The 46,006-nt window shown below is 61.8% G+C and carries 48 protein-coding genes, 1 tRNA gene and 1 pseudogene; 16 read left to right on the top strand and 34 right to left on the bottom strand.

The window, feature by feature from the left end; translation table 11 throughout:
- The 4 genes from ABJF10_RS02205 to ABJF10_RS02190 all read right to left on the bottom strand — a co-directional run.
- On the bottom strand, positions 1-466 hold a 466-nt coding region (locus tag ABJF10_RS02205), incomplete at its 3' end, for a sigma-70 family RNA polymerase sigma factor (RefSeq protein WP_348542875.1).
- Positions 467-986: 520 nt separating this feature from the next.
- Positions 987-1,796, bottom strand: coding sequence for a twin-arginine translocase subunit TatC (tatC, locus tag ABJF10_RS02200; RefSeq protein WP_348542874.1), 810 nt, complete (start codon positions 1,794-1,796; stop codon positions 987-989).
- An 84-nt stretch (positions 1,797-1,880) separates the two neighbouring features.
- Positions 1,881-2,471 (bottom strand): NUDIX hydrolase, encoded by a 591-nt coding sequence (locus ABJF10_RS02195; protein ID WP_348542873.1) that lies wholly within the window; start codon positions 2,469-2,471, stop codon positions 1,881-1,883.
- 89 nt (positions 2,472-2,560) lie between these two features.
- Positions 2,561-3,865, bottom strand: a complete 1,305-nt coding sequence (locus tag ABJF10_RS02190; protein WP_348542876.1) for a macro domain-containing protein — start codon at positions 3,863-3,865, stop codon at positions 2,561-2,563.
- Between ABJF10_RS02190 and ABJF10_RS02185 the strand changes: the two genes are divergently transcribed.
- Complete coding sequence (locus ABJF10_RS02185) at positions 3,752-4,312, top strand: hypothetical protein (protein ID WP_348542877.1); 561 nt, start codon at positions 3,752-3,754, stop codon at positions 4,310-4,312. The genes ABJF10_RS02190 and ABJF10_RS02185 overlap by 114 nt on opposite strands.
- A gap of 108 nt (positions 4,313-4,420) precedes the next feature.
- Here the strand turns inward: ABJF10_RS02185 and ABJF10_RS02180 are convergent, their stop codons facing one another.
- Positions 4,421-4,855, bottom strand: a complete 435-nt coding sequence (locus ABJF10_RS02180) for a lysozyme inhibitor LprI family protein (protein WP_348542872.1) — start codon at positions 4,853-4,855, stop codon at positions 4,421-4,423.
- 121 nt (positions 4,856-4,976) lie between these two features.
- Between ABJF10_RS02180 and ABJF10_RS02175 the strand changes: the two genes are divergently transcribed.
- Positions 4,977-5,624 carry a hypothetical protein gene (locus ABJF10_RS02175; protein WP_348542871.1) on the top strand — a complete coding sequence of 216 codons (648 nt, stop codon included), beginning with the start codon at positions 4,977-4,979 and terminating at the stop codon, positions 5,622-5,624.
- 110 nt (positions 5,625-5,734) lie between these two features.
- On the opposite strand, the gene ABJF10_RS02170 is transcribed toward ABJF10_RS02175, so the two are convergent.
- Positions 5,735-7,132 (bottom strand): hypothetical protein, encoded by a 1,398-nt coding sequence (locus ABJF10_RS02170; protein ID WP_348542870.1) that lies wholly within the window; start codon positions 7,130-7,132, stop codon positions 5,735-5,737.
- Between the two features lie 163 nt (positions 7,133-7,295).
- Between ABJF10_RS02170 and ABJF10_RS02165 the strand changes: the two genes are divergently transcribed.
- From ABJF10_RS02165 to ABJF10_RS02155, 3 genes are read left to right on the top strand one after another with little or no spacing between them, the layout of a single operon-like run.
- Positions 7,296-7,925 carry a LemA family protein gene (locus ABJF10_RS02165; protein WP_348542869.1) on the top strand — a complete coding sequence of 210 codons (630 nt, stop codon included), beginning with the start codon at positions 7,296-7,298 and terminating at the stop codon, positions 7,923-7,925.
- 4 nt (positions 7,926-7,929) lie between these two features.
- The gene (locus ABJF10_RS02160; RefSeq protein WP_348542868.1) at positions 7,930-8,673 is read left to right on the top strand and encodes a TPM domain-containing protein; all 744 of its coding nucleotides are present in this window, start codon (positions 7,930-7,932) and stop codon (positions 8,671-8,673) included.
- A gap of 1 nt (position 8,674) precedes the next feature.
- A complete protein-coding gene (locus ABJF10_RS02155) occupies positions 8,675-9,109 on the top strand; it encodes a TPM domain-containing protein (protein WP_348542867.1) in 435 nt (144 codons plus the stop codon).
- Positions 9,110-9,122: 13 nt separating this feature from the next.
- Here ABJF10_RS02155 and ABJF10_RS02150 read toward each other — a convergent pair whose 3' ends face one another.
- On the bottom strand, positions 9,123-10,436 hold the full coding sequence (locus ABJF10_RS02150) for a D-alanyl-lipoteichoic acid biosynthesis protein DltD (RefSeq protein ID WP_348542866.1): 1,314 nt from the start codon (positions 10,434-10,436) through the stop codon (positions 9,123-9,125).
- A 63-nt stretch (positions 10,437-10,499) separates the two neighbouring features.
- On the opposite strand from ABJF10_RS02150, the gene ABJF10_RS02145 reads away from it, so the two are divergent.
- The 4 genes from ABJF10_RS02145 to ABJF10_RS02130 all read left to right on the top strand — a co-directional run bounded on the left by ABJF10_RS02145 (position 10,500) and on the right by ABJF10_RS02130 (position 12,631).
- The gene (locus tag ABJF10_RS02145; protein ID WP_348542865.1) at positions 10,500-11,132 is read left to right on the top strand and encodes an ACP phosphodiesterase; all 633 of its coding nucleotides are present in this window, start codon (positions 10,500-10,502) and stop codon (positions 11,130-11,132) included.
- Between the two features lie 55 nt (positions 11,133-11,187).
- A complete protein-coding gene (locus tag ABJF10_RS02140) occupies positions 11,188-11,649 on the top strand; it encodes a hypothetical protein (protein WP_348542864.1) in 462 nt (153 codons plus the stop codon).
- 3 nt (positions 11,650-11,652) lie between these two features.
- A complete protein-coding gene (locus ABJF10_RS02135; RefSeq protein WP_348542863.1) occupies positions 11,653-12,144 on the top strand; it encodes a hypothetical protein in 492 nt (163 codons plus the stop codon).
- Positions 12,145-12,205: 61 nt separating this feature from the next.
- Positions 12,206-12,631: a hypothetical protein gene (locus tag ABJF10_RS02130; RefSeq protein WP_348542862.1), complete on the top strand. Its 426-nt coding sequence runs from the start codon at positions 12,206-12,208 to the stop codon at positions 12,629-12,631.
- 166 nt (positions 12,632-12,797) lie between these two features.
- Here the strand turns inward: ABJF10_RS02130 and ABJF10_RS02125 are convergent, their stop codons facing one another.
- The 15 genes from ABJF10_RS02125 to ABJF10_RS02055 form a co-directional block, all read right to left on the bottom strand.
- Entirely contained in the window at positions 12,798-13,022 is a 225-nt protein-coding gene (locus ABJF10_RS02125) for a hypothetical protein (RefSeq protein WP_348542861.1), read from the bottom strand.
- A 228-nt stretch (positions 13,023-13,250) separates the two neighbouring features.
- A complete protein-coding gene (locus tag ABJF10_RS02120; protein WP_348542860.1) occupies positions 13,251-13,490 on the bottom strand; it encodes a hypothetical protein in 240 nt (79 codons plus the stop codon).
- Positions 13,491-13,505: 15 nt separating this feature from the next.
- Complete coding sequence (locus ABJF10_RS02115; protein ID WP_348542859.1) at positions 13,506-13,721, bottom strand: hypothetical protein; 216 nt, start codon at positions 13,719-13,721, stop codon at positions 13,506-13,508.
- Between the two features lie 259 nt (positions 13,722-13,980).
- Positions 13,981-15,606 (bottom strand): AAA family ATPase, encoded by a 1,626-nt coding sequence (locus tag ABJF10_RS02110; protein ID WP_348542858.1) that lies wholly within the window; start codon positions 15,604-15,606, stop codon positions 13,981-13,983.
- Between the two features lie 2 nt (positions 15,607-15,608).
- Positions 15,609-17,969, bottom strand: a complete 2,361-nt coding sequence (locus tag ABJF10_RS02105) for a hypothetical protein (RefSeq protein WP_348542857.1) — start codon at positions 17,967-17,969, stop codon at positions 15,609-15,611.
- 42 nt (positions 17,970-18,011) lie between these two features.
- Positions 18,012-18,248: a hypothetical protein gene (locus tag ABJF10_RS02100; protein WP_348542856.1), complete on the bottom strand. Its 237-nt coding sequence runs from the start codon at positions 18,246-18,248 to the stop codon at positions 18,012-18,014.
- Positions 18,245-18,475, bottom strand: a complete 231-nt coding sequence (locus ABJF10_RS02095; protein ID WP_348542855.1) for a hypothetical protein — start codon at positions 18,473-18,475, stop codon at positions 18,245-18,247. The genes ABJF10_RS02100 and ABJF10_RS02095 overlap by 4 nt, the downstream gene beginning before the upstream one ends.
- A gap of 4 nt (positions 18,476-18,479) precedes the next feature.
- On the bottom strand, positions 18,480-21,185 hold the full coding sequence (locus tag ABJF10_RS02090) for a hypothetical protein (protein WP_348542854.1): 2,706 nt from the start codon (positions 21,183-21,185) through the stop codon (positions 18,480-18,482).
- Positions 21,178-21,528: a hypothetical protein gene (locus ABJF10_RS02085; protein WP_348542853.1), complete on the bottom strand. Its 351-nt coding sequence runs from the start codon at positions 21,526-21,528 to the stop codon at positions 21,178-21,180. Before ABJF10_RS02085 ends, ABJF10_RS02090 begins: the two co-directional genes overlap by 8 nt.
- A gap of 166 nt (positions 21,529-21,694) precedes the next feature.
- A complete protein-coding gene (locus ABJF10_RS02080) occupies positions 21,695-22,135 on the bottom strand; it encodes a hypothetical protein (RefSeq protein ID WP_348542852.1) in 441 nt (146 codons plus the stop codon).
- Positions 22,132-22,515 (bottom strand): hypothetical protein, encoded by a 384-nt coding sequence (locus tag ABJF10_RS02075; RefSeq protein ID WP_348542851.1) that lies wholly within the window; start codon positions 22,513-22,515, stop codon positions 22,132-22,134. Before ABJF10_RS02075 ends, ABJF10_RS02080 begins: the two co-directional genes overlap by 4 nt.
- Before the next feature lie 200 nt (positions 22,516-22,715).
- Positions 22,716-23,123 carry a hypothetical protein gene (locus ABJF10_RS02070; RefSeq protein WP_348542850.1) on the bottom strand — a complete coding sequence of 136 codons (408 nt, stop codon included), beginning with the start codon at positions 23,121-23,123 and terminating at the stop codon, positions 22,716-22,718.
- 3 nt (positions 23,124-23,126) lie between these two features.
- Positions 23,127-24,023, bottom strand: coding sequence for a hypothetical protein (locus ABJF10_RS02065; protein ID WP_348542849.1), 897 nt, complete (start codon positions 24,021-24,023; stop codon positions 23,127-23,129).
- Between the two features lie 34 nt (positions 24,024-24,057).
- Positions 24,058-24,687, bottom strand: a complete 630-nt coding sequence (locus tag ABJF10_RS02060) for a hypothetical protein (RefSeq protein ID WP_348542848.1) — start codon at positions 24,685-24,687, stop codon at positions 24,058-24,060.
- The gene (locus tag ABJF10_RS02055; protein ID WP_348542847.1) at positions 24,684-24,968 is read right to left on the bottom strand and encodes a helix-turn-helix transcriptional regulator; all 285 of its coding nucleotides are present in this window, start codon (positions 24,966-24,968) and stop codon (positions 24,684-24,686) included. Before ABJF10_RS02055 ends, ABJF10_RS02060 begins: the two co-directional genes overlap by 4 nt.
- A gap of 64 nt (positions 24,969-25,032) precedes the next feature.
- Here ABJF10_RS02055 and ABJF10_RS02050 point away from each other — a divergent pair, with 64 nt between their 5' ends.
- The 4 genes from ABJF10_RS02050 (at position 25,033) to ABJF10_RS02035 (ending at position 28,414) form a co-directional block, all read left to right on the top strand.
- Positions 25,033-25,632: a helix-turn-helix domain-containing protein gene (locus tag ABJF10_RS02050; protein WP_348542846.1), complete on the top strand. Its 600-nt coding sequence runs from the start codon at positions 25,033-25,035 to the stop codon at positions 25,630-25,632.
- A 324-nt stretch (positions 25,633-25,956) separates the two neighbouring features.
- Positions 25,957-26,724 carry a hypothetical protein gene (locus ABJF10_RS02045; RefSeq protein WP_348542845.1) on the top strand — a complete coding sequence of 256 codons (768 nt, stop codon included), beginning with the start codon at positions 25,957-25,959 and terminating at the stop codon, positions 26,722-26,724.
- Positions 26,725-27,155: 431 nt separating this feature from the next.
- Entirely contained in the window at positions 27,156-27,575 is a 420-nt protein-coding gene (locus ABJF10_RS02040; protein WP_348542844.1) for a DUF4339 domain-containing protein, read from the top strand.
- 2 nt (positions 27,576-27,577) lie between these two features.
- Complete coding sequence (locus ABJF10_RS02035; RefSeq protein ID WP_348542843.1) at positions 27,578-28,414, top strand: hypothetical protein; 837 nt, start codon at positions 27,578-27,580, stop codon at positions 28,412-28,414.
- A gap of 418 nt (positions 28,415-28,832) precedes the next feature.
- On the opposite strand, the gene ABJF10_RS02030 is transcribed toward ABJF10_RS02035, so the two are convergent.
- Both ABJF10_RS02030 and ABJF10_RS02025 read right to left on the bottom strand, forming a co-directional pair.
- Positions 28,833-28,906, bottom strand: a tRNA-Arg gene (locus tag ABJF10_RS02030).
- A gap of 101 nt (positions 28,907-29,007) precedes the next feature.
- Entirely contained in the window at positions 29,008-31,329 is a 2,322-nt protein-coding gene (locus tag ABJF10_RS02025) for a protein kinase (RefSeq protein WP_348542842.1), read from the bottom strand.
- A 157-nt stretch (positions 31,330-31,486) separates the two neighbouring features.
- Here ABJF10_RS02025 and ABJF10_RS02020 point away from each other — a divergent pair, with 157 nt between their 5' ends.
- Positions 31,487-31,672, top strand: coding sequence for a CsbD family protein (locus tag ABJF10_RS02020; protein ID WP_348542841.1), 186 nt, complete (start codon positions 31,487-31,489; stop codon positions 31,670-31,672).
- 153 nt (positions 31,673-31,825) lie between these two features.
- Here the strand turns inward: ABJF10_RS02020 and ABJF10_RS02015 are convergent, their stop codons facing one another.
- From ABJF10_RS02015 to ABJF10_RS01980, 8 genes are all read right to left on the bottom strand, one after another.
- Positions 31,826-33,304, bottom strand: a complete 1,479-nt coding sequence (locus ABJF10_RS02015; protein ID WP_348542840.1) for a DUF1501 domain-containing protein — start codon at positions 33,302-33,304, stop codon at positions 31,826-31,828.
- Positions 33,301-36,072 carry a PSD1 and planctomycete cytochrome C domain-containing protein gene (locus ABJF10_RS02010; protein ID WP_348542839.1) on the bottom strand — a complete coding sequence of 924 codons (2,772 nt, stop codon included), beginning with the start codon at positions 36,070-36,072 and terminating at the stop codon, positions 33,301-33,303. Before ABJF10_RS02010 ends, ABJF10_RS02015 begins: the two co-directional genes overlap by 4 nt.
- Positions 36,073-36,075: 3 nt before the next feature.
- On the bottom strand, positions 36,076-37,683 hold the full coding sequence (locus tag ABJF10_RS02005; RefSeq protein ID WP_348542838.1) for a LamG-like jellyroll fold domain-containing protein: 1,608 nt from the start codon (positions 37,681-37,683) through the stop codon (positions 36,076-36,078).
- Positions 37,680-38,261: a sigma-70 family RNA polymerase sigma factor gene (locus ABJF10_RS02000; protein ID WP_348542837.1), complete on the bottom strand. Its 582-nt coding sequence runs from the start codon at positions 38,259-38,261 to the stop codon at positions 37,680-37,682. The genes ABJF10_RS02005 and ABJF10_RS02000 overlap by 4 nt, the downstream gene beginning before the upstream one ends.
- Positions 38,262-38,348: 87 nt before the next feature.
- On the bottom strand, positions 38,349-39,194 hold the full coding sequence (locus ABJF10_RS01995; RefSeq protein ID WP_348542836.1) for a sterol desaturase family protein: 846 nt from the start codon (positions 39,192-39,194) through the stop codon (positions 38,349-38,351).
- 61 nt (positions 39,195-39,255) lie between these two features.
- Positions 39,256-40,671 carry a DUF1501 domain-containing protein gene (locus ABJF10_RS01990; RefSeq protein WP_348542835.1) on the bottom strand — a complete coding sequence of 472 codons (1,416 nt, stop codon included), beginning with the start codon at positions 40,669-40,671 and terminating at the stop codon, positions 39,256-39,258.
- 58 nt (positions 40,672-40,729) lie between these two features.
- Positions 40,730-41,695, bottom strand: coding sequence for an EamA family transporter (locus tag ABJF10_RS01985; protein ID WP_348542834.1), 966 nt, complete (start codon positions 41,693-41,695; stop codon positions 40,730-40,732).
- Positions 41,692-41,880: a hypothetical protein gene (locus ABJF10_RS01980; RefSeq protein WP_348542833.1), complete on the bottom strand. Its 189-nt coding sequence runs from the start codon at positions 41,878-41,880 to the stop codon at positions 41,692-41,694. Before ABJF10_RS01980 ends, ABJF10_RS01985 begins: the two co-directional genes overlap by 4 nt.
- 296 nt (positions 41,881-42,176) lie before the next feature.
- On the opposite strand from ABJF10_RS01980, the gene ABJF10_RS01975 reads away from it, so the two are divergent.
- Positions 42,177-42,488, top strand: coding sequence for a hypothetical protein (locus tag ABJF10_RS01975; RefSeq protein ID WP_348542832.1), 312 nt, complete (start codon positions 42,177-42,179; stop codon positions 42,486-42,488).
- Positions 42,489-42,505: 17 nt separating this feature from the next.
- Here ABJF10_RS01975 and ABJF10_RS01970 read toward each other — a convergent pair whose 3' ends face one another.
- Together ABJF10_RS01970 and ABJF10_RS01965 are read right to left on the bottom strand one after the other, a co-directional pair.
- Positions 42,506-44,275, bottom strand: a complete 1,770-nt coding sequence (locus ABJF10_RS01970; protein WP_348542831.1) for a VCBS repeat-containing protein — start codon at positions 44,273-44,275, stop codon at positions 42,506-42,508.
- A gap of 21 nt (positions 44,276-44,296) precedes the next feature.
- Positions 44,297-45,592 carry a DUF4159 domain-containing protein gene (locus ABJF10_RS01965; protein WP_348542830.1) on the bottom strand — a complete coding sequence of 432 codons (1,296 nt, stop codon included), beginning with the start codon at positions 45,590-45,592 and terminating at the stop codon, positions 44,297-44,299.
- A 168-nt stretch (positions 45,593-45,760) separates the two neighbouring features.
- On the opposite strand from ABJF10_RS01965, the pseudogene ABJF10_RS01960 reads away from it, so the two are divergent.
- Positions 45,761-46,006, top strand: a pseudogene (locus ABJF10_RS01960) (hypothetical protein); the annotation flags it as partial.

Genomic DNA, 46,006 nt, shown 5'->3' with positions numbered 1-46,006 from the left:
GAAAGCCGACGTTGGTCACGCTGAGCTGCGTGACGTCGGCGATCTCGCGGTAGGAAAGGTCGTTCTGGAATTTCAAGCGGATGACCTCGCGCTGGTTGAGACTGAGCGCGTCGAGCAGGCGGAAGAGCGCGGTGGCGGACTCCTGCCGCTCGAGGACAGCGGCCGGGCCGGGCGCCGAGCAGGGGCGGTCTTCGGGGAGCGTCATGGGAATGATGCGGCTGAATTTGCGTTGATGGTCGAGCGCGCGGTTGCGCGTGACGGTAAAGAGCCAGGCCTCGGTGTGGCGGGTGGTATCCGCGCCCTCGGCGCTGGAGTTCATGCCGCCACGGGCCAGTTTGATGAACGTCTCCTGCACCACGTCCCGCGCCGATTCGAGGTCGCCGGTGATGCTTTGCGCATAGCGCACCAGCGGGCGCTCAAAGCGGTCCAGTAAGGCGGTCAATTCCAGCGTGTCCGGGGCAGGCATAGGGTGTTCCATGAGTTACACGGATGGGGGGCGGGGTTTATTATACCGGCGGCTGAAAATAATTTGCGACCTTGATTGCCGGCGGCCCCCGCCGCCGCCCTTCGGGCACGCTTCGCGTGGCTTCTCGCTCCGCTCGAATCACCGGAAGGCAGCTTGGAGACCGGCAGCCGATGCTTTCGCAGCCGCAGAAAACATTCAGGCACGATTAGACACGATTGGGCACGATTACTCTGGACTGCACGGCCTCGGAACCGCGCTGGGAGGCAGCCTCGGCGCCGCGCCACGCAGGTCTCGGTCGGATATGATCCCTCATGAGCTTGGTTCAGTTTCACTTGTCTGCCCTCCCGGATTTCGCCACTGCACTCCCCTTCTCCACCCACACAGCCGTCTGTGTACGCGACCCATCTTCTACACATTGAGGGTAGCACATCCCTCTCAATAAGTCAAGAACAATCGCTCACCGGACCCGGCATTCCCTGGCTCGCTGGCCCTTTACCGGGCGGGGACATGGAGCTCCGGATCAGTCCTGCATTTCCTTGTCCGCGCGATCCCGGGCGCGTTCGCGGCGGCGGTCGATGAGCCAGACGACCCAGATACACGCCTCGAACAGAGCCACGATGGGCACGCTGAGCGCGACGAAGGTGAGCGGATCGGGCGTCGGCGCAATGACGGCCGCGAGGATGAGGATGATGGTGTAGCCGAAGGGACGGGTGCGGGAAAGGAACTTGAAGTTCACGATGCCGAGCACGCCGAGGAGAATGACGATGACCGGTAATTCGCAGAGCAACCCGAAACCGAAGCAGAGCCACGCGGAGAACGAGAAATAGTCGTTCCACGTCCACATGACCTGCAGATCCGCGCTGCGCGCATCATGGTAAAAGAAGCCGATGGTCTGGGGCAAAATCCAGAGATACGCGACGGTCACCCCGGCAAGGAACAAGGCGAAGGTGCCGAAGATGCCGGGCAGCAGCAATTTGCGCTCCTTGCGAGTGAGTGCCGGGAGGACAAAGTGCGACACGAAATACACATGGAACGGAAAGGCCATGGCGATGCCCGCAAAGAAAGCCAGCTCCAAGGAAATGAGGAACGACCCCGCGATATTGGTGATGATGAGCTTGCCGGGCAGCGTGGGGTCGACCTTGAAGAGAGGCGCCCGGAGCATATCCATGAGGTCGTGCCGGAAATAAAAGGACACGATCATCATCAAGATCTGCACGACGACCATCTTGATGATCGTCCACCGGAGATCCTCCATGTGGTCGAGGAACGGCTTGACGATATCGCCGTCGGATTTTTCGCGAAATTGAAAGAATTTGGTCAGCCAGGACATTGAGGGGGCGCTACTGAGAGCTAAAACCGCGCAGGGCGCAATTTCTTCTTAGGAATTGTGAGAATCTCGGGGAAGGTCACACCACTACATCAGCCCGAGGGCGACCAACCTAGCAAACGCCGCCAAGGTATTGGCGTCGCGAATTTCGCCGCTGGCGATCATCGTTCGAAACTCGGCTGCCGAAAACGCGCGACACTCCGTGATCGCTTCATGCTCATCATGCTCGTGCCCCTGTGGACTTGGCACCACGGGGCCGGCCAGCAACAAATGACTGTGCTCGTCGGTAAAACTCGCGCTCGGAAAGAAGAATCCGAGAGAGACCAGTTTTCCACCGGGCGCGAGCTCGTAGCCACTTTCTTCGCGGAGTTCCCGCAAGCCAGTCATCTCGATCACATCTGGCCCGTCCTCATCATCAATCTGCCCCGCCGGAAACTCCCAGATGGACGTTCTGATCGGCACGCGCTCCTGGCGCACCAGGATAAAGGCACCGTCCGCGGTGCGAGGTGCCACCACGACGGCACCTTTGCGGTGGCACACCGTCCAGGTGAAAGGCGCGGGTCGGGTCGGCGAAGTGAGCGTGGGGCACCGCACCTCCAAATAGGGATTGCGGTACATCAGCTCGCTGCTGACGGTCGTCCATCCTGGGGACTCGTGAATAAAGTGATGAAAGGGCATCGCGCCACGCTTCCAAAGCACGCGGTGGAAGACAAACCCAATCCGCCCCGGTAGTTGCCCCCCCGCCCGGGGCGACCGTGGAGACGCCCCTAATCGCTGATTACGAAATCGTTGCCGAGTACGGCTTCAAAGAGTTGCCGGACTTCGTTGCGAGGCAATTCCTTTTCACGAAACACAACGATGTCCACACGCAACGGCGAGTTGGTATTGTGCATTCGGAGCGCCTGGAGGATCCCGTCCAAGGATTGATGGGGCGTCAGGGGAGCCAGACCGGCACCGAGTAACGGCACAAAGAGCAATCCGATTTTCAAGACGTCGGCCTTCTCCACCGCAGCCTTCACGGTGTTGCGGACGTCATCCTGGGTAACCAGATAGGTCGCGTCCTTGGCGATTTTGAGCGCGGCGGCGTGGAGAATGTAATGCACCGGTAGATTCCCTCCGGACGTCACGACAACCGAGGCCTGTTCGACTGGCGTGAATTTTGCCAGTTCATTCAAAATCAAGCTTGGGCCGGCTTTGGCCAGCAGGCCGTAAGCCACACCCCCGCCGGCGCTCACGAAGGTGTCTTCAGGGCTGACCACGCCACGGCGGAGTTGCGGAAAATCACCGTCCCCCAGCAGTCCACGACTGGTGATATCGCCATAAACAACCCGGACGTGGAGGGGGCCGCTCTTTTTTTGAGCGTTCACGACGGTTTCGGGTTCCAGGCGCCGCAGAGGCGGCGCGGAATCGATCCTTTTCCGTTGCTCCCGGAGGGAACGCAAATGCTTCTCCACCGCGTCGTTGGGATAACCCGCCTCGGAGAAGACCCGCTGCAGACGCAGTTCATGGTCGAGGTATCGGGCGGCCGTGGCGAAGAGGTCTCGATCACTTCGAAAATATTCAATCAAGTCCCGCATGAACGCTCCCGCCCCCCAGACCGGAAAGAAGCAAAACAGCTCATTGCTCGAATACTCAATGATTTCCGCGATGTCGGGATGAACTTCGGTCTCGACGCGCTTCTGGACCAAGGTCTGGAGTTCCTCCGGCGACAGCCGCTCGGGCTTATCATTTCCCATATACACCCCCCAGAGCAGCCCGAAGGAGAGAACCTTGCGTTGTTGGGCTTCCTTCGAAACGGCCTGTCGAAACAAGTCACGGACGCTTTGCTCATTGCCCGAAGCGCCTAGGACGACCAATCCGGAGTCGGCGGTGACGTTGTTGAAAAAATCCGCATTGGCCTTGGAGATCACCATGATTTCCGCCGCGGTATTGAGGATGTTATTGGTATCGATATCGCCGTGGAGCTTGGCGACGAAATGGCGGCCCTCCCGGTCCTCCCAATAGTCCTTTTCACTATCGGAACGCAGACTCTGGCAATCCGCGACGCCTTGCTGGGCAAAAGCATTTTCCAGCAGATGGTCGAAATTGGTCGTCAGACACGTCCGCTTCAAAAGCCCCCGGGTCATGAGCAAAGCCAGTGCGTGGTGCAAAAAAGACGGTTGCTTTTCACGAAGGATTTTTCGGAAAAAATCCACCCGTTTGGCGGGATTCGGTTCACGCGCCTGGATGCACGAAAGATAGCGACGGCTGAGATCGTTCCAGCGCAGTTTCTTCACGATCCAGCTTTCGATCTCCGCGGGAGGCATTTTCGCCTTTTGTTGTGCCTCGGTCAAAACCTGCCGAACTTCATCGCAAATACTGGCCGCCGTTTGCACACCGGCCTCGGCCGATGCTCCCGCCCCAATCCAGGACAAATAACGATCCGGGCTACTCCCAATCTGCAATATCGCGTCGTTATCCGATATAATCCTCATTGGGGGCGTTTATACGTAGAGCAACGAGATGTCGATTCTGAATAGGTTGTCGGGCAGCCTCACTTCTCTGCCAGGAATGGCCAGCGATCCCATTGCTTATCTCGGGTCTGGTGGATCGTTAGCACGCGCTCTTTCGAGCCCTCCGTCCCAACTTCAGCGCTTCGGCATGCGCTTTTTCAATTCGGCGATGCGTTTCTCCGACCACTCCTGGTGTTCGGTCGCGGATTGCAGGTGGCCGATTTGGCCACCCTCGCCGTCGTCGGCCTTGGCGGCGGCTTTTTCGCGCTTATTGAGCCAGGCTTCCTGTTCCTTGCGCAGCGCGGCGCGGTCGGGCTCGGGGAGTTTTTCCAGCAACGTGACGTAGACGATGAAGAGTTGCGCGTCCTTGACGGTCGCCATGTCCCACGCCGTCTCCAGCATGGCGATACCGGTGTCCAATTGCTTTTGCAGCGGCGCTTCCAAGGCGTCCAGTGCATCGGCCTTGATCCAGCCCTTGGGAATGAGCGGCGATTGCGCGTGGGACGGGGCGACGGTCGCGGCGAGCAGCATGATGACGAGGAAGGTCGGAGCAACGAACGGCAGTTTCATAGGGAGGAAGCGGTTGACCTGCACCAAGAACTCTCGCACCGGGCAAGTCGACGCAATTTGTGACGAGGCTGGCGTCCGGCGCGGGCCTGCGGTAGCAACGGTCCCCTCGTCCACCACTCCCATGGTTCGCAAACTCCTCCGCATCCTTCTCGTCCTCGTCCTGCTGGCGCTGATCGGCGCCGGCTACGCGTGGTGGCCGCGCCAAGGGGATCTGCGCGGGTTCGATGCCGAGGCGATCGGAAAGCTCGAGACCGGCATGTGGCGCGACTACTACGCGCACGATTACAAGTCGCTGGCCACCCGGCTCTACTCGCTCTACCGCGACCAGTATCACTTCTCTCCCGCCGATAGCGCGCAGCTCGCCTACGATTCGGGGAAAGCGGCGCAGCTCTTTCAGCCCACGACCAGCCGGGCGGAGGCGCAGGTCGCCCTGCCCTTGCTGGTGCACTATTACGCGCTGCTTCGTGATCGTGGCGGGGAGAATTTCGATACGGAGAACGCGGCGAAACTCGAGCTCGACTGGTGGCAGTTGCGCCGGGAAAACGCCACGCCGGTGCAATATGGAAACGTCATTGCCCAAGTCGCGGTGGAGCTATTCAAGACGGACAACGAGCACATCCGGAAATCGGCGCAGCTCCGGGCGGCGATGATGCGTTACCGCGACGACCGTCGCGATGGCCACATGGAGGCGGAGGATTGGGCGCACATCGAGGGGAATCTCATTGAGTCCTACCGGGAGCTGAAAGCGGGCGTCGGGCGCACGCCGTAGGAAGGGGAGTTTACCGCGGAGGCGCAGAGGCGCGGAGATGGCCACAAGAAGGCACAGAAGACACAAAAAAGCGGGTTTGGGATCTTTGTGCTTTTTGTGCCCCTTGGTGGCTACTTCGGCTCGCTCTCGTTCTCCGGCGGTGGAAAATAGATGGGCACGCGCACGTCGACGGCCTGCTTTTCCTCGGCGCTGAGCTCCTGGTAAGGCTTGCCGGCGAAGACCCTCGCCAGGATTTCCGTGGGCGCGAGGCCGGTGGCGGCGAGACGGGGATGATATTCCTGGCCGAAATTCGCGAGGGGCAGCGTCCAGAGGATATCGCCGGCATCGGTCTTCGACACCGCTTTCACGGTCGTGTCGTATTGTACCATCTTGGTAAAGTCGACCTGCTCGATTTGAAAGGTCAGCACTCCGACGCGGAAACTGCCGCCGACAATTTTCATCGCGCCCTGTCCCTCGTCGAAACCGGGGCCGGCCGTGGCGGTGAGGACGAGTTCGCTGGGAAGATCGGCCGCCTGGTTACCAAAGAGCCGAGGCGCATCGAGGAAGCTCGGGAGATCGAGATCGCGGGTGTGGATCGCTCCACCGCCATCGGCCGTGCCGGTCACTTCCAGCCGGCCATCGGCCGCCAGGAGATGGAACGGATTCGACTGCCCGTGCGGCAACATGGAAAAATCCACGGTGAAGGCGATGGGCTGCTTGATGGCCGGATGGAGCGCGGGCTGCGCGGTGCCGGTGAGCAGCTTTTGAAACGCCATTTCTTTTCCATCCACCTGCAAGGTGCGACCGGGCGTGGTGTGCAGCGTGAGGCGGTCGCTCTCGACCGTCAGCACGCCGGGCTCGACGCTGGTGGGCGTGGCCTTGAAGCCCGTCCACTCGATCTTCGGAATCGACAGGCGGAAGTCCGCGGCATTGCGATTGGTGATGAGCACGTCCTCGATGCTCACGCGCTCGACTTCGATGCTCTCGATTCCCTGGGGAAAGGCGGCGCCGCTGGAACCGGCGAAAGGATTGACCGTCGGGACCGCGGAGCCGCCCGAGGTCGTCGTGGAGACGGTGGTAGTGGACGAGCCGTTGGTCACCGTGGTGGTGTGGGTGGAGGTCACGTTGTTGCCCGATGGGAAGTCGGCGAGGTCGATATGCGCGCGGCGCACGCCGGCATCGCTGATCACGATGCGGTGGGTGTTGCCGGCGTCACTGACGCCGTTGTAGCGGAGGCGCAGGTCGAGGATTTCAGAAGGCTTGTCGGGGACGTCGCCCCAGGTGATCGACGACACTCCGATGCCGGTCTTGAGGTCGCCGGTGATGCCCTCGATGTGGACGTTCGGGTTCGCCTTCTGGATCATCGAGGCGACGAAGCGATAGGGCATCGCGGTGCTCACGAGCAGGTGGTAGGCGACCAGCACCGCGATGACGAACAGCGCGACGATCGTAATGAGAAAGACAAGGCAGCCATGCCGGCGCAAAAAGGACGGCTGACTGGGCAACTCCGGCATCGACGTTGAGCTCATGGGAGACAAGGGATAACTGTTCTCCGCACCCGTGTCACTCGGACAAAAGCGTTCGGCCCGACGTAACTCGCGAGCCATGTGGGTGATTCTTGGGCCAAAAGCGTTCCCGCCTGACCGCACCGCTTGTATTTCGTGGAATCTACGGTTTGCTTGTCGTTGCCCTATGAAATCCGCTCTCCTTGTCCTCGGTATCCTGGCCATCATCGCCTTCGTCGTGCTGGCCGGCGGTTGCAGCAGCTACAATCATCTCAATTCGCTCAAGCAGCAGACAGACAAGAGCTGGGCGGATGTGCAGAACGTGTATCAGCGGCGCGCCGATCTGATTCCGAACCTCGTCAAGACCGTGGAAGGCGCGGCAAACTTCGAGAAATCGACGCTCACCGAGGTGATCCAGGCGCGCCAGCAGGTCACGAAGATCCAGGTCGATCCGGGTGCCGCGCCAAATGATCCCGAGGTGCTCAAGCGTTTCCAGCAGACGCAGGACGGGCTGTCGTCGGCGCTGTCGCGCCTGCTCGTGGTGTCGGAGAAATACCCGGATCTCAAGGCAACCGCGGCGTTCCGCGATTTGCAGGTGCAGCTCGAAGGCACGGAGAATCGGATCACCGTCGAGCGCGGGAATTTCAACAATGCCGTGGTCGGTTACAATACGGCGGTGAACTCCATGCCCGCGCGGCTTTATGCCGGTGCGTTTGGCTTCCAGCCGAAGCCGTACTTTGCGGCCCGCGAAGGCTCCGATGTGCCGCCGACGGTGAACTTCAACTTCGGTTCCGCGACTCCTGCTCCAGCTAAATAAAGGCGTGCGGCAGGCGCTTTTCATCTCGTGGTTGTGGCTGGTGCTGCTGCTCGTTGGGCGCGCGGAGACGCTGCCGCCCAAGCCCGCGGACTATTTCAACGACTACGCGGGCGTCGTCTCACCCGGCACGACGCAACAACTCAACGACCAGTTGCGGCAGTTCGAGCGCGACAGTTCGAACCAGATCGTCGTCGCCATCTACCGGAAGATGGACACGTCCTCCTCGATCGAGGACTACACGGTGCGCATCGCGAATGCGTGGAAGGTCGGCCAGGCCGATCGCCGCAACGGCGCGGTGCTCTTCGTTTTCAGCGATGCGCACAAGATGTTCATCCAGGTGGGCTATGGACTGGAAGGCGCACTGCCGGATATCCTCTGCAAGCAGATCATCGAAAACGAAATCACGCCGCGGTTCAAAACTGGCGACTACGACGGAGGCCTCGCCGCCGGTGTCGATGCGATGATCAAGGCGACCAAGGGCGAATATCACGGCACCGGCAAGACGCGCAGCGATCAGGAGGGCAAAACGGTCGATACGATTTTCTTAAGCATCATCGTCCTTCTCTTCCTGGTTTCGTTGGTGCGCGGCTGGGGGCGTGGGACGGTCTACTCGGGCGGCGGGCGAGGGTACTCCTCTGGCGGATTCTGGAGCGGCGGTGGTGGCTCGAGCAGTAGCGGAAGGGGTGGCGGAGGCTTCAGCAGCGGAGGTGGCAGTTTTGGCGGAGGAGGCGCCGGAGGAAGCTGGTAATATGAAAACGCACGAATTCATCGACCGCCTCGACGAGGCCAAAATCGTCGCGGAGATCGCCACCGCCGAAGGGAGTACCTCCGGCGAAATTCGCGTCTTCATCTCGCGCCGCGCGCCGGACGACGCCGTGGCCCGGGCCCGCCAGCGTTTCGAGAAACTCGGCATGACCCGCACCCGCCACCGCAATGCCGTGCTCATTTACTTTGCTCCGCGCGTGCAGAAGTTCGCGGTGATCGGGGACAGCGGTGTCCACGAGAAATGCGGGCTGGCTTTCTGGGAGGAAACCGTCGCGGAAATCGGCGACCATCTGCGCGGCGAGCGCTTCACCGAAGCCGTCCAGCACGCCGTGCGCAAGGTCGGCGCGGTGCTCGCCCGGCATTTTCCGCCCGAGCCGGGCACCGCGAACGAATTGCCAAACGATCTCCTGCGGGATTAGCCGCGGAATACCGCTACGGGTAGATCTCGCCCGCGCCAATTCCATCCGGCGCAATGAAGCGCTGATGTGCGGACGCGTGGTAGTAGAAATCCAGCGCGCGATCCATGTAGAGCCAGCCCCGGGCGCTGAGATGATCGTTGTGGTCGGCGAAGAAAGCGGTGTCGTTTTCGTGCGCGGCGAAATCGACCAGGGTCACATCGTAGCGGCTCGCCAGCGCATGCAGATGCGCGAGGTATTGGTCGAGACTCGCCCGCGTGATCCCGATGCTCTCGTAGTAGGGATAGTCGACGGGGATACTCAGCAGCAACGGATCGAGGTCGAGTTCATGCATGACGCGCAGGAGCAATTCCAAATCATCCCATTCCCGCGATTCTCCCAGCACTTGCACGAACCGGCGATTGCCGACGAAGCGCGGGGCGTAGTCTTTCATCCGGTCTTTGGGCTGCGCAACCACCTCCCCTCGCCCGCTGGTGAGGATGGTTTCCCAATCCAGCGGCGACGGTGGCCGCGGCGAAACATCCGGCCGGTCATGATCGTGCAGGATATGCCAGGCAAAGGCGAAATGATCACCGAGGCGGCCGAGGGCATCCTGCACCCGCGCCAGCGGCGTCACGGCATGATACAGCGCGGTGTCCGCCCATTGCCGCCCGACCAGTCGATGCAGCGCGAAGGCCAACACGGGCGCGTGCTCCACCGAGTCCGGGTAATCGAGCATACGGCGGGCAAAATCGCGCTTGAGTTCCAGGCTGAGCCGCGGGCTGAAGATCAAGACACTCGCCTGGGCGGCGGAAAAGTTGCCCACGTACCAGCGATGATGCGCCTCCATGTGGAAAAACCAGCTCGGTGAAAGGCTGACGGCGAGCTTGCGCCCGTGCGGCGCATCCCCGGCCGCCGCGGCGATCTTCTCGGCGAGAACGAGCGAGGTGCATCCTCCCCGCCCCACCGGCGATACCGCAAAGCCGGTCGGGTAGCCGGCGAAGAAACGCTGCGGTTCATTCCCGAAATGTTTCGCCAGCTCCGAGCTGCCATAAAGGGGCAGGATGTCCGGTTCCGCCATGGCCGCCCTTTGCCAGACGATGCTCAGGTCCTTGTGGGGCGAGCCTTCCAGGGCGACGGTGTGAATCTCGCGCTTTTCCAACCGCAACGTGAAAACCCCGGCCGCCACTCCCGACAGCAACACGAGCCCCACGGCCAGCAGCGCCGCGCGGAGGTGGCGCCGTTCACGGGAAAATGCTACGGCGGCAGGTTCAGGGGAATGCGGAAGGGAGGCGACGGGCAACAAGGGGATGAGCAAACTGGTGAAAGCGTGTAGGTTGAGACAGTCCATCAAAAATCCGTTTTCGCCAACTTTGTGCGGGCGAATCGAATTTGGCCCTGCGCTGCGCGATCCATGAATTGGCTGGCCCACCTCTATCTTTCCGAACCCTCGCCCGCCTTTCGCCTCGGCAATCTGTTGCCGGATCTCGTCTCGGCGACCGCGCTCACCGGGTTGCCGCCGGAATTTCAAGCGGGGATCCAACGCCACCGCCGCATCGATGCCTTCACCGATCGGCACCCGGTTTTCCGGCGCAGTGTCCACCGGCTGGGCGCGCCGTTTCGCCGCTTCGGCGGCGTGCTGGTCGATATCTTTTACGATCACATTCTCGCCCGCGATTGGGAATCCTTTGCCCCCATGCCGCTGCCGGCTTTCGCCGCGGAAGTGTACGCCTCGTTCGACACGCAGTGGATCCATGTTCCCGCAGAAGCCCGCCCCCGCCTCGAGGCGATGTGCCGGGCCGACTGGCTTTGCGGGTACCGCGAGGTCGCGACCATCACCGAGGCCCTCACGCGCATCGGAGCGCGCCTGCGCCGTCCCACCGACCTCGCGGCCTCCATCCCCATCCTGGAGCGCGAGTACGAGGCGTTGCGCACCGACTTCGCGGAATTCTTCCCAGAGTTGATCACCCACGTCATTCCGGCGGCAACAACGGAGGGTGGCGGCGCGGATGCGCAACCGGGCGGCGGCGGGCCTGCGAAGCAATGATGTGAACCGCATCGACTGATTCCGTTCGTCTGGTAAGAAACTTTCCATGCCCCCCTTGAACATCCACGCTGGCTCCCCGCGGCCTGCCGAAGTGCGCAGCGCAGTTCCACGCCCGTGCACGCTCCCGGGACTATTTGCCCTCTGCGTCACACTTCTCCTCAGCGGTTGCGCCGTCGTGCCCATCACGCCGCAGACCATCGCCGGCAAATACGAAATCGAAGGCCAGCCGGAGGGCATGTGGAATGGCGGCGAAGCGATCGTGCTCGGCCCGGGCACGTTCGAGTATTCGCTCTTCACCGCCGATCTCGTGGAGAACCCGCACTCCACGCGCTACCCGATCCGCGGCCGCTACAAGCTCGACGGCGCGACGATCACTTTCCTCAACTCGTCCGTCCCCTATCCGCAGCGCACGCTCACCCGGCGGCACAAACTGTTCGTCCTGTGGTCCCCCAAGCAAGTCGACGACTATCATCTCAACGGCCGCAAGCCCGACGATCTGCTCTACCAGCATCCGTGACGCATGAGGCATCTCCTGCATCACCTCCACCACCTCTACCGACTGATCTTCGCACTGTCGCTGCTCTTCCCAGCCGCGATACTCGGCTACCTTCTCTGGCTTTACTTTGCGGCCCGTCGAATCCGCCCCAAGATCCCCGCGGCAGACATTCTCTATCGGGAGAGCTTTGCCTCGGGGGCTTCGCAGAAGAATTGGCTGACCCAAATCGGCGGAGCCAATAATTGCCTGCGGCTCATCGTCACCAAGGACCTGCTCGTGACTACCTCGTGGTTTCCGTTCAGCCTGCTCACCCCCATCTACGATTTGGAACACGCCATTCCCATCCGAGGCATCGTCTCGCTCGATGACTTCCAATCCTTCGGCCGCGCCGGTCTCCGGCTGGTCTTCGTCGATGGCCAGGGCGCCAGACATGCGCTCCACCTTTTCCCGAAGAGCCGTGATACTCTCCGGCAGGCGCTCGCGATGACTCCCGGCCAGCCTGTCCCGCCGCGCTGACGCGCCCGCGGCGAATAATCCCGCAATTGCGCTTTCACCGAAAAGCGCGCACCTTGATCGTATGGGAATCCTCGGCCTTGTCTTCGTCTTCGTCGCGCTGGTGCTCATCGGCATCGGGATCGCCATCGGGACGATCGCCTGCCTCGTCGCTGCGATTCTGGTGGGCTTGGGGGTCGTCTCGTCCTCCTTCGTGGTGGCGTTGCGCGCTGGGCGTCCCTCCGCGGGCATCCGCGCCTTCCTGCTCCAGTGCGGCGTGCTCGCAGGGATCCCGGCCGGCGCCGTGTGCGCGTGGCTCGGTCACAATTTCTACCACGCCGTCGGCAGTGAATTTCCCATTCTCGCTTTCGGCGCCCTCGGTGGAGCGCTGGCCGGCGTGATCGTGGCGTTGATGCTCGATTTCACCTCCAGCCGGCTCACTTCGTGGGCCAGCACTCGCGCGCAGTCCCTGCGCTCGAACCCGCGCCACGTCATCGTCAGGAGCGCCTGAGCGCCTGAGCGCGCAAGGAACTCCGCAGCAGCCTCGTGCCAGGCCATCGCCGCCGGTGCCTCTTCCATAGGTGCTGAGCCTTCGCTTAAAAAAACTCGCGCCTTAAATCACCTTAAGGGGGCTTAAGGCACCTTAAAACGGCTTCTTTTTCCTCGCCCGGGAGCTCTTAATTTGCATCGACCTCGGGATGCAGCTCTCCAGGCAGTGCTGCCAAATTTCTCGCACCTTGATTCGCCTTGATTCGCCTTGATTCGCCTTGATTCGCCTTGATTCGAGCAATGCTCAACCACCGGCTATGGGCGCTGGGATCCTCCGGAATCGGGCAGGGATTAAGCCATTTCGCCAGGCGTTGGCTGCGTTCGCCGATGGCGAGGCAGGCACTGAGTTCCATGCGGAGGGCGGCCGGGAAGTGGGCAATCTGGCCGTGACGAGGAGCGTGGGAGCGTCGGAGTTCATGCGAGGAAGTATGCCACGACTCGGCGCAAAAGGTGCATTGCCCCATTGGCTCTGTTGGCTCCATTGCGGAAAATCTTCCCGCCATGCCGAGTCACGCGTTACTTTCTTTGCCCAGGCTATCTTCTCGCCGCTGAAACCAGCGTGAGGAATTCGCGAACGCTGCCTAAGCGGCGGCGTGCTGCGCCACTTTTTCAAACTCGGCGACCACCCCCATGGCACCCAACTCGCGGTAATTGACACTCCAGTGATTTTGCGCCGCGAAGTAGTCAATTTTCAAGGTGCGCGAGTCGGCACTCAAATTGGGCCAACAGGCCAGGAGCGTATCCTCGTAGATGCGGCAGAGAGCGCCTTTTTGCAGGGAAGTGCGAATGGCAGCCTGGAGATGAGGGAGCGTGGAGTACATGGGTTCCGAGGGGGACTAATCGTTTTCGAGTTTGCGTGGTCTGACCGTTTTCGCCGCGAAAATGAGCAAGAGATTGACGGCCTCATTGGCCCAGCTAACGAGGAGGAAGAGAAAGCCGACCAGCATCGAGGCGAGGAGCAGCGCCGAGCCGCCAAGGAACAAGATGAGCCGCACAAACCAGCGGCGGGCATTCTTGCCGGATGCCAGGATTTGATCTCGGGAAAAGAGCATGCTTCGTAAACCTTTGAAAGAGCAGTGTATACGCGTAAACACTGTCGTGGTTTCCGCTACAATACCAATTGAATCCTTGTAGCGCAAGTCGCGAATTAACGAAACCGTCACAAAAGCGTAGCCCCGTCCGTGCGCAAGTCTCCATGTAGCTTCGCGGCCCACTTCTTAATTTTGGCGTGTCCAATGTCCAAAACGCGCCTGGAAATGGTAATGGCCGCCTTGCGGGCGGCTTCTCGAAAAACTCGCAAACCTGGGCGAGCTATGTCGGTTGAGCGGTAAGAACGGATGCGCCAGCGTCTCGCGCCGGCGCTTTGAAAGTCGATTCCCTCGAAGGCTGCACGATTCGTGCAGAGGCTCTACAGGGGCTCTGCACGGCTTCTGTAGCGGGTGAAACTGCGGCCTTCTTACGGGGCTTGGACCGCGCGCCGGTCAGGGCAGCGGCAATTGCATTGTCGGACGGCACGACGCTCTCTTTTAGGGCGCAGACAACGTCCTGAAATGTCGGTTCGGATCGATTTGCTTTGTTCGCCAAAAAGCGGGATCGGCGCGCCAGCGCTTCGATGCCCTGGAGATACTTCTCCGAGCTTTGCGCGTAGGCGGTGAGCGTGGCCACCGCATCGTTATCCGCACCGGGCAGCCAATGCCGCGCGACGGCCTGCAAATCGTCTTCGCCGAGCAAGGAAGGCAATTGCTCGTAATGAATGATGCGCCCAACGAGTTGCTCTGACGACCATCCCCCGCCCCGCACCAGCGCCTCCTGGCTCTTTGTGAATTGCGGAGTGGTGACGACGGCCACCGGGACGCCCATATTCACGAGCTGCGTGAGCATCCAATTGATACGATGCGGCACGGCCTTCCTCATGTTGCGCTGTGGCCAGAGGTAATGCCCTTCGTCCAGAACCAGCAACAAATCCCCCGTGTGCAAAACCGTCTCGATTCGCCCGCGTAGCTCCAACGCTTTATAGGCGTGGCTCGTGCCGATGCCCAGCGCCTCCGCCAGCGCACGGAAAAAGCTCATGTCGTCATTGGACGATGGAACTTGAACGTAACGCGCCTGGCCGGGGTTTTGCTGGCACCACGCTTTCACGGCAAAGGTCTTGCCGGTGCGCGCCAGCCCATCGATGACGACCAGGCCGCGCTCCGCGAGCGCATATCCCATTGTCTCAGCGATCTTCGCGCCGATCTCAGTCACGGGCGCGGAAGCGGCGGCCTCCGCGTGAAGGTCGTGCAGCTCGGCGAGCGATCCGACCAGGCCGGGAAAATACCACAGCGGCGATTCATCCATGCGCACTTCCGGATCCAAGCAGAGTTTCTCGAAAAGGAATTTAGCCAGCTCTTTGCGCGCCTCTTCGAGGCAGTATTCCGCAAAATCGCTTGCGGGGTAGGTCTTGGGGTAGGCCCGCGATTTTCTCAGGGTGCGCGCCTTGTCCGACCGGCATTTACTCCATTTCCGCCGGTCCTCGTCATCCTCCCGTGCCCAAGGGCTCTCCAACGGCTCATAGACCTCGCCCCTCAGAGGGAACGCGCGGCGAAGATTATACGCGCCTGCCCAGCCTGTCGTTTTTCCCCGTAATGACCCTTGCGCCTGCGTCACTTCCTCCGCCGAGTAAATGCGGCCAGCGCCGATGCCGAGCCGCTGCATTGTGACGGTCGCGAACCGTTCCGGCCAACGCTGAATCAGCTCGGCGGCGAGCTGCTCCAGGCCGCCGGGCTGCCACGATACTTTTTGCAGCCACCAAACGAGCTTCCGGTGCAACGGATCGGTGAGCACCTGCACACGAGCGGCGACGCAATTCGCGAGCAGGCCGCGCTGCATTTCAGGGCTGCTCATGTAGCGTTCCTGCCGGAATTTTTCGGAATCTTCGGAGGCGTGGCGAGTGGTCATTTTTAATCTTTCTCCTGTTCGGCTTTGGCCATGAGAGCGGCGAGTTTCTCCGCCGCTGACGCCTGCGTTTCTGGATCGCGGCCGGCGCGCACGCGCATGCCGATCTTTTGCGCGGCCGCACTGGTGCGGCGGTGCAGCCTTTGCTGAGTCGTGACGGCCTTCTTTTCCGCCTCTGCACTCTCGGCGAATTGGCGGCCCGCTTCCACCGTGGCGGCGTCGATCATCGTGGGGCGGAAGATCGGACGGCCAAGGAAGTGCTGGGAGAACTTGGGGCGAATGGCCCGATACAGAGCGCGCTTATAACCGTCGTGCGCTTCATTCTCGGCGAACGCCTGGGCCAGTGTTTCGTCGTCCGCATCCATCGCGGGCACTTGCGCCGCGCGCCGCACCGCAAAGACTTCGCCGCTGTCGGGATGTTTCACGCCGAGCACTTCCGGCGATTCGCGGTTGAAAAACACTTCGGCCGGCCGCCCGATCAGCGCGCCCGTTTCCGCGCTCTTGTAGGTGAACACTTCGCTGCCGGCGCGGAAGCTGATGCCGTTGCGTCCCACCTTCAAGAGCTTGCGCTCGTTGGCGAGCAAATAGCGGGCGGCATTCGGGAGGCGCAAGAGCGGCACTTCGCCGAAGTGTTTTTCGTAGGCGTCCTTCGGCGAGAGGCCGCCGCAATACTTCCCGCCCTGTGGCTCTTCGTTGTAGAGCTGCACCAGGTGCGTGAGCCGCTCAATACATTGGTCGCGGGTGTAAAAATGATCGCCCGCCTTGAGCTTGCCCGATTCCACAAACCGCTTCGCCCGCTCCGTCCTTTCGTATCGGTCATTATGCCATCCGCGCCCGATGTAACCCGGCTCGGCTTCCATGGTGTTTTGCAGCGCCCCGAAAACCCGCTCCACGACTTTGGCGCGAGGCAATCGCGCATGCCGGAACTTCAGCCCAAATTCGCGCAGCCCGGTCTCGGTTCCCGTCTGGTCGGCAAAGTTGCCGGTCAGCACCTTGGCCCGCCAAGAGCCGTTTTCAAAATAGAAGCCGTGGCGCGGCAGCCCATACATTTCATGCACGGTGGTGATGAGATTGCGGATGTGCCAGGCGTTGTAAGTCGAGGGCCGATCCGGCGGCGCACTGATGAGCACAAAGCCGAGGATGTAAGTCGTGCGCACGTCGATCATCGCGAGAAACTGCCCACGCATGAGGCGCACGCCCTCGGCTGTCTCTTCGGAGTAGTAAACCGGGAGCGTGCAATCGTCGCCCTGCATCCAATCGCCAGCGGCAAAAGTATTTGGATCACGGGAAATGTAGGCACCCCCCAGCCGCGCCTGGCGCGGGCCGTGCATGAGATCATCCAAGAGTTTCACGTCGTTTCCCAGCGCCTCGCGCACCGCGTGCGGCACATAGGATTTGGAGCGGGCATTGCCGATGTAGCGCTGCACCAGGTCCGCACTCAGCACGCCCCGGCGAATTGCTTCCCGCCAACCCTGGCTTAGACCGCCTCCCAACTTGGCGGCGAGCGCGAGCAACGTCTCGCGGTCCTCCTTACTCAGTTCCAAGGTGCGTTCCCGATTGGCTGAAGCGCGGCCATCGGCCAAGGCGGAAGGTTTCCCCTCTCCGGCCTCCCACTTCGCCAGCTTGGCATTAAAGGCGACGTGTAAGGCATGCGCGGTCCTCGCGAGGCTGGGGGCGTGCAGCGCCAGAAAGGCCACCAGGCCGCGCCGCGCCGTGCGGGCGGGCATGCCGTCCGCAAGCAAGTCCGCGTAACGGTCAAAGACGCGCTGCCACAGCAAGACGCGCTCGCCTTTCGCCGGATCGGCAGGCTTTTTGAAAGAGGCGATCAAATCGCGCAACTCGCGATGGTCATTGCCACTCAGCACGGCGGCCACGGTGCTCGCGGGCGATTTGCGGGCGCAGTTTTCGTCCAGGTAGATTTCCAGGCGCTGCCAGTCCTCCGCGCCCCGGTCGCGACTCACGGTGCGATCGAGCAAGCGCTTCCATTGCTTGGCCGAGATTTCATAGCCAAAGGCCGCGCGGTAGTCAGCCATGCCACGCTGGGAGAATTCCGCCTCGGAAAGCGTGAGATCATTCAACCGCTGGAGGGTGCCTGCAAAGGCGGTGCAGAGCTTCCGCGCCTTGCCCAGAGCTTCGCCCGCCACGGCGGCGAGCGGCACGGGGGGCTGCCACTGCGCCTGCGGCGTCGTGAGCATGGCGCCAGCATCGCGAAAGCCTCGCGCCGCCGCCAGCGTCACCAGCTCGCCGCGAAGCGCGTCGGGAAGCTGCGCCAGTCCCCACACGGCCGCACGATTGCCGCGAATCGTTTCCTCTCCCGCTGGCCGGATGTGTTTGATCTTTCCACACGCCACGCTTGGAGCGGCCAAGAGCGAGGGCGATCTGCGCGGCGGTGTAGTATTCGGGAGCGATCACAGCCTTACCTCCGGCTGTGCGGCTGGCAGGACGAACGCGGCGAAAGGGCCGTCGCCAGGGAACCCGCCGAGAACGGGATGCCGCACCGTGAGGCAGCGCACATCAATCACGGCGCGCACGTCGCGAAAGCCGAGAGGCACGGAAGCCCTGGAGAGCGCCTGGCGAGCGGTGCGGCCTTCGGCAAAGGTGTTGCCGTGGCTGTGAATGATGCAAAAGCTCCGGCGCTCTTTCATGCCTCCGGAACCTCCGGCGCGGTGAAGTGCGGGTTTTTCAAAAAGACGGCGAGGAAAGGAACTTCGTCGCTCTGGCGCATGGGCAGGCAATCGGCTTCCACCGCCGCGACGATGCTGTCTTTGGGGAGCGCCTTTTCCGCGTGGCGGAGAGCGGTGCGCATGCTCGGCGCTTCCACCGTTCGCAACTCGCCGCTCTGGAAATAAATTACGAAAGATTTGGGGCTCATAATGTCACGATGGAGAGTCGGCGGAGTTGGTCGCGTCGTTGCTATCGCTCGGCGTGTGGCCCCCTCCGCTGCCGCCCTTGGGCAGGCTATTGATGAATTTTTTGAGATCGTTCACCGCGTCCCTAAAAATATTCGCCCCCTCCTTCACATTTGCACCGCCGTCCTTAACATCGCCGCCGCCTTTTTTAACGTCGCTCCCCCCTGCCTTGACATCGGCACCCCCCGCCTTCACGTCCGCGCCGCCTTTGTCCGCGCCGCCTTTGTCGGATCCGCCTTTGCTCTTCCCATCGTCCGCGCTGTGCGGCTGGGGCGGCGGTGCAATCGGATTGCGTTTTTCGAGATCCTGCATGTCCTGGCTTTTCGGCGTCGCCGTGGAGAGCGGGCCCGTGGGGCGGCGGAGCAAGGCTTGCATCGCCGGGCTGGGCCCGAATTCGCCCGCTCGCATGGCGTCGTTTGGGTCCAACGGGGCCGTGGGCGAAGCGATGTCATCCAAGCCGCGCTTGGGATGCGCCTGGGGCGCGTGCCCATCGATCACGCCTTTGCGGCGGTGCAGCCTGTCGTAGTCCTCCATCTCACTGCCGAGCTTTTTCTCGAGATCCTTGCCCGAAAGCCCCGCGCCCTCCAATCGCTCCCGCTTTTCGTCCTCCGCTTGCTTTCGCTCGGCCTTCGCAACCGCGCGCGGATTGTGCTGTGCTTTCGCGTGGTCGACGGCGTCCGCATCGTCAATCTTTTGCAGCCGGGCCATTTTCTCACGCGCGGCGAGTTGATCCTTCAACTCTTTTGTCTTCGCTGCTTCGGCCTTGGCTTCATTGTCGCTGAGTCCCTGCGCCTTCAAGCGGGCAATTTGCTTTTCCGCATCGAGCTGATCCTGCAACGACTTCGCGACATCCTTGTGCCCATCGATGAGCGCCTGGAGAATGGCCTGCTGTGCGTGGAGTTCCTTGCTGATCTCCGCGTGTTTTTCGCGCGCCTTTTCGGCCGCCAGATATTCTTGTTCTCCCTCGCTGACGAGCTTTTCCATTTCCGCATCATCGGCCTTTTCGCGCTTGGCTTGTTTGGCCTGCTCCTCCGCCGCGAGCTGCTTTTTCCGCAAGTCGTAAACCTCGCCAGTGGCCTTGGCCTGCATGTTGAGGCTTTCCAGTTGGTTCTCCGTCGCCTCGGCAATTTTCTTCTCCGCGTCCCGTGCGCGCTCCACGGCCTGCGTTTGTTCCTGATATTTTTGGGTGAGGTCTTTGACCTGCTGATTCAATTCGAGGGCGTTGCCGTAGTGTTCCTGCCCGTCGAGATTGTGCCCGGCTTCATTCGCGAGCTTGGCCTGCAACGCCTCGCGCGTTCGCTGCTCGCGTTTGTCGTTTATCTCCTGCTCCAGATTCTGTTGTCTCTGCTCCGCCTCACGGCGGATTCGCGTCGCCTCCTCAGAACGCGCCTGGGCGAGATTCTTTTCCCCTTCGATCGATTCCATGTCGATCTGCTGCCGCTGGTCTATGGCCCCTTCCCGAATCCGGCCCTTCTGCGCGTCCCGTTCGTCCGGGTTGAGATTCGGATTGGCGTCGACCTGGGCGAGTTCCTCGCCCTCCATCGCGCCGATCTTCGTCCGCGCGAGACTGTGCTGTTCACGGCCTTTTTGTCCCAGCGCGTCAAAGGCGCGGTTGGCTTTATCCGTTTCCTCCGCGAGCGACGCCATGGCATCTTTGCTCTCGCGGATCGTTTGCCGGATCTCCGCGAGGTCCGCTTGCGCGGTGGAGAGCTCTTTCACTCCCGCAAGGAACCGCTCCTGCGTGGCCGCTGCTTCCTCCTGATATTTTTTCACATGCTGCCACTCTTCTCCGATCTTATTAACTACCTCCATCAGCGCGACGAAGGCGGCGATTTGCGGGACTTCGGCGGCGAGCCCGCCTAAACCGATGCCGAGCGCGCCGCCCAACTCCCGCTTGCCGGCGTTCAGCAATCCCCGCTCTGATCTGGCTATCGCCCCGGCCTCCTCCGCCGCTGTCGTTTCGCGGACCCTCGCTACATTGGCGGCGACGCTGGCCGATGTCTTCTGCCGGAGCGCTTCCTCGGCGATGAGCTGCGCATTCAATTCCGCCTGCAAGGCGATTTGCTCCCGCTCGATTGCCAGTTGTTGCGTCTCCAGAGCGGTGATTTTTTCCGTCGCGACCATGCGGGCGCGAGCCATGGAAAGCGCCTGCTCCTCCTGGATATTGAGCTGCCGCATGAGGGTGACGGCATCCCGCCGCACCCCCGCCTCGCGCTCCAGCATCGCCGCCTCTTCCGTCTCCCCGGCCAGCTCGGCTTGCAGCGCCGCGTCCTCATAGCGGCGAGCCTCGCTGATCTGGTGGAGAATCGCGGCGCGTTGATTCTCCAGTTCCAATAACGCCTGCTCTTTGGCGAGTTCTTCCTCCGTCTTCTCCACGCCGCTATTACCGTTGAAATTCGCACCGATGTTGGCGGCCTGCTCTTGCACCGTCATCCCCGCTCTTTTCTCAAACTCCGCGGTGTTGGCGGCCCGCGCGGCGGCGGTGGTCTGCAACGCCTCCGCATATTTGCGCTCGGCCTCGGTCTGCTCATTGGTGGCGGCGGCGTTGGTCTTCGCGGCCTCGGTGCCCGCGCTGACTTTTTCCGTCACCTTCTCCACGCCAGCGGCGGCGGTGTCCGCGCCTTCGATGCTGACTTTGACCGGGATATTTACGCCATCGTCTTGATTAGCCATTCGAGCGATTAAGTAATGGGATGATTTCCTCTGCGCCTTCCGTGGCTATTGAGCCGAGCCGCACCGCCTCATTGCCCAGCGGGGTGATTTGCGAAAAATCCGCGCCGCGCTTTAGCAGCTCGGCGTGCATGGCCTGCGCCCATGCGTTGAGACCCACCAGGGCGGCGACGACTTGAAAATAGACAGCGGCGACAGCGGCGACTTCTTCAGCGGTGTAGCTCCCCGGTGCGGCCGGCGTGCTGAGATCGAAGGGAATGCCCTCTTCCACCGGTGGGAGCGCCGGTGCCGGCGGCCGGGGCGTGGCGCGGAGGGTCGCGGGGCTGGAAAGCGGGTGCGACTTCATGGGAGAAGCACCGGGCAGGGCCAAAAGGAGACTTCGACGGGCCGCAAATTGCGGGCGCGGGCGAATGCAACCGCTCTGCAAACGCGCGGGAAGGCAATGGGCGCGGCTCCCATACCCCCCAAACAAACGTCGGGCATTTGTGCGCAATGGCGGGCCGCTTTCGATTTCATCGCTCGCCTCCCGTGAAGCGCCATACTTCGCCGCCTTCCAAAATGCGGGCGATCAATTGGCCGGTGGCTTCCGCCTGGTCCGCGAGTCCTGCCAAAGAATCTTCGCCCTTGTAGCCGCGCAGGAAGCCGCGCAACTCCACGAAAGCGGGGAACTGTGCGGCCGCCTGGCGGGCGTCGCCGGCGTGGCGGAAATAATGGCTGATCGATTCGGCGGCGGTGGTGAGCAGTTGCGCCATGGCGGGCGCGCCGACTTCGGCGATGGCTTCGTGCGCCCCACGGATGGCGCTGGAAAGATGGATGCCGAGCGAACCATGCACCGCCCGTGCCCGGCAGGTGCGCTGATGCTGCACCAGCTTGCCCAACTCCGCCTGCCATTCGGCGAGCGTGGCGCGCTGTGGGGCGTTCAACTCGACCGCTTGAATGGCAAGAGGGATCATGCTTTCGACGGATGGGCAGCGGGTGCGCCGGTTGCGGCCGGGCGGATGGTGACGCGGATTTCGGTCGCACCGGGAGCGAACACGGAAACCTCCCAAGGAATGCCGCCCGCCTGCTCCTGGCCGGCAGCGGCCAGCAAGCCGGTTTCTTTCTGCCGCCGAAAGAAAGCGCCGAGCGCGGCCTGCGAGGTGCGCGTCTTGTGTTCCGTGGCGAGCCACGAAAGGATTTTCTGGTAGCTGATGGCCGGATTTTCCCAGCGGGTGCGCAGTTCCGCTTTGACCGGATCGGGCAGCCGATCGATGACGGAAATTTTCCCGTAGTCACGCCGCCGGAATTCACGGCGGCCGCTGGCCGGTTTGCCTGGTTTCTTGGGTGTGCTCATAACGTCAGAAAAAGGAAAAGCGGCGGGCCGGAGTCCCGTCAGCACCGGCCCGCCGCGCCCGTTCAAGCTGTTGATTGACCCCGCTGGCCATCGACGGCGCCGCGATGGCTACGGGGCGGGTAGACAATCCATGAAAAGACCCAGTGTTCGGCACAGCTTGTTCACCGTCCTGCGTTGTGGTGGCGCAGAAGATTTTCATTTCACAACACGTCGCCCGTGGCGGCCTGGACGTAGGCGACGAACCCGGCCAGGTCGCGCCCTTTCATGAGGTTCCAGGCATCGGAGGCGAAAAGCGAATGGCTCGCCATCGCGTCCTCGACGTTGGCGATCCAGTCCTGCATCACCGCGACATTGCCCTTGCACATCGCAGCCACTCCACGGTTGGCGATCGGCCTGGGCCTGAGCTTCGGCGTGATCTCGCGAAGCAGCGTCTCACCGAGCAGTTCCGCCTCGGTGAAACTGAGCTGAAGCAGCGGGGCAAGATCGCTGCGAAACAAGTCTGGCCGCTCCCTTTCCGCGTTCAGAAATGCGGTAATGAGGGTGCCGCCTTTCGCAAGGTGGCGGTTCACCAGCGCCTCGCGGACCTGGGCTTGCCGATTTATAATCATGGCCTAGGAGAGCGAGACGTTCAGGCGGATCGCGCCAGCGCTGTTCGTTACTTTGATGTCGTTGAACCAATCGAATTTCGCGATGATGTCGCGGTCGTCCTTGGTCGGAACAAAGTCGAAGCCTTTGGTGAGCCGGGTGAAGCTCTTCATGAAAGACGCGTCGCGGCGGTTGGGCTTGGAACTGCTGGCAATGATGAGCACCGCATCTGCCGGGAACATCCAGGTGACGTTTTCAACCGCGGCATTTGGAGCCGCGTCATAGATCGCGTAGGAGGGAAGGAACTCCGCGCCAGCGTGGAAAAGATTCGGGAGCGCCTGCCAGGAAAGATCGCCCTTCACGCGGGCTGTCACCTTCGGATGATTCTTGAAGTCGTCCCATGCGGCGGTGCCGAATACCACGGCGACGGCATCGCATTTGGCCTGGAGGATGAGCGCGAGGATCTGCGTGTCAATGGCCTGCACCGGGTCAACACCGCTGCCCCACACGGAAGCGCTGCCGGCACCGGCGGCGGCAAAGGCTTTGTCGATGGTTTCCTTTTCCTGAACTTGGGAGGCAATGCCCAAGAGAAAATCAAACGCATCGGCGAGCCAGTATTCGATGGCCACGGGTGCGCCGCTCAACACGTGGTCCAACGCGTGCGCCTGGCAAGTCACCTGGCCGTCCAGGGCTTCGATGGAAACATTTGTCGCCTTGCCGCCGAGCTGGCGCACGGTGTCGGGCAGGATCAACCGGCGGTCCTTGCTGTGAATCTTGTAATGCGCGGTGAGGTCGGGAACCGAAACGATCGGCGCGAGCACCTTGGCGACGCGGCGGGTGAAGTTGACGATGGCCCCGGCGGAATACTCCGTGATGAAGGGGTTGGTGGCGAAACCGGCGATGACTTCGGAAGCAGTAGGCATAATTTGGAGTGTGTTGAGTGGTGAAAAGGGCGGTTCAGTCGGGGATGCGATCGATGGGCGTTTCGAGTTCGGCGGCGAGGTTGGGCGCGGTTTCCGGAGCCGTCCATTGGCTCGCATCCCAGAGCCGGGCATGCAGGCTGGTGGCCGGGGTGAAGAGCTTGGCCATGTCGATGGCTTCGGCTTCGTCCGCGCAGAAAATGAGCAAGGCTTTGGCGATGCGCTCCACCGTCTCGTCGTAAGCCCGCGTGAGAATCGAGCGGCGGTCCTTCAATTCACTGCCGATCAGGCGCTGAAGTTTTTCCCTGGCCTTGCGGATCAGTTCCACCTCCGTTTGCACCCGCGAATACAGTTCGGCGCGAACGTCCATCTTGTTGCCGACCACATCGCCGAAGCCATGCTTGCGCGCCTGCTGGACCAGTTTTTCCAGCGGGACCGCATCCAGAGTTTCGACCGGCCAAAAGGTGGTGTCGTAAATCTCTTTGGCGAGATTCTTGTCCAGGGCGGTAATCTCGGCGCTGGTCGCATCGGCGACTCGCTTTGCCTGGAGCCACGCGGCGTGATGGTCGCGCAATTGTTGCGCGCCGGCGGCGTGGACGGTATCGGGGCGGGGCTTGGTGCGGACCTTCCGGGTTTGGATGCGTTCCGTGGCGGCTTGTTCAGTCATGATGTTGGCGGTGTTTGGTCTTCATTGGTCGTGTTCGTGGTCAAAGGGTCCGCGTCCTCGGTCGTCCAAATTTTCTCGCCCAACGCCTTCTCCACCTTGGCGCGGCCCGCTGCGGTGGCGTTCGTGCCGCAAACGATGTTGCGCACCGTTCCTTGCGCCAGGCCGGCGCGTGCCGCGAGATGCTTCGGCTTCCAATTCAAGCGGCGCAGCGCGGCGTTGACCTTGTGCCGCGCATCGAAGCGATCGAATGAGGCGCCGAGGGTTTGGTGTGTTGCAATCACGGGAAACACAAAAGCGTTTCCGTGCTTCCCTGTCAAGCTGCCTTGCGCTATTGTGCTTTCAGGTATGCAATCCGCCGTGCCTCGAAAACACCCTATCCCACCTCAGGAAATCAAAATTTGTGAGCGTCTTTTGGACGCGCGATTGCACAAGGGAATGTCTCGGGTTGCTGTGGCAAAAAGGGCCGAAATGGATAGTTCGCAACTGCGCCGATACGAGGACGGCCTTGTGCCTCTCCGCTACGACGATGCCAAGCGCTTATCGCTGGCACTCGAAGTTGGCCTTCCTTATTTGGCGGGTGTGGTGGCCCGCATGCGCGATCACCTTTCTATCGATGATTCTTCTTTCGCCGAGCACGTTAAGCCGCGTTCGCTTTTCAGCGAGATTTACACGCAGTATTTATCAGACATTGTCAAAGCGTCACCGGTAGTTCCGCCGAAAGTCTTTTTGCTTCCAGTAGGAACAAAGATCGAGGCACCGACCCGCGAAGCTGCGGAGAAGATGGCTGAGAGCGTGCGGAGGGATGGGTATTCAGTGAAATTGAAAGGCAAGGTAGTCGAGTTCACGGTCGACTATAGTGGCTGGTTTGTTGGCGACGCGGACGAGGCCGGTTCCAAAGAGCCAGAGGCGCCGAGTCCCCAACGAAAGCCAAGGCCGAAAAAATAACGCCGTAGCTTCACGGTTGACATGCTTACGTTATACCGTAAGTATTTGACATGGTCGAACGACCAACCCCCCACCTAAAACGGCTTTTCGCTCGCGTTCGTCGCCTCACGACTGAACGCGGCTCGAAGCAGAAGCTCGCCGATAGTCTCGGCGTTGCTGCACCGCGCTTGTCCGAATGGATGAGAGGCGACGTTGAGCCAGGCGGGGAAACCACACTTCAACTGCTCCAGTGGGTCACGGCAGAGGAAGCCAAACAAAAAAAGACCGCTGCGATGCTTGTAACATCGCAGCGGCGTAAGACCCGATCAGCCAAATCCACATTCAATGAAAAAGTCCAACCGGATCGAAAGAAAGGGTGCCACCCGCGCCCGTCAGGCGCAAGAAAAACGCCCCGCTAAAGCCTCCGTCCCTCCCAAGGCATTCCCCTGCCATCGGCTCGCGCCGCGCTCACCCGCGGAGCTGCGCGAGCTGATCCACTACACGGCCAATCTCGGCGAGCACGTCGTTTCGCGCGTGCTGTCGGGCGGGGACGTGCAACATCTCTACGCGCACAACGATGATCTGCTGATGGTGCAGGAATCGGTGCTGTTTGCAGAGCGCGGAGGGCGGCGTTCGCTCTCGGAATCGCTCTGGGATTGCCGCCGTTCTCTCGCGAGCTTTCTGAAGCACCGGCCGCGCCTGCGTTTCATCCGCCACCTGTCGTTTGAAGTGATGCGCGATGCCGACGTGATGACCTGGGCGGAAAGGATGGAGGTGGGGGCGCGGTTCTCACCGGAGTTGCGGCGCAGACTGTGGGGCCAAGAGGAAGCCGAAGGGACGACCAAAGGCCGGCTGATCTTGCGCACCGTGAACAGGAGCGACGGGGGAGATCGCCGCACCATTTATGATCGCTGCGGAGTATTCACCCTGGAGATCGAAGAGACGGGCGAGACTAAGGCCATGGAGCGCGAGGATGTGCTGTCCGACCTTTACCAGATGATCGCCCGGCCTCTCCTGGAAGAGCGGATTCCCGCCGTGTTCCGATCCGAATTCCGGGTGGAGTTTTGCGACCGGGAAGAGCACGCGGCCGAGGCGAAAGACGTGCGCGTGTAGTCCGCCCGATAGAGCGAGCGCGCAGCGCCGGGAGAGCCGACAAGGCTCCCCGGCGCTTTTCGTTTCCAATGGGGCGCTGGGCTTTTTCTTACAATCCGGGGTAGCGGGTGATTGCTGGGCTCTAGGTATGAGGAGCGGAAGCTGTCTTTTGACAGCCCCGCCACATTATGAACCAACACCATCCATGGCGGAAACGTCACCAGGCCCACAAACGCGCGAAGCTCCATTCCCAAGCCGGCCTCGAATTGCCGCTGGTGATAAACCTAGGCTTATCCCACCCGCCGCCATTGCAAACGTTTTCATTGCCGCCCGAAAACTCGCATCTGGTCGGAGACAGCACCGGGGCTGTCTGACAGCCTCGCGCTTTTCGTGGTGCGGTGGACAAAAAAAGATGGAATGCTGCGCTCCGGCCCGGCAATTCCGCTACTTCCATGAATCAATTAATCGCGGCTCCCAAGAGAGATTATCCGATCTGCGTTTGCCTCTACGTGTTCGCTGGCGCGACGTTCTTCGCCGCTCTGGTGCTGGTGGCCCTCGCCTTTTCCCTCTCCGAACCTTTCCAGTCGACTGCCATTGCCGGCGGTGCCGTGCTCTCTTCTCTTCTATTGGTGGCGATCGCGGAAATGCTGGCGTTGCTCTATTCGGTCTTTGAACGCGGGGCAGCGCCTCTGGTGCCCGAAACTCCGACGTTTTTGTATGTGAGTGGCGGCGATATTCGCGGGCCTTTGAGCTTGGCCGTGCTGCGCTCCATGCGCGCCTTCAAAGGCGAAGCGCGACCGATCACCGGGGAAACGATGGTTTGCCAGCCGGGCGGCACAGCGTGGGTCCGCCTGGCCGATCTGGATGCGTGAATATGACGGCCCTTATTTTGATCGCGTCCTCTAGCCAGCATGCAGAAACAGTTGCTCTTCGGCTGGCGGCGCTGTGGCCAGAAGTCGTGCGCGGGGCCGCGACGGGTCTGGTGGTTTCGATCATTCTAGGAACGATTTACCTCTGCCGTGATTCAGTCCGCACATATTGGTTAAAGCGGAAACTCATTCGCTCGCTCCAGGGAATTTCGTCCGGAGGTGGAATCCGGGGTATCGTTACTGGGATTGCAAACTCAACTGGCCGAGACTTCACCGTGAGGGAGGTTCTGATGCTAACGGACATGGGCGACTTCGTCTTTATTCCAACGGGCGAAATATCGACTATATCGAAGCCTCCACGACTCACCCGAGATGAAAAACGGCGCATCAAAAAGGGTGAGCAAATTCAAGGGCGAACCCAGATTTTCTATGCCAAGCGAGAGCACGGCAGCACCGAAGCTTTTCCCGTCGTGAAACCTTTCACTTCGCATTCATTCAATTTGCCCCTCCAAGCACTGACCAATGAGGTGAAAACAAGCGGGATGCGTGTCTTGATTGAGTATCGCACCTTCGGTGGCGAAGTGAAATTGCTCACGGTGGACAGCAAGGGATGGGCAACCACGACCCACCAAAAGAACATCGAGCATCTGCGGAGTGAACTCTTGAACGGCAACTTGAACCGGGCGCGGCGGATGTTCCATCTCCCGGAAATCCCGATGCCTGGCGCCGAGTCAGGCGCTAATTTTCCCGTTCCAGAATCGCCCCCCACAATTGTTCTAGCAGGCGCGATGAAAGGTTGTGCGGCGGGGTCAACCATAGATCCGAACAGCCTGCGGGATTAAGCATCTATGAAGGTGCTCTAAAGAGGCCGTGTAGAGACGGTGCAGGCATCGTGCGCGAGCCGTTCATGGATTCACTTGTGCCACGTGCGCAAACTCGGATTTGCGCCCGAAATCTTATAATCTCTGGAAAAGAATGGTTCACAGGTTCACACGTCCCCGTTTACATCCCACTTCTGAATTTTGCATGTCCATCGTGTCCATTTACTCTGTTGGGACGTGTGAACTGGCGCGGACATCCATTTTAAGGGATCGCTAGACTCTTAAGAAGTGGGAAGCGAAGGGATCCCCTGAAAAGCACCCAAACAAAATGGGCATCTACTCTGATTTCTGACCTTTTCTGACCTCTTCTGGCCTTTTCTGACTTCTTGGGGGAAAATTAAGAAGTGGGATGTAAACGCACATCCAGAGCAGTAAAAACTGCGCCCGGCGGGGGTCGAACCCACAACCTTCGGCTTCGGAGGCCGACGCTCTATCCAGTTGAGCTACGAGCGCGTGAGCCGGGGAACGTAGTGGCGGAGTCGCGCGGTGAAAAGCGGAAACTGACGGTCCCTTCACCGCCCAGCCGGAATCCGCAATTCGAAATCAAAAATTCTCTACAGTCCCTCGATCTTCCACTGCTGCTCCTGGGCATTCGTGTAGGTCGTCTGGATGAGAGTCGAGCTCGCGACAGGGGCATTGGGCGCGACGGCCAGCACCTTGCCGTCGTTTTGCGAGGTCAATTTGAAGTAGTCGCCTTCCACCTTCTCGAGCTTCCACTTTTGCAAAGAGGAGGTCTTGTTCACGTTGGACTGCTGCACCGTCGCGCCGTCGTCGGTCACCACTTTGGGTGCGGGCGTTGGCGTTGGCGTCGCAGGCTTGGGCGTCGGCGATGTTGGAGCCTTGGTCGCGTTGGACGTATTCGGCGGGTTGAGGGTGGGCGGGTTGGTGGGCACGTTAATCGCCTTGCCACTCTCCATACCCACCAGCATGTAGTAGTCATTGCCCTCGGGAATGAGGTGCCACTGCTGGTGGCCGCCGTTATTGAAAGTGTTGGTCTGCAGCTTATGCCCGTCGTCCCGCGAATGGTTTTCGACTTCGATGACCTTGCCCGTTTTGCGATTGGTGAGCTTGTAACGGCCATCCGGCACCTTGCCTTGAGCGATCATCGCTGTGCGGTCCTTCTCGACCTTGGCGATGTCGGCGGCGGCGGTCACGGCGAGGGCCTGCGTCTTGGGCGCCAGCTTGCCTTGCACCGCCTTGAGGGCTTTGAGCGCCGTGCGCTTCTGATCCAGGGTCTTGGCTCCTTTCCAGCCGTCGGTCGCCATTTGATACGCGGTGTATTCCTCGACGTAGTCGGTCGCCAGCGGCTTGAGGCCATCGAGCCACGATTCGGGCCCCACGAAATCCGCCTGCCGGAAGCGACGGAAGAATTCCGCGCCTTCTTCCACGTCTCCGGCTTCCCAATCCTTCATGCCGTAAAACAAATAGGCCGCCGGCCCAAAGCTGCCCGCGGCCACCTTCGTCGTCTTGGCGTCGATGACGTGCTCGCTGGTCATCTGTCGTGCGGTCTCGACAAAAAAGTTCGCCAGCGTCTGGTCCGCCTCACTCTTCGAAAAGGGGCCGCGCGCCACGACTCGCTGAAAGGCTTCGATCCCCTCCGGGCGGTGCCCGGTGGCAAACTGCGCGAGTCCGGTCAACATATCCGCCCAATTCAGCCAGGGCTGTTTGGGCTTCTGCGCGGCCACCGCCGCCAGCGCCGTGACCGCTTCGGCCGGTTTTTCGCCGGCCAGGTCACTGATCCCCTGGGCCACGAGCGCGCTGCCCTTCTTGGCCTCTTCCTCCGGCGATCCGGAGAAGATCCTGTTGCGGAAAAGCACGCCCCCGCCCACCAGCAGGATGAGCACGCCCACCATCACGAAACTCAACCAGCCCATCGCCTTCTTCTGCTCGTCCGTCTCCAGCACCACGCGCTTTTCCCCGGCCTTGCCGCGGCCCGCTTGCAATTCGTTCAAGGCGTATTCGAAATGCTCGATGAGTTCGTCGTAGCTCTGGTAGCGCTGATCGGGGTCCTTGTTCAGCGTGCGATTGATGACGTAGGCCGTGTTGCTCGAGATGTGCGGCGCGAATGCCTGGAGGCTCACCGCTTGGTTCTTCAAGTGCTTGAGCGCCACCAGCGACGCATTCTCCGCCTCGAACGGCGGCCGCCCCGCGAGCGCATGAAACAGCGTGCCCCCGAGCGAGTAAATGTCGCTCCGGAAATCCTCCGGCTTTTGATCCAGCTTCTCGGGAGCCACATAGTACGGCGTCCCCCAGATCTCGCCGCGCACTTTTGCCTCGTCCTCGGCAAAGATCGCCAGGCCGAAGTCCACGATCTTCGCCGTGTGCGCATCGGTGAAAAGAATGTTACCCGGCTTGACGTCGCGATGGATCAGCCCGGCCTGTTGCGCCGCCCGCAACCCGCTGGCGATTTGCATGCCCACCTCCAGCACCTGCGCCTCGGCCACGCGCCCTTGCAACTCAATAAGACGATCGAGCGTCCCCTTCTCCACCAGCTCCATGGCGATATAAAAACGCCCGTGATCGATGCCGGTGCTGAAGACGCGCACGACGTGCGGATGATTGATCGACGCCGTGATCGCAGCCTCGGTCTCCAGTTGCTTGATCTGCTCGGCGGTGCCGCTGCTCTTGCGCAGGAGTTTCAGCGCCACCATGCGGTCGAGCGAAGTATCGTGAGCCTTGTAGACCGCGCCCATGCCGCCATGGCCGAGCATGTCGACCAATTGGAAATGGTCGATCATCGAGCTCACCGTCGTCGGCGCGCCACAGGCTGGGCACACGACCGCGGCGAGGGGTTCTACTTCGGAAACATCCATGGCCGCGCCGCAATCGGGGCAATTCTGGATGAGTGGTTCGTCGACGTTGGTATCGTTGTCCACGGGTCTGGAGCGTGTTAGGGGGAGAATCGGCTACGCAGGTAGCACTGCGCGTGCCTAAAATTCAGATGTCGTCAGGGAAGTTGCGAGGACAAATTGCAAACCAACCACATTTAATCCGCCAAACGTCCGACCCCGTCGCCGCGCGCGAAGCAAGGGTATGACTACCATGAACCTCAAAGGCAACTGGAACGAAATCAAAGGCAAGCTTAAGCAGAAATACGGTCAACTGACCGATGACGACCTCACCTTCGCCGAAGGCAAGGAAGACGAACTCCTGGGCCGGCTGCAAAAGCGGCTCGGCAAATCCAAGGAGGATGTGCGCAAGGAAATCGAAGAATTCTAAGCGCTACGCTTAACCGAAGAACAATCAGCGCCCGCGGTTCGCCGTGGGCGCTTTTTATTTTCGGTCGATGACGCGGTCGAAACAACCCACCATTTGCGGTCAGAAAGTGACCTTCACTCTCTCGCCGGTGGTTAAGTTTGTATCCAAGACTCCTCAGACGAGCACTTCGCGGATGACGTTGCCGTGGACGTTGGTCAGGCGGCGGCGCACGCCATTGTGTTCGAAGGTGAGTTGCTCGTGATCGAGGCCGAGCAGATGCAGGATGGTGGCATTGAAGTCGTAGAGAGGATGAATGTCCTTCACCGCTTTCTGGCCGAGCGGATCGGTCTCGCCGTGGCTCACGCCGGGCTTCACACCGGCGCCGGTTAGCCAGCAGGTAAAGCCGTCGGGATTGTGATCACGGCCCTGCGCCCCTTTTTGAAAGAAGGGCATGCGGCCAAACTCCGTGCACCAGACGACCAGCGTGTCGTCGAGCAAGCCGCGTTGCTTGAGATCCCGAATGAGGGCCGCGGCCGGCTGGTCGAGGATCGCGGCGTGCTTGTCGTACTGCTCCTTGAGCTTGTTGTGCCCGTCCCAGTTGAGTTCGCCGCCGCTGGCGTAGGCGCCGTTGAAGAGTTGCACGAAGCGCACCCCGCGCTCGACGAGCCGGCGGGCGAGGATGCAGTTGCGCGCGAAGCCCGCTTTGTTCGGATTCGAGGCATCGTCGGCGCCATAGAGTTTCAGGATATGCGCGGGCTCGGTGCTGAGGTCGCTGATCTCCGGCACGCTGAGTTGCATGCGCGCGGCCAGTTCGTAGCTCGCGATCCGCGCGGCCAGCTTGCCGTCGCCGGGATGCTCCTCGAGGTGGCGCGCGTTCATGCGTTGCAGGAGCGAGCGCGCGGCTTCGTCACTCCCTTTGCTGATACTCGCCGGCGGCGCGAGATGGCGCACCGGCTCCTTCGAGCTCATGGGCGTGCCTTGGAACACGGCGGGCAGAAAACCGGGGCCCCAGTTGTTCGACCCCGCCTGCGGGACGCCGCGCGGATCGGGGATGGCGACGTACGCGGGCAAATTCTGGTTCTCGCTGCCGAGCGCGTAGCTCACCCACGAACCGATGCTCGGAAATCCATCGAAGGTGAAGCCGGTCGAGAGAAAATTCTCCGCCGGGCCGTGGGTGTTGCTGATGCTGGTCAGCGAATGAACGAACGCGATGTCGTCGGTCAATTCCGCAAGATGCGGGACCATGTCCGATACCCATTTCCCCGTCTGACCGCGTGGTCGAAATTCGTACTGGGGTCGCGCGAGATTGCCCGCCGGCCCTTGAAACGTCACCGCCGGTCCGCCTTCCAGCGGCTTGCCATCGTGGGCGATCAACTCCGGCTTGTAGTCCCAAGTCTCGAGCTGGCTCACCGCGCCGGCACAAAAAATCATGATCACATTTTTCGCCTTTGGCGCAAAGTGCGGCGGGCGGGGTGCGAAGGGATGCGACGGGTCGATCACCGGCGCGGGCGCGGACGCGGCCAGCAAACCGTCGAGCCCGAGCAGGTTCGTCAGCGCGATGGAGCCGAGCGCGGTGGCGGTATTCGAGAGAAAGCTCCGCCGGTTCAGTAGGTGACGGCCAGTCAGCGAAAAATGTTCGGCAGGATGACTCATGGGAGGAAGAGGAATTCGTTGCTGTTGAAAAGCACGCGACAGAGCGTTGCGAGGCCATCCGCGCGCACCACCGGTTCGGCGTCGCGCAGTTCCTCGGCGTGGGGATCGCGGCTGAACGCGAGCTGGTAGGCGCGCCGGATTTGTTTCACCGCATCGTCGCCCGCTTCCGTCTTCACGCGCGCCGCAAACGCGGCGGATTCGTCGATCGTGAATTGGCTGTTGAACAGGTTCAGCGCCTGAATCGGCGTCGTCGATTCCCGGCGGTGGGCCGTGCTCTGACCGGCATCGGGACAATCGAAGGCACCAAACACGGCCTCGCGTTCCCGGCGGACTTTGTGCGCGTAGATCATGCGCCGCAACCCGTCGCCGCGGTACGATTCGACCGGCTTGAAGCCACTGAGCCCGCCGCGTTTGTCGAATAGATCAAAGCCCCGGCCAAACATTTTTACGCTGAGGCGCCCACTTACCGCGAGCATCGCATCGCGGATGGTCTCGGCTTCCAGGCGCTGCGAAGGATAGCGCCACAGCAGGCGATCATCGGCATCCCTCGCCTGCGTTTTCGCGTCGATGCGGCTCGATTGACGATAGGCCGCGGAAAGCACCATGAGCCGGTGCATGTGCTTCATGGACCAACCGGACTGCATGAACTCCGCAGCCAGCCAGTCGAGCAACTCGGGATGCGACGGCTTCACGCCGTTGTGACCAAAGTCGCTGGGCGTCTCGACCAGGCCGGTGCCAAAGTGCCCCTGCCAGATGCGGTTCACCATCACGCGGGCGGTGAGCGGATTCTGCGGACTCGCAATCCAGTCGGCCAGTGCTTTACGCCGTTCCTGCTCGGCGGTTTCCTTCGGCAATTGCAAGCTGCCCAACGTGCTCAGCACGGCAGGCACAATTTCATCCTTCGGCTGTTCGGGGTCGCCGCGATTCAACAAATGGATTTCGTCCGGCGCGCGGAACTTTCCAGCGAAGACCTTCTGGCCGATCTCCACCGCCGCGATCTTCTCCTCGAGCGCGCTCTTCTCCCGCATCAAGCGGGTCGCTTCCTGCACTTCGTCTTTGCTCAGTCCCTTCGTCGAGAAGGCGACTGGTTTCTTATCCTTTGGTTCGAACGCCCGTCGGTCACTGCTATCCGCCACCGCCCGCCAGTCGCCCGCGGCATCGGCGACTTCGATGAGGTACTCGGTGGCCAGCCGGTCCTTGAATTTGCCTTCGCGATCACGCCCCCACACCACGCGATCGACGGTGTGCTCCTCGGGAAATTCCAACACGATCCAGCCCCGCCCCGTTTGATTCGACATCCAACTGTGCTCATTGCCGTACTGGCCATCATTGATGTGCCGCAATTCGTGGCGGTCCGCGACCACCGTATCGCCGGAGGACGTGGCGGTGGTGCCGCCGCTCGCCAGCGCGACGTTGCGACCCGCGGTGTCGAAGACTTCCAATTCGTCGATACAGGACTCGAGTCGATTCGTCTGCTTGATCGTGAACCGCACCCGCTTCGCCTTCACCGGCGCAAAGCGGTCCGTGTTCACGCGGGTGTTCACCGGCGGACGTTCCGCACCGGCCTTCGCCAACGGCACGAAACGCGCGAGATGCTGGTCGATCATCGCCGATTGCGCGGCCAATGATTTGCTCTCGCCCCGCAGCGTCTCGGCTTCCGGCGTGTGCAAGTCGCGGTCTTGGTACTCCACACCGGCGACGAAGGCCTGCATCGCGTAGTAATCGCGCTGCGAAATCGGGTCGAACTTGTGATCGTGGCAGCGCGCGCAGCCCACGCTCAGGCCGAGAAAGGTCTGGCCGATATTCATCACGATCTCATCCAGCGAGTCCTGACGGGCGAGACGTTTCGAAGGCTCGTCCTTGCCGATCTGTCCCGGCAACAGCACGGAGGCAGTAACGAGGAAGCCAGTCGCCGCGTCTTCACCCAGCGTGTCGCCCGCGATCTGCTCGCGAATGAAACGGTCATACGGTGTGTCGCGATTGAACGCGCGGATCACATAGTCGCGATACGGCCACGCGTTGGGGCGTTCGGTATTCACTTCGAAGCCGTGCGTGTCCGCATAGCGCACCACGTCGAGCCAGTGTTGCGCCCAGCGTTCCCCGTAGCGCGGCGAATCCAACAGCGCATCGACCACGCGTTCATAAGCATCGCTGCGCGCATCTTTGACGAAACTCTCGACCTGGTCCGGTGACGGCGGCAGGCCGGTCAGATCAAACGAAACGCGCCGCAGCCAGGCCACGCGTTCCGCCTCGGGAGCGGGTCGCAATCCTTCCTTCTCCAGTCGCGCGAGGATGAAACGGTCGACGTCGTTGCGCGGCCAGGCTGTGTCTTTCGTCTCCGGCAGAGCGGCCTTCGCCAACGGCTTGAACGACCAATGATCGCGTTTGTCCTGCACTTTCACCAAGTCCACGCCCTCGGGCCATACCGCGCCTTGTTCGATCCAGGCGGTCAGGGTCGCGATCTCCGCCTCCGTCAGGCGATCCCCTTTCGGCGGCATGCGCTCGTCTTTGTCCTCGCTCGTCACCATCTGGATCAGCGGACTCTCTTTCGCCTTGCCCGCGATGATGTCCGGTGCGTGGTCGTCGCCGCCCTTCAGCGCCGCGGCTCTCACGTCAAGCCGCAGCCCCGATTTCTGCTTCTTCTCCCCGTGACACTCATAGCAGCGCTTTTCGAGGATTGGGCGCACGTCGCGCACGAAATCCGTGGGCGCGGCCACCAAGCCGCCGTTAACCGTGAGAAAAAAGAGCGCAGAGAAAATGAGTTTCATCGATCAGCCGTAAGGATTCCCGGCGGCGAACAAGCCGCGCACTTCGTCGTCGCTCATCGCCCGGCCAAGGATCAGGAATTCGTCAATGCGCCCGCTGAGTTTGCGGTCTTGTTTGTCCCAATTGCCGATCTGTGCCGGACCGAGGCGCGCGGGGTGCGCGATTTCCTGGAGCGTCTCCTTATCGAGTTGTCCGTTCAGGAAAAAGCGCACGGAGCGCGCGGCGGAATCGTAGACGGCGGCGAGATGCACCCAACGCCCCTGCTCCGGCAAAACGGGCGTGCGCGAGTCGGGATACCCATCATGCTCTTCGAAGCCCTCGGCCAGCGTATTGCCAAAGAGCGCCAGTCGCATCTTCGTCGTGCGCGTGACCATCCAATGGACCTGGCCGGGGTTGTTCTTGCTCCAGCCATCCGTGTGGATAAGCGATTGATACGGTTCGCCGAGCCGATCGAGCCGCACCCACGCGGCCAACGTCAATTGTGGCCATTCGTGATCGCCACCGGCATCGAGTTTCATGTGATCGCCCACGCTGACGAACTCCGGCGCGTGCGAACCCGGCCAGCGGCCCTGAACCATGCGGTAGCTGCCGGACGGAAGATCATCACCTTCAAAATCGAGCAACGCGATGAGCGCCGGATCGCTGCGCAAGGCCGCCAGCGCCGCATCCGCATGCGTCCGCTGGCCCACGGCGAGCGCGGCCCGCAGCAAGGACACTTCCTCGGGCCGAATGAACGCCGCGGAGCGCAGCTCGCGCGTGTTGCCCGCGCCGGATTGCAGCGCGTAGGCCTCCCCATCGCGCAGGCTCCGGCGGTTGCCACCACCCGACGATTGCGCGATGACCTCGCCTTGGAAAACGTGCACTTCCGCCTCGCCCCGCAACGGCACATCGACGCCAAATTTCGTCCCGAGGTCGACCGCCTTGCCCGTCGGCGTGATCACGGTAAATCCTTTCGCCGGCGGCGGCACTTCTGCCGCCACCCGCCCCGCGTAGAGCTGCAACAGATCGGCGTGGCGGCATTCGAATTCCGCCGGGGCCTCGATCACCAGTTGCACCCCACGCCCATAGACCAAGCCCAGCGTACCTTGCACCAGCGTGAGGCGGCCATGCGGCAATGTCTCCGCGACAGCCAGGGCCCGGCCCTCATGAGTGAGCAGCGCACCGGCATTCTGCGTGATCCGCACAAAACCCACCGGTCGCCGCCCGCGCACCCACAATGCTCCACCCACGGCACTGACGGTCAATGCCGCCGCCGCTGCCAGCCACTCGCGACGGTGCCAGGACCTCCCCGCGATCCCCTTTTCAGCTGACACCGGTTCAAATGGAATCACCTTCGGACCCGCCTCTCTGACCCGCTGCATCACGTCCTGGACAAACGCTTCGCTGCTGCGTGGCACACGGGCGAGAGTGGCTTGGACAAAGCCTTCCGACGCGGCAGCCCCCTCGGCGGCGGTGAACCCAAGCAGACGATGCATTTGAAATAAATCGGCCGCCCGCTTTTGCAGTGGCTCGTTTTCGGCCAGCAGCCCGCGCAGCTCGGCATGGCCGGCTTCATCGAGTTCGCCTTCGAGAAAATCCGCCCACACTTCGACGAAGCGTTCTTCCGGCGTCATGCGGTGCCTCCCGTCTCCGCGGCGAGCTTTTGTTCGATGCACTCCTGCAGTTTTTGCCGCAGCAGCCAGAGTTGCTTCTTCACCGCGGCAATCGAGCGGCCCGTCCGCTCCGCCATTTCCTGCAAGGGAATCTCGTCCGTATAGCGCCAATCGATGAATCGCCGCCCCGGCTCGCCCAGTGTCTCGAGGCAGGTGCGCAGATGAGCCAGACGCAATGCGGTTGCGCCCGCGGGTTCCGCCGCCCGTCGTTCGAGTTCACGATCGAGAATGTCCGGCGCATAGCGGGTGTAATAATCCGCGAGCCGGCGCAGGCGCGTGGCTTCGGTCATGAGCTGATAACGCGCGATGGTGAACAGCCACGCCGGAAAGCTCGTGCCTTCCTGAAATTCGCCGAGCCGGGTGAACGCCGCGATGAAGGTCCTTTGCGCCACTTCATCGCAATCGCCGCCGGGCGGGCAATGCACCGCCACCCAACCCCGCACCGGCCCCTCGAACCGCCGCACAATAGCCTCAAACGCCGCCAGGTCCCCTTCCCGGGTGCGGCGGATGATGTCGGGAGGCAGGGAGTCGTCGGTCATCGGGGGTGCTGGATCTTCACCAATGAAATGGCACGAACCAGCAAAAGGTTACCCCCCTCAAATCGCGGCGCCGTCGACCACCTTGGCTCAAAGCCGCTGCGGATCGCCTTCCGACACGAGACTACCCATGGCTCCCGTCGCAGAATCGTCCCCGGACGGTGTCCCGCAAACCCGCTCGTATTCTTGCTCGTAGCGCGGGTGGTTCGTGCCCATGAGCCGGTCCCAGACGTTGAAATAGAGACCGTAATTATAGTTCACGTAACGATGGTGCATGTTGTGATGCACGGACGTGTTGTGCCAGCGCGTGAAGGAGCTCCGCAGAAACCATTTCGGCAGGATCTCAAAGCCGAGATGACCGAAGACGTTCATCACCGTCATGTAGAAAAGCCAGAGCACGGCGACGATCGGGTGCATCGGCAGGACCAGGGCGGCGAGCGGAAAGATGATCGCCTGCACCAGCGCCTCCAGCGGCTGAAAGGAAAACGACGCCCACGGAGTGGGATTGTGGCTGAGGTGGTGCACGCGATGGAACATCGGGAACAGCGGGCGCCAGTGCATGAGCCGGTGCGTCCAATAAAACCACGTGTCGTGAATCACGATCATCGCGCCCAGCGATACGCCCATATACAGCCAGCCGCGGGGCTCGATGTGGGTATAAAGTTTCGACCAGCCGAGCTTGTAAAGGATAGCGGTGAGCAAGCCCGAGCCGCAGAAGACCAGGAAAGAAAGGAGGCTGTAGGCCACCTCCATCCGCATCTGCGAGGATTTCGGAAACGAGTCCTGAATCTTCCGCCCGAGCAACCGCCGGCGAAACCAAACGTAGAACACCAGGTACGCCCCACCCGCAAACAGGCCATAGCGCACGAAATGCGACACATACTCAAATAGCATGAGCTTCTCGATGCGGCTGAGAGCGACGGGATCGATGTGCATGGCGGGGTACCGGACTTTGTAATGCAAAAACCCAGTGACAGCCAGCAGTTCCACGCCGCCATCAAATGCCAATCAGTTCGCGCAGCGGCTGGCCGTTGTCGGTGAGGCGGCGGGGGCGGCCGAGCGGGTCGATGAATTCGCCGGCGGGGTCGAGGCCGAGGAGATGGAAGATCGTCGCCGCGAGGTCCGGCGGAGAGACCGGGCGCGAGGCCGGAAACGCGCCGAGGTGATCGCTCGCGCCGACGATCTGCCCTCCGCCAATGCCCGCTCCGGCGAGCACCACCGAGAAGCACGATCCCCAGTGGTCGCGGCCACCCGCGGCATTGATCTTCGGTGAACGCCCGAACTCCCCCATCACCACGACCAGCGTCTCGTCGAGCAATCCCCGCGATTCGAGATCGGCGATGAGCGTGGCGAAAGTGCGGTCGAATTGCGGACAGAGCACATCGCGCACACGGCCCGCGTTGTTCTGGTGCGTGTCCCAGAGCGGATTGCCGATGTTTTCGTCGCCGGACTCGCGCGGCCAGTTCACCTGCACGAGCCGCACTCCCGCCTCCACCAGGCGGCGCGCGAGCAACACACTCTGGCCCAGCTTGTGCCGGCCGTAATTGTCACGCAACGCGGGAGATTCGCGCTCGATCTCGAAGGCGCGCCGGCTCGCGTCCGAGTGCAGCACGTCGAACGCCTTGTGGTGCATGTGATCCAGCGTCGCCATCGCCTCGCTTTGCGCATTGTCCCGGAAATGCGCGTCGAACTGCTGGAGCAAATCGAAGCGTTCGGCCAGGCGCACGCTCGTCACCCCGTCGGTGAGGCTCATACCCTCGATGCGCATCGGCTGCTGCGTCGGGTCGCACTGGATCATCATCGGATGCCACGCCGGTCCCATGAATCCGCCATTCTGTCCGGGCCACACGATGTTGCCGTTGTTGTGGATGAGTTCCGGCAAAACTACCGAGGAGAGCGGCGAGCGCACGCTGGGTTTCAAGGTTCCGACGACCGACGCGATGCTCGGCCAATCCTGCGGGCCCGCGGGCACGTTCTCGGCCTTCGACGGCGGCACGTAACCGGTGAGCATGAAGGCCCCGCTCGTGGAATGCGCGTTAATGTCGGTCGTCATCGAGCGAATCACGGCGAGCCGATCCGCCACGCGTGCGGTGTGCGGCAGCGTCTCGCAAAAGTTCAATCCAGGCACGTTGGTCGCGATCGGACGGAATGTCCCGCGAATCTCCAGCGGCGCGTCCGGCTTCGGGTCGAAGGTATCGTGCTGGGGCGGACCGCCGCTCAGGAAGAACACGATGCACGATTTCGCCCGGCCAAAGCTCGCCCCCTTGTCGCCGGCCGCTTGCGCTGCACTCGCGCGGCCAGCACCCAGCCCCTGGAGCGAAATCCCGAGCGCGCCCAAGCCTCCAATGCGCAGCCACTCCCGGCGGCGCAATCCGCCGACAGGGGCATTCGGGCTGTGCAAGGGGGTAAACACGGCGGGGCTGACTTTAAGGAGACAACCCGCCGGGAGCAAAGTCTTAGCCCGGATATTTCTATCTGGCCCGGCCTTTCACGGTGATCAAAATCACCGCGACGAGGATGAACGCGCCGGCCAGCAGTGCGCCGGCCGGCAGCGGCTCTTTCAGCACGATCCATCCGACCACCACCGCGATGAGCGGGTTCACATAGGCATAGGTCGAGACACGCGCGGGCGTGCTCACCCGCAACAGCCAAACATAACAAGTGAAACCCACGAGCGAACCGAAGACGGTGAGATACACGAAGGCTTCAGCCGATTGCGCACTCACATCGTGCAGGCTCCAGTTCCGCGTCTCTCCGAGCAAGAGACTGGCGAGCAGCATAAGCACGCCACCGGCAAGCATCTGCATGGAGATGGCCTGCAATGCCGAGGTCGGCTGTCGCGCGTGGCGCGAGAAGATGGAGCCGCCGGCCCAGCAGACGGACGCTGAGAGCAGCATCACCGCGCCCGCGGGGTCCATGACGCCGTGGCCCTGCGCATCGCGACTGGCCACGATGAGCACCACGCCCACGAAACCCAGCCCGAGCCCGGCGAAGACCAGGCCGTGCGGACGCCTTCCGCCGGGGCGCAGCCAATCGAGCACCAGCATCCAGAGCGGTGTGCCGGCCACGGTCAGCGCAGTGATATTGGTCGGCACGCGTTTTTCCGCCCAGCTCACGCCACCATTGCCCACGAGCAGGAGCAGAGCGCCGAGAATGAAGGCATCGCGCCAGTGGATCGCCTGCGGACGAGGAGCACCGCGGCGGCGCATGATCGCGTAGAGCACACCGCCGGCGACGATGAACCGCGCCCCGGCCATGAGAAAGGGCGGGATCGTCTCGATCGCGAGGCGGATACCGAGATAGGTGGAACCCCAGATGACATAGACGGCGGCAAACGCGCCGGCGACCATCCACACCTTGGGTGCGGCTGGCGGGGTGCGGGCTATCTCCGGTGCGGGGACGGCGCGCTCGCGGCGGCAAGGCGTGAGCGCACTCATACGTCGCTGAACAATTGTGGAAAGCAACACCGGAAATCCGCCAGGGCACACCGGCGCGCCGCTTCGATCGAAAGACCGGCCTCGCGATAGATGCGCGTGAGCAGGCCGACGCGGTGGCCGGGGCCGGGCTGCGGCGCAGGGCGCACGGGAGGCTCCGGCAGGCGGGTGAGGTTATCGGTGATCATATGGCTCGGTGTGGTTGGAGCGAGCCAAGGGCGGCGAAACAAAAATCCCACCGCCTTTGGCCAGCGGTGGGTTTGATGAAAGAAAATGTGTTTCGGATCGGGTTCAGTTTCTTTCCCCACTGCGCTGGAGAATCGCGCAGACAGCCCAAAGGACGGCCATCGAGCGCGAGCTCGCGTGCGGTCGTTTGGCGATGGTGGAATAGAAGTTCATTGAACTGCGAACCTTGTAACGGCAATGGCGCGGTCCGTCAAATTGATATTCCCAAGACGCGGCAGGAATTCTGACGAAATTGACCGTGAACTATCTTCTCTTCGTGGAGCGTCCCAAGCTCGGGTCGCGACTCGACCAGCCTTCGGCGGTCGACCGCGTCACCGGCACGCAAAACATCGACACCCTGACCAACCGCGCGCCGCAGACCGTCACGACCAGCGACGTCGTCCTCCACAAAGATACCATGGGCGGTGGCTGGACCTACAACAACGGCGGCCGCCTGCGCGCCGAAGACACGGTGGTCGGCGTTTGGGTGCGCGTCTCCCAAGGCGGCCAGGTCATCGCGGAATACGCGAATCCCCCGACGGTCACCAAGCGCGGCTGGGATACGAAGTAACTGGCGGCGCGCGCCGATTACTTCTTGTCACCCGCCGCCACGAGCTGCACATCGCAGATCTCACAGTCCGAGCCGTACTGCGGCAGCACGAATTTGAACTCGATCATCGCCAGCGTCGTCGCCGCCAGTTTCTTCAGATTGTGCTCCTTGAATCCCACGGTGAACGTCTTTTCCATGCTCTTCCACTCGTTGCCGCTGCTGAAAGGTTCCGTCACGTTCACTTCCTCGTGCGTTTCATCCTTCTGCGCTTTCGCGCCGCCACGGTCGTTTTTCACGAATTTCGTGGCCACATTTTCCGCCGCGCCCAGATAGGCCACAGTGCACGCGCCATCGGTGATCCCCTTGCCTTTCACCTTGAAGGTCAGCTTGTAAGTGCCGCCGACCTTCAGTTCAGGCAGCGATTGGCGCATGAGGAAAGCATCGGCCATGCGATTCCATCCCGCCCAGCGCACGTCCACCGGCACCCATTCTTCCCGCCAGTAGCGGAAGTAATCGAGGTCATCTTTCCCATTCACCGCCAGCGCCTGCATTTTGAAGACTTTGTTCGGCGACGGAAAGTAACCCGCCTTCAGCACCTTGCCCCCACCCGGACTCACCTCTTTGGCATCCACGTCCAGGAAAGCGTAGAGATTCCCGCGGTCGTGGCCAATATCGAAGGTCCAATCCACGGGGAGATTGATCTTTTCCTTGAAAAACTTTTCCCCGCGCATTTCCGCGGCGGCGCCAAATTTCGGCTCGGCTTTCGTCCCGCTGTTCATCGCCAGCGCGATGCGTCCATTGCTCTTGCCGATGATCAGGTCGAACAACCCGTCGCCATTGAAGTCCGCCGCGCAGGGAGCGACCGCCATGCCCAGCGTATCCTGGGTTCCGAAACGAATCATATTCGCCAGCGCCAATTCGGTCCCGGGCTTCCAGTTACCCGGGTTGAGATAGACACCGACCGTCCCCTTGCGGTCGCCCACGAGCACATCCGGCAACCCGTCGCCGTTGTAATCCGCCACCGTGGGTACGAGTTGCTCCCGCCCGTCTCCGTAGCAGAGATAGAAACGCTGATCATCGCTGAACTTCGGCGTCGAGGCGCTGGATTGATTGAGCAGCACATACACCGCGTTGGCCGAATAAGAACCTTCGCCGATGAGCAGGTCGGTCTTGCCATCCTTGTTCCAATCGATCGGGCACGGCGCGAAGAGATTGCCCCACGGCCGCTTGCCGGCTAGCGGGATTTTCACGCGATCATAGTTCGTCGGCTGGGCAAAAGCGGGCGTGCCGGAGCCGCCGGTATTCGGCACGAGCAGCACGTCCCCGCAGTAGTTGCCGATCAGCAGATCGAGCGAGCCATTGTGGTTCGTGTCAAAGAGCGCGATCTTCGGCACGCTGTGCGGACCCGTCCACCAGGTCCGGTCGTAAGTCGTGTCCTTCGCGATCTGCGGCGGGAAGATCGGAATGATCTCCGCATGGGTGAATTTCGGCTCCGTCTTCGTCCCGCTGTTGATGTAGGCGCGCAGAATGCCCGCCGGATCGGCTGTCACCAGGTCCGGCAGCCCGTCGCCATTCACGTCGGCGAAGCTCACCGAGATCGGCATTTCCAAGCCACCGACTTTGCCCGATTCCGTCGTCGCATAGGTCCCGCGCCGAAACCCGGCGAGAAAACCCGCGCTGTCCACGCCATCCCACAAATTGTCGATCGGCGTGGATTTGTGAAAGTCACCGTTGACCACCAGATTCTGCGCACTGGCGCTGGCGGCGGCGCAACCGAGGAGGACGGCGAGGAGAAGTGAGGAACGCATGGTCGTGTTCATATCTTGGTTTCAGTTGCCCATTTGCGGCACGTTGCGGAGCTTTTCCTCCCAGCGCGTGAGCAGATGGATGATGATATTCGTGCCAAACTTGTAGGTGTCGAACAGCGCCTTCGGCTCGATGTTCCGGTAATAGAGATTGCGCCGGTACCACATCTCTTCGTTCACCGCGACCATGCGCTTCTTCTCGTCGCGGCTCAGGTCGATGTCGCCCTTTTCATCGATGCCAAATTGCCACATGTCGCCGTAGTCGTTGGCCGTGTAGAGCACCGCGATCTCGCCGCCGTAGCCCATGAGCGCGTAGATCGGCTCGTCGTAAAAGTTCACCCCGGGCGCCACCGCCTTGACCTCCGAGTACCACGCGTGCGTGAAGATCGGGTGAGTCGCCGGCAATTCCTTCCACGGTTGATTCGGATCGGGCACGAGTCGCAACATCTCGCGGCGAAACGCGATGTCGAAACGCGAGCGCTGCCCGGGCAGCGAGCTGTCCCCCCAGATGCAGCCCCCGCGCCGCAAATACTCGCCGAGGTTCTCCACCTCCTTGTCCGTCAGCTTGAAATCGCGATGCCCGGTGAACCAGATGAACGGCGGCTTCTTCACGAAAATCTCGTCGCTCGACAGGTCCAGCGGTTGCACCTGCGGCCCGGCGTTGATCTTTTTCTTCGAGAGCTTGGTGATGATGTAGAGCAGGTTCGGCAAGCTGCCCGCCCAGACGCGCCCGTCGGGCTCGAGGCGCACCGTCGAATCCCAATCGCCGCCCTGGTACTTGGCCAGGTAGGCCGTGAAAACAAATTCGCGGCTCTTCAACGGCTTGCTCATCGACGCCGTGCCACCGACCGCCCAGCCCGCGGTGAAGTTGGAGATCTTCTTGGCGATGTCCTTGCTCAGGCCCGTTCCCGTGGTCGGGGCCTTCGGCTGCGCCGGCGCCTTGAGCGTGTCGGACTTCATCACCGGCATCGTCGAAGCCGTCGATGGCATGCTGAAGCTTGACGGCGTGGGATTCGTCGTCGTCAGGGCGGCGATCGTGGAAGGCGCCATGGCCACATTCGCTACCTCCGTATTGGCCAGCGAAGTGTCCGTCTTCAACGTCACCGTCTCCTCCGGCGGCCGCTCCACCGTCGGGTCGGCGTTCACCAGCGTCCCCGCCTCGGAGGTAAAATCGGGGATATCCTTAAGATTCTGCACGAGCACCGTGCCCCCGAGGAGCAGGATCAGGACGGCGTGCAACAGCGCGGACACAGTGAAAAACTGGGCCTTCGAGAAATACTCGATCAGCTTGGTGCTGAACGGTTGGCGGTTCGCTTGCATGGGGGGGACGCGGAGAGTGGCGGTATTCATCATATCGGAAGTTTTTGACCAACGCAAAGGTGACGTGCCGCTCATTAGCACCTATCGGACCCAACGCCGTTTGACGAACATTCTCTCTATAAATATTTCGCCCAACTAGTTGCCGCGGAACGCAAAACATCCCTCCAGATGCCCCTCAGGAATAAATTCTATCCCCTCCTCCACCCCACAGCGCCGAAAACGCCGCAGCCGGGTTCGCTGGGGAACCCGGCCGCAACCCGCGCTCCCGACACCATCGCGCGTCGATTGAAACCGAAACCGCTTTTCGCTCTCCATCCATCGCCCGCCGCGGCAGATTCATCCTGTCTCTTCGTGCACCTCCCCGCCCCGCCCATGAAACCAATCCCACTCCTGCTCGCCCTGCTGCTGGCCCCG

The organism is Chthoniobacter sp., from assembly GCF_040003245.1.
Classification (GTDB): domain Bacteria; phylum Verrucomicrobiota; class Verrucomicrobiia; order Chthoniobacterales; family Chthoniobacteraceae; genus Chthoniobacter.
Note: the sequence above shows the minus strand (reverse complement) of the source record. Positions and strands in the feature narration are given on the sequence as shown.

Bases quoted from the DNA above. Each gene is read 5' to 3' on its own strand.
- ABJF10_RS02155 (WP_348542867.1), top strand. From the start codon at position 8,675: ATGAAAACGCACGAATTCATCGACCGCCTCGACGAGGCCAAAATCGTC.
- ABJF10_RS02135 (WP_348542863.1), top strand. From the start codon at position 11,653: ATGAGGCATCTCCTGCATCACCTCCACCACCTCTACCGACTGATCTTC.
- ABJF10_RS02085 (WP_348542853.1), bottom strand. From the start codon at position 21,528: ATGAAGTCGCACCCGCTTTCCAGCCCCGCGACCCTCCGCGCCACGCCC.
- ABJF10_RS02005 (WP_348542838.1), bottom strand. From the start codon at position 37,683: ATGACGCCGGAAGAACGCTTCGTCGAAGTGTGGGCGGATTTTCTCGAA.
- ABJF10_RS02015 (WP_348542840.1), bottom strand. From the start codon at position 33,304: ATGAGTCATCCTGCCGAACATTTTTCGCTGACTGGCCGTCACCTACTG.
- ABJF10_RS02125 (WP_348542861.1), bottom strand. From the start codon at position 13,022: ATGGAACTCAGTGCCTGCCTCGCCATCGGCGAACGCAGCCAACGCCTG.
- ABJF10_RS02000 (WP_348542837.1), bottom strand. From the start codon at position 38,261: ATGACCGACGACTCCCTGCCTCCCGACATCATCCGCCGCACCCGGGAA.
- ABJF10_RS02050 (WP_348542846.1), top strand. From the start codon at position 25,033: ATGCAATCCGCCGTGCCTCGAAAACACCCTATCCCACCTCAGGAAATC.
- ABJF10_RS02110 (WP_348542858.1), bottom strand. From the start codon at position 15,606: ATGACCACTCGCCACGCCTCCGAAGATTCCGAAAAATTCCGGCAGGAA.
- ABJF10_RS02150 (WP_348542866.1), bottom strand. From the start codon at position 10,436: ATGGACTGTCTCAACCTACACGCTTTCACCAGTTTGCTCATCCCCTTG.
- ABJF10_RS02070 (WP_348542850.1), bottom strand. From the start codon at position 23,123: ATGATTATAAATCGGCAAGCCCAGGTCCGCGAGGCGCTGGTGAACCGC.
- ABJF10_RS02040 (WP_348542844.1), top strand. From the start codon at position 27,156: ATGAATCAATTAATCGCGGCTCCCAAGAGAGATTATCCGATCTGCGTT.
- ABJF10_RS02090 (WP_348542854.1), bottom strand. From the start codon at position 21,185: ATGGCTAATCAAGACGATGGCGTAAATATCCCGGTCAAAGTCAGCATC.
- ABJF10_RS02180 (WP_348542872.1), bottom strand. From the start codon at position 4,855: ATGAAACTGCCGTTCGTTGCTCCGACCTTCCTCGTCATCATGCTGCTC.
- ABJF10_RS01995 (WP_348542836.1), bottom strand. From the start codon at position 39,194: ATGCACATCGATCCCGTCGCTCTCAGCCGCATCGAGAAGCTCATGCTA.
- ABJF10_RS02130 (WP_348542862.1), top strand. From the start codon at position 12,206: ATGGGAATCCTCGGCCTTGTCTTCGTCTTCGTCGCGCTGGTGCTCATC.
- ABJF10_RS02115 (WP_348542859.1), bottom strand. From the start codon at position 13,721: ATGCTCTTTTCCCGAGATCAAATCCTGGCATCCGGCAAGAATGCCCGC.
- ABJF10_RS02020 (WP_348542841.1), top strand. From the start codon at position 31,487: ATGACTACCATGAACCTCAAAGGCAACTGGAACGAAATCAAAGGCAAG.
- ABJF10_RS01970 (WP_348542831.1), bottom strand. From the start codon at position 44,275: ATGCGTTCCTCACTTCTCCTCGCCGTCCTCCTCGGTTGCGCCGCCGCC.
- ABJF10_RS02165 (WP_348542869.1), top strand. From the start codon at position 7,296: ATGAAATCCGCTCTCCTTGTCCTCGGTATCCTGGCCATCATCGCCTTC.
- ABJF10_RS02195 (WP_348542873.1), bottom strand. From the start codon at position 2,471: ATGCCCTTTCATCACTTTATTCACGAGTCCCCAGGATGGACGACCGTC.
- ABJF10_RS02120 (WP_348542860.1), bottom strand. From the start codon at position 13,490: ATGTACTCCACGCTCCCTCATCTCCAGGCTGCCATTCGCACTTCCCTG.
- ABJF10_RS02045 (WP_348542845.1), top strand. From the start codon at position 25,957: ATGAAAAAGTCCAACCGGATCGAAAGAAAGGGTGCCACCCGCGCCCGT.
- tatC (WP_348542874.1), bottom strand. From the start codon at position 1,796: ATGTCCTGGCTGACCAAATTCTTTCAATTTCGCGAAAAATCCGACGGC.
- ABJF10_RS02175 (WP_348542871.1), top strand. From the start codon at position 4,977: ATGGTTCGCAAACTCCTCCGCATCCTTCTCGTCCTCGTCCTGCTGGCG.
- ABJF10_RS02075 (WP_348542851.1), bottom strand. From the start codon at position 22,515: ATGAGCACACCCAAGAAACCAGGCAAACCGGCCAGCGGCCGCCGTGAA.
- ABJF10_RS02080 (WP_348542852.1), bottom strand. From the start codon at position 22,135: ATGATCCCTCTTGCCATTCAAGCGGTCGAGTTGAACGCCCCACAGCGC.
- ABJF10_RS02100 (WP_348542856.1), bottom strand. From the start codon at position 18,248: ATGAAAGAGCGCCGGAGCTTTTGCATCATTCACAGCCACGGCAACACC.
- ABJF10_RS02170 (WP_348542870.1), bottom strand. From the start codon at position 7,132: ATGAGCTCAACGTCGATGCCGGAGTTGCCCAGTCAGCCGTCCTTTTTG.
- ABJF10_RS02010 (WP_348542839.1), bottom strand. From the start codon at position 36,072: ATGAAACTCATTTTCTCTGCGCTCTTTTTTCTCACGGTTAACGGCGGC.
- ABJF10_RS01985 (WP_348542834.1), bottom strand. From the start codon at position 41,695: ATGAGTGCGCTCACGCCTTGCCGCCGCGAGCGCGCCGTCCCCGCACCG.
- ABJF10_RS02065 (WP_348542849.1), bottom strand. From the start codon at position 24,023: ATGCCTACTGCTTCCGAAGTCATCGCCGGTTTCGCCACCAACCCCTTC.
- ABJF10_RS02060 (WP_348542848.1), bottom strand. From the start codon at position 24,687: ATGACTGAACAAGCCGCCACGGAACGCATCCAAACCCGGAAGGTCCGC.
- ABJF10_RS02095 (WP_348542855.1), bottom strand. From the start codon at position 18,475: ATGAGCCCCAAATCTTTCGTAATTTATTTCCAGAGCGGCGAGTTGCGA.
- ABJF10_RS02145 (WP_348542865.1), top strand. From the start codon at position 10,500: ATGAATTGGCTGGCCCACCTCTATCTTTCCGAACCCTCGCCCGCCTTT.
- ABJF10_RS02035 (WP_348542843.1), top strand. From the start codon at position 27,578: ATGACGGCCCTTATTTTGATCGCGTCCTCTAGCCAGCATGCAGAAACA.
- ABJF10_RS01965 (WP_348542830.1), bottom strand. From the start codon at position 45,592: ATGCAAGCGAACCGCCAACCGTTCAGCACCAAGCTGATCGAGTATTTC.
- ABJF10_RS01980 (WP_348542833.1), bottom strand. From the start codon at position 41,880: ATGATCACCGATAACCTCACCCGCCTGCCGGAGCCTCCCGTGCGCCCT.